The organism is Crocinitomix catalasitica ATCC 23190, from assembly GCF_000621625.1.
GTDB lineage: Bacteria > Bacteroidota > Bacteroidia > Flavobacteriales_D > Crocinitomicaceae > Crocinitomix > Crocinitomix catalasitica.
Window position 1 is genome coordinate 1 of sequence record NZ_JHXV01000031.1, and the last position, 56649, is coordinate 56649.

A 56649-nucleotide genomic window follows, 5' to 3' on the forward strand; every position below is an offset into this window, starting at 1 on the left:
ACATAAAAGAGGCTAAAAAATATGCTTGTTATAGCGGAGTAGTTCCGTTTGACTACTCTTCAGGAACCAGTGTAAACAAAAGATCAAGAGTATCCCCGATGGCTAATAAATCGATTAAAACAATACTACATATGGCAGCAATGTCAGCGATTCAATGTGAAGGGGATTTAAAGCATTATTACCTTCGTAAAGTTGCTGAAGGAAAGAATAAAATGAGTGTGCTAAATGCGGTAAGAAACAAATTAATCCTTAGAATTTTCTCTTGCGTTAACCAAAATAGAATTTATCAAAAAAAGTTTAAATTAAATTTGGTTTAACCATAGAAATCGGGACGTGCGGCAGCGAGAAGTTAAATAAATTTTGAAGGTTTTTAACTGATTTTTTTTAGAAATCCTTTTCAAGGTAGTTACGGATGAGATTTTTTTACAACGCTACCGCGCGAAATGAAATTCGACGAAGTCAATCTTTCGCGTAGGAACGGATATTTAGTGGTTTTAAAGGAGGTTTGAGAAAGAGGAATTTTAGAAATATATAAATCCCAAATAAAAGTTATAAAACAACACGATAGAATTAGTAGCCCTTTTTTATTCTTAAGGTTTCAACTTCTCGGTCACTTATACCTTCCGCGTTAATTAATACATTTTCAATATTATGGAGTAATACATTCCAAATCGAATGCTTGTTTTCTAAATAATTATCATTTGTTTCTCTTTTGTCATTTGGAGATTGGTCAAATCCTGTATATTCATCAAATGAATGATCTTTCATACTGTTTGTAATTAAACTATCTTGATTGAAATATATTTTTAATTGTGTGAAACAATAATGATCACTCACACTAATAGTTGAAGTTCCACCTGAGCGTTTATGTATGTTTTCCTTAATTGTTGTATTCTTTAACTCGCTATAATATTCAAAAACAGTATTAAATATTAAAGTATCATTCATCTTTTTTTCAACTGAATGTGATTTCATATCGTTAAAATCAAAATAGAATTTATTCCATTTAGTTGCTCCATTTTTAATCCAGAAAATATTGTAGAAATCACAACAATTGATACAAGTTCTTTTGCTATAGAGAATTGTATCAACATCATTTGCCTTTAATTCTAACAAAAAATCATTCGCCAATTCAGATTCACTTTTAGCTTCAGTTGCATCAATCGCATTTATTTGCGCGTCCTTATTATTTTGATCTCTTATTTGGTCAGTATTTTCACTGCAACTAATCAAATGAATTGATATCGTTATAATAACTAAATAAGCAATTTGAATTTTAGACAATTTCATAGTTTGAGTTAATCCTATTCAAAATAGTTAACATTTTTAAATAGTTAAAGGCAGCATTCAAGTTAGGTTAGTTTTGCTCAAATATAAGTTTTCAAATTGAATTGAACTTTATGACCTAAAACGTAGTTGACAAGCAATTAATAGTCATCAATCCCCAATGCATAAGCAATTGAAAACAATACACGGCCGTATTCGGCAAACATATTGTTTTCATTATTTAAATAATACAAGGAGTCTGATTGATCCACATAAAATGGATAGCTCCAATCGCTTGGCAATTCGCCATTCAGTAAAATTGATTTATTAATTAAAGTAGATTTATAGGGTAAGCGTTGAAAATAAAAATCATACTCATTTAAATATTTTTTCCATTCTATTGAGTCAGGTATATTTGCTCTAAAATCAGAGAAAAAACTAAGCCTTTCTGGTGTATATCCCTTCTTTTTTAAAGCGGCAATTAGTGTATCATTCATTTCTTTTATTTTCTGATATTTATGATCACTCCATTCGTCTTCAAAATCAATTGTGATCTTTAAGATTCCTTCAGGCTTATAAGAAGCTTTTTTATCGTCATCACTGAGAAAACTAGCAGGATTCACAGCACTAAGGAATGTGACTGAATCTGGTCCTTTCAATTTGAGCTGTTGCTGCGGAAAAATAAATGAATCATAAGAGTTAGTAGCTGTTGAATCAGGATCATTACAAGTGGGACAAAAATAGATTGATGTTGAAAAACCTTCAGTTATGAGAATCCAATCTTCGTTTAATACATTTCTTATTCTTTCATTTAGATTCGAAATCTCTATATACTTTTTTGGAGTAGAAAAATTTCTATCAGAACAACCTACTACGATTAAAAGAATATACAGCAATGACGTAAATATCTTCATAATTAGATCTTCTTAGCAAAAAAAATAAATCAAGTTAGGTTAGTTTTTTTCAAATATAGTCTTCCCAATTTAATTTAGCTAATCCTTTGATCATTAATAGGAAAAACACCTGAAAGCAAGTAGGAAAAACCCTTATTGGAAACAGGGAGAAGCCTGTTTCGGGTAAAGCTTGGCTTTAAGTATAAACTTAACAATACCACACGATGCTCCCGATAGGGATCGAGACGTGAGGCAGCGAGAAGTTAATTGAATATTAAGATTCATTCAAATTAAGGATTTTGAACTGATTTTTTTTAGAAATCCTTTTCAAGGTAGTTACGGATGAGATTTTTTTCTGCAACGCTACCGCGCGAAATGAAATTCGACGAAGTCAATTTTTCGAGTGGGAACGGATATTTAATGGATTTGAGGGAAGGTTGAGAAAGAGGAATTTTAGAAATATATAAATCCCAAATAAAAGTCATAAAACAACACGATACTCACCGCTGCCGCGCGAAATGAAATTCGACGAAGTCAATCTTTCGCGTGGTTACGGAGGGCGTAATTTTTTAACATTACTATTTAATCCACATGTTTACAAATACTTCATCTTTATATTTTATTAAAGAATCGATATTTACTTCAGCATCATCTGTTAATTTGGAATACCTGATACTTAACCAGCCATTATTCCTTACTGTTTCCTCAATTTTTATTTTGTAATTAGATTGACCATCGTAATTCTCGACTAGTTTTTTTACTAAGCTGATCTCAGCATTTATTTTATTAAAATCGTTTGTTGCACAATGCCCATGTGTCTTTTTATTGCAATAAGAATTATTAAATATTCGCCAGTTATAATCAACTTCGAATTTGTCAAATTTAAGTGTTCGTAAAAATGAAGGATCGTAAAAATATAAACCAATCAAAACCATACCAAGTACAGTGACTATTTTATATTTATTTTTCATCTTAAAAAAACTGTGTTAAAACTCCATGAAAGCACAAATTTGAAGCCTTACATTTTAATTTGATCAATTATTTCATATAATTCATTTTTCTCATCCTCATCAACATAAGAAATAATATATGCAAGACTAAAACCATTAGTTATGGTAGTAATATATTCTTGAACAATCGTTTTGTCCATAATGTTGGTTTTAGCCTCCAGTACATGAAATATTGACGTTCCAATTGTTTTTTCGTATACTTCTTTGTCAAAAATATATTCTATTTGGGTTTGCTCTAGTAGCTTCTTTACATGAAATAAATAATCTTTTCCGTTTTTGATACCTGGAGAACTTTTAGTATTCTCTGCAACGACCATGAATGATGGATTAAAACCAACAACTGAGCCAGCTTCATATTTAAAAATCGTTAATAAATACGCTGTATTCACCTTTGCTGCCTTTACAATGGCTTTTAAGTTTTGATCATCACCTGTCACCAAATCGCCCCCTTTTTCAATTAAGTTATTCATTTGCTGCTTATCTTGAACAACCCAATTAGGATTAAATTTGATTTCTAAATTGAAAAAATCATTCGTATATAATCCATTTTCTGTTTTTCCAAAATCAAATTCTTCTGGTAAGTTCGTTTGTTCACTCGTACAACTTAAAGTTGTTATTGCGATAATCAGGTAAATAATTTTTTTCATATTTTTTCAATTTTCGTATGTATGAGTATTGGTACTAACCAACAATTAAAAAACCAATCTGGGCAAAACCGAGACAAATTTGTTTTTATTTCTTCTTTTTTGCAAAGTTTTGGTTTTTACTATAAACTTAAGAATACCAAGACTCATTTTAATTTCTGCAACAACACATGCATTTTTTATTTCAACACCTTCACTACATTATCTAAATAGTCAACCACTAACTTAAATTCAACATTGTTATTCGTTAAATAGTCGTCCAATTGATTTCTTAATTCTACAAAGGCTTGAAGCATTTCAGGATCGTTTTCTATTCCTTCGATTACAGATATGGAAATCTCGTATGTATATCCATTTTTAACGGCATATACATACTTAGCAACTGACAAATCAAAAAAACCGATAACTCTAAAACCTTCAGCAATTTCGTCTATCTCCGTATCCGTGATATTCGAATTATCAAAATCGATTTCGTGTTTAGCTGTCGTACCATAAGTCTTAGTTGAAATGTTTGACGCTTCAATTGTATCTGAAGTATATGCAACTGCAAAAACTGGCGCAATTGTTATCAATAAACCTATGATTGCAACTAGAATTACTCTTCCCCAATTATAGATTAATCCTCCTTGTTTTATATGCTCATCAACTTTGTCTTTCAAATATTTATTAAACAAACCGTAAGCAATTGCAGTATAAACAATTGGAATAACTTGATTTGGAATATTGATATCATCAGGAATTAAGAAAATCCCACCAATAATTAGCACCGTAACAAGAATAGTAATGATCCAAGTTGGCTTCACTTTTTCTGACTGGCCAAGTGCTTTAAAGTTTTCAGCGAACAAATATCCTGCAACTAAGGGACCGCCGAGAAATGTTCCAAGCCAAAAAGCTCTGTCCTTATAAATTTTTTCTGTTGGAATTGTTGTGTCAATCGTTTCGTTCATTTTTTTAGTTCTTCAAGCTAAAACTTTTATCAAAATTGCGCTAATAGTATCAGTCTGTTGGCTAATAAAAATGCTGTTTTGTCAATCGATAAGTAGAATCAAGTTAGGTTAGTTTTGTTCAAATATAGTATTCCCCAGTTTAAACCTAGAGAATAAGTAAGTAGATTTATCTGTTAAGGTTAATCTGAAATTGGTTCCCACAATTCTATTTTGTTTCCTTCTTTGTCTAGAATATGTATGAATTTTCCGTAATCATAAGTCTCAAGGCTATCAAGCAGGGTAACACCATTTTTTTTCAATTTCTCAACAAGTCCTACAATATTTTGAACTTGGTAATTAATCATAAAATCTTTTTTAGATGGAGAAAAATACGTGTCCCCTTTTGCGAAAGGTTTCCATTGTAAAGAATTTATTTGTTCGGGATTATTGATGTCTCTACTGTCAAAACTTGAAGAGCCCCAATCATTCGTTTCAATGCCTAAATTTTCTGCGTACCATTTTTGTGTTTCTTCCAAACTGTCAGTATAGAAAAAGATTCCGCCAACACCTGTTACTTTTGGTGTATTATCTATTTCAGCAACAACCTGCTCTACTTGGTCTATTTTTTCTACTGCATCTATATTTTTTTCAGTTTCCACCTTACAGCTAACGAGTAAAATAACTACGGACAATTTTAGTATAGTATTCTTCATATCAATCAATTCACGATGTTTTCTCAAATATAGTATTCACTATTTAAATTAACTAATCGGAAGTTTATGGACATGAAAAAAAAATCGAAAGTAGAGTGCACATCATTTCGCACGACTTACCGGCGCTATTTTAAAATTTGGTACATTGAACTCTTGTATTTGGAAGGTGATTTTCCTGTCACTTTTTTAAATTGTTTATTAAAGTGAGAAAAATTATTGAAGCCAACATCAAATGATATTTCTGAGATGGATTTATTTCCTGACGCAATCAATCGAATGGCTTGACGGATGCGAAACTCATTGACAAATTGAGTAAAGGTCTGTTTTGTATATTTTTTAAAATAGCGACAGAATGAAGGAACCGTCATAATGGCAATCTTACTTATTTCAACAAGGGTAATCTCTGATTCATAATTATCTTTCACGTACTGATATACCTTATTAATTCTATCATCACTTTGATTTTGAATCACCAATGTGACACCGTCTGCATTTAATACTTGATACTCTTCAGATTGCGCTAATAAACTCAAAACATCAATTAGTTTTGATAATCTTTCCAATGGATTTTTATCTTCCATCAATAATAATTCTGCACCTATAGTTTTCTTTGTCTCACCAAAAAATGAAATACCCGACCTTGCCTTTGTTATTAAATCTATGATAGCTTCAAACTCAGGAACAGGATGGGCGGCATTTTTAAAAAGTTCTTCCTTAAATTGTACCACAATCTCTTCATTGATACCTTGCAAACCAAATTCATATCCAAAATGAGGAACATTGGGCCCCATTAGAATCAAATCACCATCATCAAAACTAGATATATGATTCCCTACATATCGATTTCCATATCCTTTTTCAATATAAACCAACTCTACTTCTGGATGATAATGCCAAAATGCTTTGGCATCAGGATTTCTTTCTGTAAATCTTGAATATCGTATTGAAGAGCCAAAATCGGGCTCTACTTTTTTAAGTCTCGGAATGAGTTGATTTTGCTGTTTATTTTCCATAAAAAAATCGTTTAATCTTCACGATATGTTCAATTTTAACTTAAATATATACAAAATTAACCCACCATGTTAATATAGCACAACTATTGAACAAAGTCGTGGTAAATATTTCTCTATTTCTGACGGATATTTGTACAAGTAAATTTTAAAAAAAACAACAAAATATTATATACAATGAAAAAGTTAATATACACCGCGGCAATTGTTCTTATGTCAACATTCCAATTGACTGCCATAACTGTAAATACAGACAGCTCTAAATCTTTTGATGTAATTGAAAATGAAAAGAAAATTATTTTGAATTTATCGAATTTAAATAACGAGATTCAAATCTTTACGATAACAAACATTGAAGGTGAAGCAGTTTTTAGTGAAAAAGTAAACAAATATGAAAAGGATGTAGAATATGATCTATCAACATTAGCGATTGGTTTATATACTATTAAAATTGAAGGAGAGAATTTCATCGAAATTCATACCACTGAAATAACAGCGGATCAAGTACATTTTAAAAATGTTGAATCGCATATCGCTCCTACTTTTCAAAAAATAAATGAAATTTTAATCGTTGAGGCAACATTCTCGAATGAGGAAAATGTACATGTAAACATCTATAATTCACTAGGTGACTTGGTTTTTAAATTTACAGAAAAAACAAATACTGTAAATAAAAAATTCAATTTAGAAAAACTTGAGAAGGGTAATTATAACATTATTGTTTCTACTGATTTCTTCAGTCAATCAAAGACTATATCCATTTAAGAAGCATATTTATAGTGATAGTGCGAATAATAAGAAGCTGGGATTTCCGAAAGGATTCTCAGCTTTTTTAGTTTAAAAGAAAAGCTGATCGTAGGTTGTCGCCATAACTTGGTGGGTTAATCTTATTTTTGCACACTATTGCGAGATTTTACCTTATCAATAAAGAGGTTATCATTTGCGATAAAACAAGTCCTAACTTAAAAATAAGAAGAGGCTTAACCCCGCTACCGCGCGAAATGAAATTCGAAGCAGTCAATCCTTTCATGTGGCTGCGAATGATTATTATTAAGTAAAAAAACAATTCTTTTGTACATTCAGGGACTAAGCACCAACTATTCTTCAATAGGTAACATATTATTCGCGTCGATAGGGAAACTATCGTATTTATTGTAAAGTTTCAAGTATTTCTTTGGATCTATTGGTACTTCATTTAACGTTTCATGTAACCCTTTAAAAAAGCCTTCGCGTTTTTCAGCAGGATTAAAAATCAATAATAACTGAACAGTTTCATCAGAATCATTTCTGAACCCATGTGGTGTAAACCTCGGCACATAAGCAATTGTACCTGGCCCAGCTATCTGTTGACGATCCCCAACTTCAATGAGTAAGTTACCTTTTTGAACAATAAATGTTTCGTCCATAAATCGATGATAATGCAATTTAGCACCAATGGTTTTGGGTGGAAGTCTGATCTCATAAACTCCCAATTGACTATTTGTTAATTCACTGGTCACTTTAAAGGTTACCGATATGCCATTTAAATTTAAATGTTCGCCTTCCCCCGGAAGAATGACACGTGCGTTGTCCTCCAAAATGTCTTCAAAATAATTTGGTTCTTTTTCCATTTTCCTTTTAGTTATAGAAAGTTTATGCTTACTCAATAATAATTGGGGGCTCATTAAAAAGATTGCGCCCAGTCCTGTATATTTTATAAATTCTTTTCGAATCATTTGTTCGTGTTTTCTGATACTGTTTCAAAAAAGGATTTAAATTCTGTTTCCTTTCACTACTGCGCATAGGCTTACATTTTATTTATTACTTTTTTGTATTCTTTAGCATGACAAATCAACAAGCCAAAACGTGACAATTATGCGTAAAATGATTTTAATTTTTGTGGGTCAACAATGGAATAGATGCGTTTTATTTTATCATTTTCAAATTCAAAAACTTGGCAATTACTCAACTTACCCTGTTTAAAAAATAGTATTGCAGGTTGATGATTGATTACACCAAATTTCATTTCAAGCCCTATTAAAAATGCGTTAAAAACGTATAATAATAATTGAGATGTCTCCTTAATACCCGTTGAAAACTCTTTTACAACTTTGATATTTTCACCGCCATCAGCTGTCAATAAAATATCTTTTGACAATAGTTTTTCTAAAGCGTCCATATCCCCTCTCTTCATTACTTCAATATATGGATTCAATAATATACGTGTAGCGCTTTGCTCAACCGACTCACTTGTAAGGTTATAATCGTTCAATTTAGTTTTTGCACGACTTAATAATTTTCTGGAATTTTCGATTGTCAATGTCAAGGTATCTGCAATTTCTTGGTGTGCATAATCAAATGCTTCCTTCAGGATAAAAACAGCACGTTCTTTAGCCGTTAATTTTTCAAGTAGGGTGAGTAATGAATAAGATAATATTTCATTTTTATTCAAATTATCGTCTGGATTTTCGGTTGAAATTGGTTCAGGTAGCCAGACATTATTCACGCTAATTTTATTCTTCCGCTTTTTTACATTAATAGATTGGTTGATGACGGATTTAATTAAATACCCTATTTCATTCTCAATATTTCTCTTATCTACTGAAAGGTATTTCATCAAAACATCCTGTATGGTATCCTTGGCATCTTCAACCGATCCGAGAATATTGTAAGCATAAGGAAATAAGATGTCTTGATAATTTTTCATTATTAAAAATTATATGTTTTTTGTATGACAATTTAATAACTAAAAACGTGACAAAATACAGATGGGTTAATTGAATAACAAATATGACGCACCTAATCCGGAACACTAATCCGCCAATTAATATTAGATGAAGGTCAATTTAATTCTATAGTAATGAAATATTAGCTTTAAGGCGCGCATATAATTTGTTTGATTTTTATTTCAATTTTTCCAAACAAAAATTAATCCGCATTTGATAGGTTTCAAAGTCGTTGATTCCACTGATAATATCAATATATTCTCCAGCTGCATTATCCTGCCCTTTTTGAATATTATCTAGTAATTCTTTCGTATAATGAACCAAATCATCATTATCAACTTGCGCAATCGCTTTTTGATCCATGACTTTGTATTTAAGGTTAATGGAGGTGATTAAATCTTTTAAGGCTTTATCGTATTGCTCCATTACCATAAACATGAGACTTCTTTCATAATAAATTTCAGCATCCAAAGCGTCCAATTCTATACACCTTGTATAATGAGCTATAGCTTTTGTAAAACAGCGCTTCACGGCAAGTTTATTTCCAATTTCAAAATGACTTCCCACTAAATCGGTACTGTCAATTAAATAAGGTAAACAATTCGTTTGCTCAATGAATTTAACATCGTTTGACATAGTCCGCATACCAAATAACCCTTTATTAATTCGAACTTGGACACTGTCCACATCAAAGCATTTATCCTGCGTAACAGGTGTTGAATTGGCCCACATATTAAATTCAATATTTAAATAGAATTCATTATCGATCCAATATGCTCTGCGCAATTTATAATTCTCAAAATCACCTTCAGTGGCTAAACTTCTATTTAGAAACATTATGAGGAAAAAAAGGCAGGAATAAGACAAAGCTGTAATGCCAATACCAAAACGTCTAAACTTTTTATTCATTAACAGCAATACAAGTCCGACTAGTAGAATTGGAATTAAAAATAATGTATCAATACCATTTGGGGTATCCGTAATCTTAATCAGGTGAAGTGTCGAGCCATAGTATATCCTAAACGCTAAAAAAACAAGGCCAATATTGATCAGGATAAATGCTATTGCACGAGCAGTTTTTTTCATTTATTTATAGGTCTCAACGCTTCTTTTAATGGTCGTAATTATCTTATTTGTTTTTCAATAATGACACGCATTTAAGATAATAATCTGCAAGTTCAGGATTGTTTTCATGCTCCCAGAAATTTGCAAGTTCTTCGAATCGTTTTGTATAGTCAAAACCAACAGCATATTTTAGTTTTTCTAAAATACCAGGTGAAAGTTTGAATTCGCCTTCTTCTAATTCTTTCTTATTAATATGGAAGTTTACTAAACATTCATAATCCTTCACATTTGGAATTGAAAAGAGATTCACTATTTGCTTAGAAATTACTTTTCTTATATTAAACTTAGTTCTTTCTCCATAAGTGATCAATCTGAAGGTCGACACAAGCCCCATATTCTTTGTGGAGTTTGAGGTACCAAAGAGAAAATTGTATTTAGGATTGTAAATATCATGTTCCGTAACCCCTAAAATAGCAACTGCATCCTCAGGAATATTATCGACACGCAAAACCTGTCTTTTTTAATGCTCTTTTTTAAATATTTGAAACTAGTGAATAAAGAAAGAAATAGTATAAACTCCACAACTTCCCTTAAATTATCTATTACAAAATTGACTTTGCAATCCAATAACCTCCTCACCATACATTTCTGTGAAACCATAATTGATTGCAGTTTGCAAATCCGCACAAGCTTTATCAGGTTTATCTACTTCCAGATAGATTAATGCTCTAATCCGATAAGCATAAGAATTCTCAGGGTAAAGTTTAATTGATTTGTCAATATCTTTTATTGCCCCTTTGGTATCTCCAAGTTTTAATTTGTTGTAGCTTCTATTACTATAGCCTAAAGGTTCGTCAGGATTAAAGGCTAAGACTTTGTCATAATACGCTATCGCTTTTTCATGTTCCCCCATTTCTTGATATTTAAATCCGATATTTCCATATGCTGGATAAAAATCAGGGTCAACTTCCACCGCTTTCAATAAATACTTTAAAGTCTCATCCCCTCTTCCAATTTCGTCCATAATCGCTCCTAGATTTGTAAGTGTTGCGATATTCGTTGAATCAAAAGCGTAAGCCAACATCAAATCTTGATATGCACCTATAAATTCACGCGTCGCCATTTTTGTAGTTGCCCTATTGGTTATAGCTGAATTTTTAATTGAATCATTTTCCGCATATTCCATTGCGGTTGTAAAATCCTCAGCTGCGAGCTCAAATTCTTGAAATGATAAAAGCAAACAACCTCTGTCATTATATAAACTAGCAGCTTCAGGAAAAATTAAAATCGCTTCATTATAAAAGTCATAAGCGTCTTGAAAACGTTCTAATTCAAACAAGACATAAGCTTTTGATCCATAATAATCAATGTTTTCTGCGTCCAATTGGATTACTTGATCAATCTTTTTTAACGCCAACTTAAAATCCTTTGCTTCAATCGCAGAATTCGCTTCCGCATAAATTTCATCCACAGTTTGCGTAAATCCTAGTTTAAAAATTCCGATAAAAATGATCAGCAGTAATTGTTTCATAATTTTTAATTTCATTGTTACATCAATTAATACCAAGCAAATCATGCTATTTGGAAAGAATTAATGTTTGTTTTACTAACTAGTTAGGTAGTTATTACTCAAATATAAGTTTTACAATTTAATTTTGTTACTAGGTTTGAGGTTAATAAAGGATATTTATTGTCTAATCGCAGCTGATTTGCAATACCTGATGAAAGTCTGGATATCAGATAGCACTTATTAACAGTTATTATTCCACACGATATTCCAGATAGAGATAGTGACGTGAGGCAGCGGAAAGGTTAACGTTACTTGTAGAATATAATGACCACTATAATTTTTTAAACTACCACCAAAAGAGGACGGCTAAAGAAGATTATTTGACACCATCAGCACCAATCAAACGTACATTTCCTTTTGTTCAAATCGTTGAATAGCACTGATATAAGTCCAAATAATAAACAGGAATTGTAATGGAATTCTAAACCATAAATAAGCTAGACCATGGCCGTCAAATGTGCCTTTTTGGTAATTCACATTGCTCAACGCAGCATAAATATTTGCTGGCAGCATCAGCATCAAGAACAATATAAGAGTCCAGCCAGTAATAACTTTAAATTGTGGCAGCAAAAGGCCAGTAGCGAGCAGTATTTCAAAACCTCCTGTGAGTAAAACTAAACCTTCTTTAAATGGTACAAATGCAGGAATCATCATTGTCATTCCTTTGGTGAAAGCAAAATGACCGATAGCTGTAAAGACAAGCATTATTGCCATTGCAATCCGCGCAGACATGGCAAAATCATAATTATGTTTGAATAACTTTACAAGCAATATAGCGCTAATAAAAGCGAATAATAATACAATTAGTGGTTTCATTTTTTTATGAATTTGTGAACGACAAAGTTCAGCAAAGCATCCATAATAAAAATGAACCCAAGTTAAGAAATACGCCTTCTTATTCGACTTAAAGCTTGTGGTGTTACTCCAATATAAGAGGCTATGTATTTTAGAGGAATTTGTTTTATCAATTTTGGTCGGTCACCAAACAAGTCTAAATATCGTTCTTCAGCAGTTTTACTCAGAAAGGAAAGCTCTCTTTTGGATTTGACCAAGAACATCTTTTCCGCCATTTTTCGACCGATAATATTTCCAACGCTGGTATTTTCATATACAGCTTGTAAATCATTATTCGATATTCTCCAAAGTACCGTTGGTGTTAATGTTTCTATTTCGTATGTTGACGGCGTTTGTGTGAGTAGCGAATCATAAGCTGTAACAAACTCATTATCGAATAAAAAACCAAAAGTTAAATCATTCTCTTCACCTGGAATATAAAATCGAACAATTCCTTCAGAAACAAAAGATAAATAATTTTCAGTTTTTCCCTTTTTTAAGAGCGTTACGTTTTTTGCTAGTTTGACTGCTTTCAGTTTTGAAGAGAAAAAATCCCAATCGGCATCATCCATTGGAGTAATCGTATTAATAAATTCTCTGACTTCGTTCATTTATCTCATTTTTCACCTTTTCTAATCGACAAATTCAAAACGCGATTTATTTCAAAACTTCGTTTATATGATTATTCTGAATTTGCAATAGATACTTCATTTAATAGCTGTAAACATTTAGGTAAAACTAGCCATTTTCTCCGTTTTTGGATGCAATACTTCAAGTTAATCCAAAACGATTCCTATGCCATCATCATTGATATCCATCCTACTAAAACAAAATCTAAAACGTTTAATACACTGCCTATTTAGCGTATGCACCTGACGAATAAGTTAACTCATAACTGTGCGTATATATTTCAAAAACAATTCCAAAAGGATCTTCAACATAACACATTTTAAATGGTTTATCATTCGGATAATATTCCCTGATTGGCATGCGCTGTTTGCCACCATAAGCCAATATTTTTTCAATGAGTTCCTCTATATTTGGATCTTGCACGCAGAAATGAAATAGGCCCGTATTAAAAGGGTTAAACGCTGGAGCAGCTTTAATACCATTCGGGAAAGAAAATAGTTCGATACCAATACCATCTGAAGTTGCTAAATGTGCAATCTCAAATTCGGTCCAATCATCACCAAATACATCAATACACATTTGACCAATCGCCGTTTCTTTTTCTTTCACTACCGTAGAAGGTTCCATAATGACATACCAACCCATAACTTCTGAATAGAATTGAACAGCTGTTTTAATATCTGGAACGGTAATACCAATATGTGAAAATGATTTCGGGTAATTTTGTTTCGTTGTCATAAATTATATTTTATATTTTCAAAATTAGTCTATATTTACCCTATTGGCAATAACTTACCCAAAAGGGTTATAGTTACCAAAACGAGTATTAAAATGATTATCAATATAATAAAATTTAAACTTTGCAAAAAGAAAATCACTGCCCGTTAAATTATACCATGAATTTAATTGGTACAAAATGGAAACCACTTGTGCTATTTCATTTATTGGATGGTAGTTTGCGTTCGGGCATTTTACAGAAGCACGTACCTGGTATTTCGAATAAGATGTTCACACAGACAGTTCGAGATTTAGAAAAAGACGGCCTTATCTCCCGAGAAGTTTATCCTGTCGTTCCACCAAAAGTGGAATATAGTTTAACCAAAAGAGGTCAATCACTTGAAGGTATTTTAAGAAGTTTAGATCAATGGGGGGTATCAGATTGTCAAGATAGTTGATGTTTTAATGAGTGCTAATTAATTAACAGATGTATTGAGCTTTAATCATAAAATTACATCCGATAAAAACACCTGATAAGAGTATATTTATTTGTGTCCCTACCTTTGGTACGTTCGTCACTATTCTTGCTTTATCTAATTGTTTTCTAATATGTTTGTAGCATGATAACAATATTAAAGAGTAACAACTGGTTGGTGGCAAAAGTTATAATACTAATTTCCATCCTCATTCCATTGAGCATATTATTTTATGAATTTTTTATTTTAGGTAAAGATTCTGTCGTCTTTCTAGCTGACTACCCTGCAGCTATTGGTTTTGTAATTATACTTTATTATTGTCTACTTATACTGCTTGGATTATTCTCGCTTATTCGACAAATCAAAGCTATATTTAGTTTAAAAATCGAAAATAAGAAAAGTGAATTACAACATTTACAAAACCAAGTTAGTCCACACTTTTTCTTTAATATGCTCAACAATATTTACGGATTAATTGACAAAGATTCAGAACAGGCTAAAAATATAATCTTAAAATTATCAGACTTAATGCGTTATAGTATCTATGACGGCGAAAAAAGCTCTGTATTACTAGAAGAAGAAGTTGATTTTCTGCAGAATTATATAGAACTACATAAAATGCGATACCGTAAAGAAGTTGATATTCAATTTAATATGAAAACTGAAAAAGAGGTAAAAATCCCCCCTTTATTACTGATTATTCTTGTTGAAAATGCATTTAAACATGGGGTAGAAAACTTAAGAGAAAACGCATATGTTCACATTCAATTGACAGCTACCAAGAAGAAAATCCTATTTACGATTGAAAACAATTACGATCAGAAAGAAAATCAAAAGGAAAAAGGAATTGGCATTAAAAACTTAAAACGAAGATTGGCCTTGATTTATCCTAAAAAGCATAATCTTAACTTTACAGCAGAAAGTCATACCTACAAAGCCAGTTTAGAAATAGAATTATGATTACGTATTTAATTATAGACGACGAGCCTATTGCGCATGAAGTCATTCAAAATTATTGTGACTTATTGTCTAATATGAAATTGATGAAACAATGTTACGACGCAATTGAAGCTTTCGACTATTTGAAAGACAATGAAGTTGACCTTATTTTTTTAGATTTAAATATGCCGAAAATAAAGGGTTTTGACTTTCTTAGAACTTTACCCAACCCTCCGAATATTATTGTAACAACCGCTTATAGCGATCAAGCCATAGAAGGTTATGAGTTAAATATCGTCGATTATTTATTGAAACCATTTAGTTTTGAGCGGTTCTTAAAAGCAATCAATAAAACTTTCACGTCGCAACATAATTCGTCCCAACCATCAGCTGTTCACCTTACTGCTGAACCATACATTTTCTTTTACAGCGAAAAAAAACATATCCAAGTTAAGCTCAATGACATCCTATTTATTGAAGCTGCAGGAAATTATTGTAAAGTTGTCCTTAAAACAAATCAAATTCTTATTCGAGAAAAGATATCTGATGTATTGGACATGCTTTCCTATGACAACTTTATCCAAGTTCATAAATCATTTATTGTCTCTAAAAAAAGTATCAATACAATTGAAGGGAATAGCATTCAAATAATGGAACATCTCATTCCAATAGGAAAAACTTATAAAATGAATGTGGTTGATTTATTGCAATAACTTGATTGAAGACTTCATATTTAGAGGCTTTTTTAATATTCTAATTGCTCTAAAGTCGAAAACGAAACCGTATCCAGGATCCGTCTGCGAAACTTTCCTTTGCTATCAAAATTGATAGTCACCCATGTTGTGTCGAAATGAACCGTACTATAACCATTTGCATCTGCCACTAACTCGTTATAATATTCAGGGCTCACAATATTCACCGTCGAACCGTTTACCCATTTGCCATAATCAGATTCAATCCATCCGCCATCTCCTCCATGTAAACCGAGCATTGTAATATCAAGAATACGCGCTTTGCTTTTATCTACCGTCACACCGTATAAAATTAAACAACAGGATTCCTCAATACGTGTAAAACTGAAATATAGAACTGAATCTAACTCATAATAGTCATTCCAAAAATAACAAGGCCAAGTTTCATCTGGCAGTCTGGTATCATAATGTGGACCTGGTATTAAACCAAATAAATAATCTTTTCGAAAGGCGATTGGAATAGTGTCCTTCAAATTATAGTAAATCGAATCTATTTGGTCTTGCCTCGGTTTAGCATTCGCTATTATTTGTTGAACCAAATTCGAATGCTGCGGTGTAAGTGCTTCGCTTACTTCATGGGGTCCTAATTCTTCTTCATTTAATTGTTCAACAGAAAAGTTGGGTATCGTTTGACGTTGCTCGTTACTTTGACTACAACCCAATATAGCCAATAAAGTAATACTGGAGAACAATAGACAATACGAGCGACTTTTTTTCATTCAATTTTGACTTCAACCAATTCACCTATTATTTAATATAGGCCACAACTTCAATTTTTGTTGGTATAACACGATTTGCTTTCCATTCAATTCTACCGTTTGCATCTGTATAGATGATTGCTTGTCCCGTTCCGTAAATACCAAGAGATACCATATTATCAGTATCACTGCCAATTGTATAATCAGATACATCACCTTCTTGTCTAAAAATTGCAACCAAAGGGTCAGTAGAAGAAAAGTTAGTAACTTTTAGGGTAACCATTGCAAAGTTTTTTCCCACCACTCCACTCAAATCTAAATCAGTCCATTCAGTTGGAGCATCTCCATTCAAAACTTCAATTGTTTCTACTGTTAATGCATCTTCAACTTCAACAATCTCCTCTTTTTTACACGAAGTAATCAGCATCAATGAAGCAATTAAAATGAGGAGTAAGTTCAAAGGATTGATTTGTGATTTCATATCAATAATTTATTCAAGGTAAGTATTTGCAATAGAAAAAATTGATTTTATACTATTGCTTGATTTTTCCCAAATATAGGTTTTCCTAATTAAATGTGGCATTTGCAGGTGAAAATGAAAAGGAGCATTTGGATATTGTATTCAATACCAAGTGTTAATAGTTTTTTGGATTTGGGCTTACGGTAGAAAGGTTTCCTTTAAAAAGTTACTTTTTCTTATTATAGGTTACGATTTGAAGTCCATCATTATACGTTTCTGTCTTAATAAGTTCCCAATTCTCAATAGCTGTTGATTTCCCAAATAGCTTGATTCCCTTCCCGAGTACAACAGGATTTAATTTAAGTTTCAACTGATCTATTTTACCATTTTCTAATAACCAACCAGCAAACTGTCCTCCACCGCACAGGTATATATCAGTCGTAGCATTTTTTTGAATTTCATCTATTCTATCCAACTTTACCTGCTCAATATGTACTGATTCTGATAAGTTATCAATTTTCAACGAATTTGAAAAAAAATAATGCTGCATATTGGGATAAGCAGGTTGTCCTGGTTCAAGACCATATTTAAAGCCAAATTCATAAGTTTTTCGCCCCATAATTACAGTATCAAAACTTAAAAGATCCGCTTGATACTTCTCTACACCATCTCCTTGCATAATGAACTGACTGATGTCTCCATTTTCGCCAGAAAAAATCCATCTAAAGAACTGGCTACGTAGTAAATAATCTTTTGCATAATTTATATATGATATTAATTGTCAATTAAATATATATCTATAGAATAGATCTTCCGTTATAATATTTCACGCATCTATTTCCATTCCCAATTCAATTCATCGACATATTCAGCGCCAAAATCTTCTATTATTTTTTTGAATCCATCTTGATTTTCAACTGTATGCTTAGGAATAATAAGAACGACTTCGGTCACTAATTTTAAGAAGAAATGTACTTTAGTTTCAATAATGTTTTTGATTTCTGTTCCAATTATTTTTGTTTCAGACATAAAATCTTTACCATAAAGCACTTCGTCATCAATTTTAATCTCAACCGCTTGATTGACACGATTCTTATAATTTGCTTCTACATGTTTTTCAAAATGTTTCTTGTACTTCCATTTTGAGTAAAGTGGATAAAGTAAATACCAGGCTACTGCAAGACCAATGAATAACATTCCAAACTCAGTTTGGCCATCTTTTAGCATTGCATAGAGTCCCAATACAATATAAAGAATGGGTACAATTATTCTAGAACGAAAACGCTTTTTATTTTGCAATGCTGATTGAGAAGAAGAATACAGTTGTAATGCTAAAAAATCAGCATTTGTAAGTTTATAATTTAAAGTCATTTATTTAAATGATTGGTAGACGATTTGATACGAAAACTAAGAAAGGGCAACGTACATTATTATGGAAAAAATTGTGATACACACGAATAACGTTTTATATGCATTGCTCAAAGAAAAATCAAAAAAAGGATTGTGATTGTCGTATAATTCATAATTCGTATTTTCTTGTCTAAGCACATCATTGTTATGATAATCTCCAATTACATGCTTCTTGCCTAGAATTTTAAATCGTACAAATACAATTATAACTAATCCAATTACAAAAAAAAGCGTGTAACTATCAAGAAAAGTAATCCCTTCATAAATTACATTTTCTAAACCACCAATTAATCTTAATAAAATCATTTGTCTTAAAATTTCGATTTACGTTATCTATTTCAAAAATTCAAATCATTCTTTCAAAACAAAAGAAAGCAAATATTCTTTAATAATAATAATAATAGTTGCCGAACTTTTCAGTTCAATTTATTTCTTTAAAGGAGTTGGTTTCGGTGCCCCTTCAGTCCTCATTTTTTTCACAGCATCGTTCCAATCCGAAACCATCCCATTATCGGCAGGAGCCACTCTTCTATTACCTTCGACCTTCCCATCAAAATGACCTTTTTCGTTAAATTCAAATGGTTGTGAAAAACTCAATACATCAGACAATTCTATTGTTCCGTTTGTCAATTTATACTGTCCTTCAATAAAATACCACATTACCCAAAACGCCTCTTCCTCAGTTAAGGTATCTTTAGAAAATTCATCGTAACTCATTTCTCATATATTAATTATCTATCCAGCAATCTCCAGTAGTCTGACCATACCCCATATATTTTTCCCTAGCATCACATTCTTTAACCGCTTGCGATCGCAATGTCGTTTGAATTGTAATGGTTTGTAAATTGTGACATTCACAATGATAGGCTTTTGAGCAACCGCCGACAATTAAGAGAATTAGCATGCATAAAAACACTTGTTTGATTCGTTTCATAATTATCTTAACAGCTTTTCAAACACATTTATAAATGAAAATTTAACGCGTTTTGAATTATAAAGTTAGGTACCGTTACCAAATATAAGTTATTTAGAATTAGCTAGCAACTTGTTTTTCAACTTTATATCAACTGCTAGCGCAAAATAAAATTCTACACAGTCAATCCTTTCGCTTGGTTACGCAGGTTGGATTTACTTGAAAGTTAAAGGGTTTGACTTTTTGTATCGATTTCTATTTAAAAGTATTACTTAATACTAAAATAACCACGAGGTTAAACTCTTACCGCTGCCGCGCGAATATTTCGCGTGGTTACGGAGGTTGGATTTAATTGGAGAGTTAAATAGTACCTTTTAATTAATTTGGGCTAACCCTAAAAAAACATGAGATAAAATCTCGCTGCAGCGGAGATAAATATTGTCAGGTTTAGTTATTATTTATCATATATTTAATATAATCCACAATAATAAACGGTTTTGGGGCCAAATCACTATTTAATGGCAGTTCTGTTGGCGCTTCATTTGAAATAATTCTTAAAATTTCTGTCCGCCTCTTCTTAGCCAGTCTCACCCTTTGTATTTCCTTAATTTTATGCCATTCGTATAATTTATCTTGAAAGAAAATCCCTTTTTTCCCAATGTCATATCTGTTGTTTATTAATTTTTCCTTTGCTCTAATTATAATGAACAAACCCATTATAAACATTATTCCTATTCCAAAAAAGGTTTTAATTTCAAAGTGTTTCAATAAAAACAACCAGGGCAGCAAAAGCATTGCTAATCCGATTGCCAATTCTCCTCGAAAAGAGAATTTAGAATTTAGAATATTCATTTCAGTAGGGAACGTTTTATGTGATTTTGGAACCAAATCACTCTTCGTGATACGCTCAAGTATTACGTTTTCGTTTCTTATAAATAGACCCTTGAAAATATTCATGTTTAGCTAAAAAAGAATTGTCGTATGGATCATGGATTCAGTTGTTCAATTATAAGATTTCTATAGTAATAATGGGAATTTAGATCTGCACCGCTACACCGCAAAACAAAATTCTACACAATAAATCCTTTCGCTAGGTTACGGAGATTGGATACACTTGAAAAAATTGATTAGCTGATATTATCGATTATCTTCTTTTATCAGCATAAAATTTGCTAGCAATTGAAAACCTACAAATCCTAAAACAAAAGGGAATGTCATTGAATTAAACATGTCTCCAGTGGTAAAGGTGAGCAGCACTGCAAGGCTTCCGATAACGGCTAAAGTGATCGTATAAATTAATAATACATATTTATTTTTTGATGGTGAAAACATCGTTCCTAGCGGCAACATCATTGCAAAACCATAGATAGCTATAGCTAACATTCTCTCGTCTGGCAATAAAAAATACAAAAGGATACCAATTAGAGAAACAACAAAACTTAAAGCAACAAAACTAGAACTCATTTTTTCTTTCTTGTCAAGGAGTAATTGTCCGTATTTATTGAACCTTAAAAATAGATTACTGATCGGACTGATTATCCAAGTAGAGAATATAATTAAAACCAACGTTATGATAACAGGGGTTAAGTATGGTTGAAGGGCTTCATTAGTACTTGCTAATTTTCCTAATCCTCTAATCGCTAAATAAACGCCAATTATAACACCCCATTGATATTTAGCCGTCAAATTGCCCATCCAAAATGCATACTTCAAAAACAAACGATAAATTGGATTGGTAGCTTGTATTGCTTGCAGTATTCCTGCCTGTGCATATTCAGAACTAGGATCGTTAGTTAGCGCCTCTTTAAAATGTGTCAACGCTTTTTTGTGGTCTCCATTTTCTAACAAACCCCATCCATAATTGGCATGTGTATAAGCGTCATTCGGATCTTCTCTTAATGCCCCTTCAATGGTTTCAAAAGACTCGTCACTTCTATTTAACTTGATTAATGCCGCACTTCTAGTGTTTAGAGCAAACAAATTTTCAGCGTCAATTTCCAAGGCTTTGTTCGCCATTTCGAGCGCTTCACCATACTTCTTTCTGGTCAACTTTATATTTGCTAATAAGGCAAAATAGTCGGCATCGTATGGATCTAATTCTATCGCTTTATAAATATATGATTCAGCTTCGTGAAATTCGTCTTCCTGCATAGCAATGCGAGATTTCATATAAAACAATTGCGGTTCATCAGGTGTGATTCCGATAGCATTTTCTATGATTCGATGCGCTTCATAAAATTTATCTTGTTGCAAGAGGACTTCTCCCATCAATAACAAAAGCTGAATATTGTTTGGTTCCCCTGACAATAAATCAGAAAGAATTTTTTTCGCTTCATCAAATTTCTCTTGTTGAATAAGAATTTGAACCTTTGAAAATCTATTATCTTCTGTCATTTTACTTCTTTATTTTCATATAAGTTAGGATATCGTCATAAAGCCCTGAATCATTCGCAAAGAGTGCAAAGTTTTTGGCTGTGGAAAACCATTCTTGCGTACTTGGTTTATGTTTTTTCAAAGCACTCAATAAGTCCTTCGTTTCAAGCGGTTTTGGAATACCATCAATGAAAGATGATTCAAGTTTTTCTTCAATAGCAATGTCAATTATGGCATCAATATCTGCTCCTGAATAATTTTCAGATTTCTTAGCAATTGAACCTAAATCAATCATGCCAGTTGGCTTATTATTTAATTTTAATTTTAAAATTGATTCTCTAGATGTGGCGTCAGGTGGAGACACAAAAACAATTCTATCAAACCTACCAGGTCGTCTAAAAGCGGCATCTAAATTCCAAGGTGTATTGGTAGCTCCAATAATTAAAACGCCATCATTAGTATTGTCAATTCCATCTAATTCTTGCAAAAATTGATTGATCAAATGCCTTCCACTTGATTGTTTCATATCGCTCCTACTCGCTCCCAAGGCATCTATTTCATCAATAAACAGTACACAGGGCGTATTTTTTCTCGCTAATTCGAATATTTCATGGAGATTTTTTTCACTGCTGCCAATCCACATGTCCAAAATATCGTTCAATCCAACACTGATGAATTTAGCATTTATTTGACCTGCAGTAGCTTTAGCGATATATGTTTTACCACAACCTGGAGGTCCGTAAAGTAAAATTCCACCTCCAACTTTTTTACCATAGGCTTTGTATAGATCGGCATGCAAAAGTGGTTTAATAATTTTTAAATCAATTTCTTTTTTAACATCATCCATTCCGCCAACATCACTGAAATTAATATCTGGCTTTTGTAAAAAGCGGCTATCAAGTTCTTCCTCCACTTCGGTAGTTTTGGTTTCGTTTCCTCCTCTTGCCCGCAATTGTCCGTCAAGTTCTTCGTCAAAATAATTGGGATCAATCGCCAATGCTTTTTTATATATTTCAATTGCTTTGGCTATCGCGTTTTCTTTTAATAATCCTTTAGCATATAATGTAAATACATTTATTTCATTCGAACCACTATCAATTACCTCTTCTAAAACTACGTTACAAGCAGAATAGCTACCTTTTTTAAAAAACACTTTTGCAAGACCAACTTTTACGTCGCTCTCTTGTGTATGTTTAAGGAGAGTTAAATATTCCACCTCAGCCTCTTCAAGTCTGTTTAGTGTTAACAAATTATCAGCCAATATCTTTCTTAATGGTGTATTGTCAGGAGAAAGATTTAATGCTTCCCGTAAACTGTTGATTGTATTACCATCCATATTTTTTAATTTTGCTTTGTCTCTATTTAATTATCCTCATCAATACAATAAAACCAAAGTTTTATTCTAAACATTCGTTAATATCTGCATTTTGCTAAAGAGGATTCAAGTTAGGTTTTGGATTCTTTTACTCAAATATAAGTTTTCAAATTAAATTAGGGAAAATATACTGCACATTAATAGGGATTTACTTTGCTTATCAGTTATAATAGACTTGAACAGGGCTGATAGAGATGGGGATGGGTTTGAATGGCTATTTTGATTTTAGCGAAGTAAAGTAATATGACCTCTATGTACTTCTTTTTGGGCAGAATTATCTAATTGGAATTCAATTTGCCAGACATATACGCCAGTAGATACATTTTCATAGCCATAAGTCCCGTCCCAACCTATTTTGGCGTCATACGACTCGAAAACAATTTCGCCAAGACGATTAAAAACAGTGAAATGATAATCGTATGGATTATATCCTGAAGTAAAAATTGGAGTAAATTCATTATTGAGCATTCCTGAATTTGGTGTAAAGGCATTGGGTATATAAAACAATAATTCCGTTGTTGGAATTACCATTTCTGGATCAATCACTATTGAATCAATAACTTCCAAAACCAATTCGATTGTATCAACCTCGATTCTTTCAATCACATCTGTAAGAATTTCGTCCTCTGTTTCTTCATTCAAAATCAAATCATCTGCGCTATCCTCATCCAGAATAAAAACTTTCATAATTATTGGTATGATAATAGAATCGGAACAATATTCGTTGGACACTTTTAGCATGACTTCAAAAGTTCCATTCTCACGATAAAAATGAAATGGATTCTCTAAGGATGAATCATCACCATCTCCAAAGCTCCACTCCCATGTTTCTGCAAAAACAGATTCGTCAATGAAAGATAATTCATCTTCTGTTGTAGGATCTTCTGGGGTATACGAAAATGCAGCAATTGGTCTAGGAACTATCGTAATATTGGATGCGTAAGTAATTGTCGAATGACAACCATAATCTGTTATAATTTCAAGTGTCGTTTCCCCCTCAAAAGATTCGTAATAGGTGCGAGTAGGATGTTGTAAAATGGAAGTTTCACCATCCGAGAATGTCCAATTCCACGAAACAATATCGCCAATACTGTTTGATGAAACATCATAATAATTAACAGTTAATGCTGAGCATCCTATCGTGTCCCTTACAATAAAGTTAGCGTTTGTTTCGATTACAATAACCGATACCAAAATGGTGTCTTCGTCATTCAATGCAAAATAGTCAGTTGACACGAATGGAGAAACATTAAAAATACTGTCTGTTCCTAAAATTGTACCTGGATCTTCAGTAGTCGTCCAATTATAATCACCAGGCCCCACAAGCGTTAAGGTAGCTATTTCTCCATTACAAATCGTATCATTTAATACATATGCAGGCTCTGGTGGCTCAATTTCTTCAGGTTCTGCTCCCCAATGGAGTGCGTACAAAACTCCCGTTTCATTGTCATAATGACATTCAATAACATTTTCTCCAGGTTCAACATTAGGAAAAACAGGATCCCATAATATATCGCCTGTCAGTACATCAATTGTGTATAAATAACTTAAAGAAGCATAAGTGAAGTATTGATTTATTTCATCAAAACTAGTGATACCAGAACGAAATCCAGATTCTGGCATTGTTGCGATAATTCTATGACTTTCGCCTGCCACATCGATCTGCACTAAATCAGTCGTAACTCCGTTTAGAAGGCTGTAGAGATTTCCATTAGTATCGTCATATTGAAATTCCGAGAATCTACCACTAGCAGGTGTTACAACAATTTCACCAGTTTCAACATTTGCAGCATAAAAAGTACCCGAATTTAGGATTACAAAATTTTGATTCGCCTCATCGAAAAAACTACTCCCAAGTGAATAGCCAACAATTGGTAGTTCAACAACTTCTGAAATTGTAGCCGTTGGAATATCTAAGGAAACAATATACATGACTCCTCCAGATATTTTTAACCCATAAAGCATATCAGTTGAATGGTCATATTGAAATTGACCGATAGCGATATCAATCACCGGTGAAGAAAGTATAACACCAGTATTTGCGTCAATACAATAGAGTCTAAAATCCCCGCTAAAATCAATGCCTCTAAAAATATACCGCTTACTGTTTTGATCATAGGCAGTTGCATCCAAATAAATATAATTAACCGTAGGCAAATTATTTATAATCGTATGCTCTCCAACAGTGCGATCTAACGTTACTAAAAATTCAATTTGAGAATAACTGTTTTGAATAAAAACGAATGGACCTAAAAGACAGAATAAGTATAATGTATTAAGTTTCATATAAATATAAGTTTTTAGGCCAATACAAACTTGGTGATTTTTTTCGACAATGTCAAATTGTAATGTATAAAAAGTCAATACTTAATCATCTCACTTTCAATAAGAAGCCATGAATTTTCTGAAGATTTTATATGCACAAGCCTAACTTGCTCAATGTAAATCGCAGCAGTCAATTTTTCGAATGGTTATTAAGATTTAGGGGGATTTGATGGAGATTTAATAAATAGGCAGAAGAATTAAAAGTCGTAAAACCACAGGATATTAAAGATAGAGATCGTGACCTTTGGTTGCTGGGGATTTTAAATAGATATTTGCATGCATTCTTAAAAAAAATAACGCAACAGTTTATTTTTCTCGTCTATCTTTCTCTTTAAGGTATAACAATTCTATTTTTAAAACCTCTTTATCAATATCGTTTTTCCAAAAAGTTATTTTTTTTCGTTTCCTTTTTTCTTCAAATAAGATCACATAAACAAAAGTTAAACCACTGCCTTCGTCATTTTTATAAAACTTTTTGAGTTGGCGGTATGCGATACTTTTTTTATTTCCGTACAAATAAGTAACTGTAATTTTATCAAGCTCGAATTCAACCGTTCGTATCATTTTTCTAAACCAGAAAATTATTAGAAATGTCAATATAACGCCCACTAAATGCCCAATAGCTTTTTCACTAAATATTGACAGCCAAATTGTAAAAAAGAGCACAGCGCCTATACTAATGAAACCGAAAATTTGATTCATTTGGGACTCACCTAGTGCTTTAAATGGGATATAGTTTAATTCCATTTTGAATGCTTAAATAATTTCGTTTTGTTTCTGTCATTTGGATTTTAATACGCTCTTTTTAAAATTTTGAAATAATGCGCATTATGATACAATCAATTTTTTTTAATAGTTCGAATAACTTTGTATTCACATAAATTTTTTATCTTCCAATTTTCTCAGAACTTAGAATTTTTAATTTTTCTAAATGGTTTAAATATCTTGCCGCGGCTTTTCTTTCAACTTTTAGTTTTTGTACAACAAAATCAATTTTTGAATAAGGTTGTTCAAAAAGCAACTCAATCAATTCCTTTCTATAAATATTTGGGGCCTTATTTTGTTCAGTTTCGATAGTTTGTGAGAGTAAATTGTTTATAGCGTTGATTTTAGCAATCGTTCTATTTGAAGTAACTTCCACAGCTTTTAAGATATATAGAATGTATTCTTCCCATTCGTCGGATTTATTAACTTGATTCAAAAGTCTGTAACAGTCTTTTTTATTTTCATTAATGTATGAACTCAAATATAAAATAGGAATATCTAAGAGATCATTGATAATCAAATATAATATATTTAGTATTCGTCCTGTCCTTCCATTACCGTCATAAAAAGGATGAATACTCTCGAATTGATAATGCAAGATTTATTAATGGCGGAAAATCATCCTGCTTTGTATTAAAATGATCTAAAAAATTTGCAAGTAAATCTAAGATCTGATCTTTTTGTTGTGGAGGTATATAAACAATTTCTCCAGTTTTGTCATTTCTTAAAACGGTGCCAGGTAAATTTCTAATACCTGCATTGTTTTGAATTATTGTTTTTTGTAACTACTCTATGTCACGTAATTTCAAAAACTCTTGCTTTTTTAACAAATCATGCCCTAAGAAAATGGCTTTTCTATAATTTATGACTTCTTTAACTTGAGTACCATTTTTTGTTTGTGTCGCTAGTGCTTTGTACAATTCATCTTGAGTAGTAATAATATTTTCAATTTCAGAACTATCTTTTGCTTCTTGCAATACTACAGCGTTAATGAGCATTTCCTGATTAGGCATTGTCTGAGTAATGCCCTTTTATTCCCCTAATGATTTTGAAGATTTACTTAATTGTCTAAGTATTTCTATGGTTTCTACCTTCTCTCTTTTTGGTGGTAATTTATCAAGGATATTTATATGGTGCATCTTGTCACATATATTTATACATATGTACCAAAAACACAAAAAAAAGTACACATATTGCGAAATGGTGATTTTTAATCCTACTTAAGTCTAAAATCCATCTGGTTGAGGGAATTTGAAGGAGGTCAGACAAAGAAAAATTTAGGATTTATTTTAAGTCCCTAACTATTTCACTTTCACATCCACAAATTTAGCATCTAACGCCTTACTCTTCGGTGTATCAAACACCGAAGTCAAATCAATTCCTTTCAAGGACTTAAATTGTCCAATCAATTCGGCATTATTACATTCATTCATGCACCACCCCATTGGTTCAAGCACACGCATATCGTTCCCTTCGTTATTACTCATGTTTATCCATTGCAATTGGGCACAGCCCAGCAAACTTTCAGGAATGTTTTTTAGGCAATTATTGGTCAAGTCTATTGTTAATAGTTCTTTTAACTGGTCAATATCCTTTGGAAGATCCGATAAATTATTAATTTCCAAATCGAGTGCTTGTAATGCTGATAATTCTAATACAACCGTTGGCAACTCTGACAGCCCACAGATTGAAATCGCCAAATATTTCAATTCTTTGAGATCTTTCAATCCGTTAAGATCATCGACATCTAATTCGTTAAAATTAGCAATCGCTAAAAACTCAATGCCCTTTAGTTTGAAGATATTTTTTGGAAAATAATTCTTTTTACCACTCTTCCCTAGTATGGTAAGTTTTTTAAGGTTAATGAATTGCTCTATGTTATCATCCAATTGTTTTAGAAGGGCGTCTGTATCATCTTTTATCGATACACGGACATCTAAAAACTGAACCTTTTCGGGATTTCGCAATGCGGCATCCAAAGTATATCGTTTCAAATTTACATCGTTCGAATAAGTGACATCCTTTGCTCCCATCATATACTCTTCATACGAATTACAGGAAATCAAAAAGATAAAGAGCAAGTAGATAATATTCGTTTTCATATTTAATTTTTCAGTTTGTCTCTCCTCGCTTAAAATAGTAGATTAAGAATTCGTCAACGCCATAAATATAATACTTCACCACCAATACATCCTCATCATCGAGCGTTAAGAAACAATAATATGGCGGCCAATTCATCGCTACACCAACCGATACAATACTGTCATTTTCGATACGAAACCCAAAAGGATTAATATAAACTTGTGGCATAAGTTGAACCATGAATGCTTCATCGATAAATTGAATTTCAAAATCTTCCTCGTCTTCAGCAATCCAGTTCCCCAGAATCCTCTCTACTGGAATTTTAACTTTTTCGTGCGCGCGATATAAATCATATAAATTCACTTCATCAATATCTTCTAGCACTTGTCCATTAATGGGTAAAATGAATTGACAAAATGTTATAATTAGTAGTAATGATCTCACATTGCATAGGATAATGATAAATTCCTTTTTAACCGCATGCAATCTACCGCTTTTTAATCATGAGCAGGCATTAAAAAAAGTTAAAGGTTTGTGATTATAGCATATAAATATGCGTTAATAATACTATAGCTTAGTTTCGAATGCAAACAATCAGCCTATTTATTTATTACTCAACTTGATCAACTTAATAAACACAACCAAAAAGAAGAAACAAAAAATCCAATCATTTACCCCATACATCGAGAAAAACATACCTGCCATTGTGTCTTTTTCATAGACGCTGGAAAGATCATTTTTCAGTAACCAGTTGACCCAAACGATACCATAAATTAATTTTTCGACTACAAATACGCCTACCAACCAAATCACTTTGTGATAATTCTTTGCGACAGAGATATATGTCAATCCCCAAATTACAATCATCAATAAACCGAAATTCGACATGACTGCAGGATCCGTTTTTGGTATTACGGTATTTGTGAATAATCTCGAAAAAATGAGGACGGAAAGATTCATCAATCCTGCCAGAATAAATCCTTTGGAAATGGTATTATTATACGCCGATAAGGAGTTTAATTTTCTAAAGTTGACCATTGTAATGTAAATTTTGGGTTCCGTTGAATATAGGTATTATTTAAGAACCTTAGCTCGATTGGGCTATAATTAATCCTCGCTATTCATCGGTCGAATACTTGGTATATTTATATTCCAAATAATGTCTTGGATGCACTCCAGAGAATCGCGCTTCCGTAAAAACAATAGACTCTTCTATCAATTCATTTTTACCCATAAAATTCCTCAAAACATCATCATAAGGCATTTTTTCATCGAATGGACGCTTCTTATTACCGCGCTTGTAATAATTTAGGTTGCGAAATTTCATCTCGTACGTAGAAATAACATTACCGTCTTCATCTAGTTTAAAGCTATAATCAAAACTACGACCAATAAATTTACGTTTGCTAGTATCATCGAATTGATCAAACTTGATGTAGACACTATCCGGTCTGCCATCTTTATCCGTTACCCATCGTTCCTGATATCGATGCATTACTTTTCCATCATCAAATCGTGCTCTTGCAATTATTCCTGATTGTCTGTCATCATAATAATAGCCAGTAGAATCGGATACATTTTTCGAACGAATAAATAAACTATCTGCTGCTAAAGTATAAGTGACTTCCCAATCATTTAAAGATGTATTCCAATTTAAATAAAGAATATGCCCATTCGCCAGCGTCTCAACTTTTGCTTTAGAAACGAATTTATCATTTCTATTTTCTTGTAATTCTACCAGGCGATTTAATGAATCGAATTGATAGATATATGTCTTTTTCAGTTTTTCTTCTCGCTCAAATACCCAACATGAATCAGGCATACCATTCTCTTTGAAAAACCATGTAGACAGGTGTTCTTTTGTCGGTGTTTCTCTTTTAATTTCAGCTGCTTCTGCCAGCTTCCGAACCGTTTTTTCACCTTCAATTAATGGATCAACACGATGTTTCCACAATTCAACAGATTTAATTCCGTTCGCTGCGATAATTTCAGGCTTTGCAAATTGCGACCAGCCCAATATTGGTAGCAGTAAGAAAAATATAATTAGTTGTTTCATGCTATTTTAAATTGCGAAATCAAGTATTATTCAAATATAAAATTTCTGAGAAATTATAAAGGTCTGGGCAACTCGAATAAATTATAACCAACAGAAAATTGAAAGGAGTAAAAATGTTTTTGATACCCCAAATCAGCACTCAACCCTTTCTTTTTTGGTTTCCATTTAGTTGAACTTATATCATACCCTATTTCAAATTTACTACCAAACACAAATTGCTTCATTACAATCCTGAATTCGGACTGTGCCATTATACATAAAAATGGATTCCTGTTTCGGTCTCCATTCCATTTAAAATGTGTCAGTCCACCGTCGATACCAATTCGTAAAGGAAGATCTATATTATTCCAAAAATAGAACAAGTCTTTGCCGACTGCCAAATTGAAGTGCAGAGCATTAAATTGGAATTCAAGAGAATCAGCAACTATTAATTTATCGGTAGTTCCATAATAAAACCCAATAGCCCCATCAAAATGTTTTGCTTTGCTCCTATCACCTGCACTTGCTGTCATTGGCCCTGTTAATGACATACCCAATATGGTATTATTATTTGCAAAAGAAGCGTCAAAAGAATCGTGAAAGAAGTCCTGAAAATTAGAAGTTAGCAACGTATATTGTTTGCCATAAAAGAGGTTAATAGAAGGATAATTTGAAGTCTTATATCTTTTACCTGTATTGGGATAGTTTCTTTTCTCCTTTTGAGCAAACAAATCCCCGTAACAAAAGAATAAAATTATTACCGAGATGATTAATCGGGCCATATAGTAATAAAACAATTTAGTCCCACAATAAGTTACAGGTCCGTATACTTTCGACTTTTAATTAACTACCTATCAAACAATTCATTTATAACCATTTTTTTTGTCTATTAATTTATTAAAAAATATTTTACTAATCATAAATAGCTATATATCAACACACAGCACCAACAAATCAATAATCCATAAAACCGATGTATTATATAGTACTAAAAGGGTTATATTTGAGGCTATTACAAACTCTGTTAAAATTTAAACAAAACTTAAAAATGAAAAAAACGTACAAGAAGTTACTTCTTGGGTTGGCAATTATTGTCGGATCCGGAGCAAACTCGCAAACAATTTATCCTTATACAGGAGCGACAGAAACTTACACTGTTCCTGCAGGAATTACAAAAATCAGTATTGAAGCAAATGGATCTCGTGGAGATGTTACCGAAAGTTATAGTGGTGGTGGCGCAACTATGTATGGTGAATTTGATGTTTCTCCAGGAGATGTGTTAACGCTCTATGCAGGAGGCAATTTTACAGGCCGAAAAAGTGGAGGTGACGGTTCGTGGGTTGAAAACACAACAACGAGCACCTTATTTATTGTTGCCGGTGGTGGCGGTTGCGGTTCACATGCTTCAGCTGGGGCTGGAGCACCAGTGACCAATGATGGAACAGCTTCATTGACGCATCCTGATTACCCAGATGGCGCACCAGGTATTGATGGCCATGGTGGTGGAGCTGGAGTTGGTCCACAAGGAACAGGAGGCGGAGGCGGATGGTTCTCAGCAGGTGCTGACGGACTTGGATCTCCCGGCGGATTAATTCGTTGTATGGGCAGTCATGGAACTGACTTCGCTGGTGGTGCTGGTGGTAGATACTCTGGCGGTGGCGGAGTTGACATGGATTTAGGTTGGGGAACTGGTGGCGGCGGCGCTGGAGGATCTTATAATATCGGAACCAATCAAGACAACCTCCCTGACAACAACGCTGCTTTAGGCGAGATTACAATTGATGAAATTTGTGATCCTATCTCTGGAACAGTTTCTACTACAACAGTTTGTATAGGCGATTCTTTTACCGCATCTGCTTCAGGTGATGGAACAATAACTTGGGATGGTGGTTTAATTAATGACGAACCTTTTACTCCTGAATCTGTTGGTATTACAACCTACACTGCTACAAGTGATGACGAGAATGAATGTTCTTTTTCTATTGAAATAGAAGTGGTTGAATTGCCAACAATAACCACATATATTCGTGAAGAAAGAGATTTTTGTGAAGGTGAACCCGTTGTTATAATTAGCAGTGGTGCTGACACTTATACATGGGATGGTGGAATATTTGATGGCGAACCTTTTTACCCACCAGCTGGAATGACAACCTATACTGTAATTGGACTAGATACAATAACAGGGTGTGAAAATTCTGCTAGTATTGACGTTTTTGTAATGGATCCTATCGTGATTACAGCGGTAACAACATTAGAAAACATAGGTTATGATGGTGAAATAGACATTACTGTTACAGGTGGAACACCAGGTTATACTTTCGATTGGGATATTGATGGCACTGGAGATTATGACGATACTGAAGATTTAACAGGATTAACTGTAGGTGTTTACATTGTAGAAGTTGAAGACGAAATAGGTTGTACAGGAAGTTTAACAGTTAAATTAGAGTCACAGTTGGGTCTTTTTGACGATGATGAAATCGTATTTTCTGTTTACCCTAATCCAACGTCGGATGTGATTACCATCTCAACAGAAGGTAACTTTGCTTACCAAGTACTTAGTGTTAATGGTGCAATTTTATCTAATGGTGTTGGTTTTAATACAACTGAAGTAAATTTAACTGACTTTGCTAAAGGCGTTTACTTTGTGAACTTGCAAGCAAACGATCAACAACAAGTATTAAAAGTTGTAAAGAAATAAATATAGTATACAGGCTTTTCTGCAAGAAGAGCATGTGTAAATATTGAAAATATAAAAGCCGTTCCTTTATTGAAGGAACGGCTTTTTTTATATTTATTAAAGACTATAGAAAACTCCTTTTACTTCAGCTCCCGAATGATTTTTTTCTTGCGACTCGATTTGATTTCGGAGTTCTTCAATGCTTTTATTGCCTGATCCGTTTGAATTGATTCGGGTAACCTTTTAAGCTTTAATTGAAGATGAAAAAAGTCATTGTATTTAATCAATTGATTTGTGATTTTTTTTTTCAGCTGTTCAGATTTACTTTAGCTTTTCCGTTAATAAAAGATACTGCTGCGGTAAGTGATGTTGCCATATATTAAGATTATCCTCGTCATTGTTATAAATCTTAAGGTAATCTTCATCAGGCTGTAATACAATTATATTCCCTGTCCTCACGTAATAATTCGATTTATAATAAGAAGGAGTATTGAAGTTTGGAATTTGTTTTTTAACAGCTTCAGAAACCATTTCTCCTAAATATTTTTCATACTTTTTCTGAGCTTTTAAGCCGGGTTTACTTAATTGATTATAAACATATTTTAACCCAATATTCTTTGGGAATTTCATTTTTTTTATTTCAGTTTTAGCATTTTTAAAGGGGTTTATTGTAGTAAAATCATCAACAGTTTGAATAGAAAAAGGAACATCTGGTACCCAATCAATAGTATTTACAACATTGTATGCCCAACCACCTACTTTTATTTTTTCATAATCATAAGCAAAATATAAATTACCTGGCTTTGGAGCAGCACTACAATATGTTTTGAACTGAATATCTTGAGGTAATTTACCGGCTAACTTCAAATGTTCTAAATAAGCTGTTAACAAAAATGTAATTCCTCCACCTTGACTGTGTCCTGTGAGTATAAAATCTTTAATCCCTGCTTTATAACAAGAGTCTATCTTTTTCTCAATAGTTTCAGATAAATATGCCATTGCGACTAACCATCCAACATGTACAGCAGCATTTTCATTTTCCGCCAATTTATATTTGAATACAAAATCTTCATCAAGTTGAAGTTCCCCTGTAGCTGGTATCATAGCAGGATAAAGATTTGCTAAAAAGCTAGCTCCAGTCGGAACACTTCCTTGAACAGCTATTAAGGCAACTTGCTTTTCTTTATGAATCCATAAATCCCAAATATTATCAAAAGCTACTCTTGGTGAACGATATGTAAACGCAAAGTCTTCTGGATCCGGAACGGTTATATTGTCCCCCCACTCTTCTACTGCTATATGCGCTTTGTGGTTAATTTTAAGCGTCTCCATATATTCTGACTTATCAAATCCTGAATTTAATATTTGCCCATACAATGAAGTTGAAAATAGGATAAAACTAACTAGAGCAATTGTTTTCATTTCTTTTAAGTTTGAGCGCATAGATCCTCGAATTTAATTTTTTCAATTCCTTTACAATAATCTAATTAAAAAGTAATTGAATAATAAAGTTAGGTATTTGGGTATATTTCTCAAATATAAGTTTTCTTATATAATATTAGCAATGTCTAGCAAAAAAAGAAGAGCCTTTATGGCTCGTAGTTAATTGATCTACAAGCAAAATAAAAAACATCACCTTTCGAATCATTTCAAGAATTTGTTTTTAATAAGAATAGCGTATTAGACCAATAGAAAAATAGTAGTTCTTTTATCCTAGATCAAAACACATCGAAAAGCTCTGAGTTAACAAAAACAATTTAACTCAAAGCTCTAAAAAATTGCCTTTTAAACCTGAACTTTATTTTACTTCAGCTCCCTAATGATTTTTTTCTTGCGATTCGATTTAATTTCAGCACTTTTCAATGCAGCTATTGCCTTATCCGTTTGAATCGATTCGGGTAACCTTTTAAGCTTTAATTGAAGATCAAAAAAGTCATCTTCGCTCATTCGGTGGATTGCCGTTAAAAAGGTCTCCGTATGATTTGACGCCAATAAAGCAAAAGCGTTATAATCAATTTCACAACGATCAAATTCTGATAAAAAATTGGCCATGAATTCATTAGCAATGTTTGTCGTTGCATTTATTGTTGCGTACCGATTTTCTTTTTCAATTTTAATCGATTCTATTAATGCAATTTGCTCTTCGTACCATTTATTATTCAATAACTGAAAATCTTCGTGACAGTTTTGATATTCATCAACAACTGTTGGTCTATTATCTTGCTGATGTTGCTGGTATTTAGAATTTTTATCACCAATCAAAAGACGCGCTTTTTTATCTAATGCGGATGCCGTTTGATGGCTCAAGGCTGAATTGAGAAGATCGTTGACAAGCGAATCGCAAGGGTCCATTGATTGAAAGCTTTCATTTGTATTGATAGATAAGTCAGGGCTCTTAAAATAACCTTCAGACTGCTCTGTCAAAGTATCCTGATCGATCAACCAATAAACTTGTTTGAAATATGAATACTCCTCATAAACCCATTGATCATTTTCAATTGGTTTTAAAATTTGCGTTTTAGATTGTAGTTTACCTGGTATAACGCGCACTTTAACTGTTGATTGTCCGAATGATTGTAGACTTAAAATTAAGCCTAGAATTACTGCCAATTTTTTACTCATAAAAGTTACTTCAAATGTTTAATATTTTATTCCTTTTTCTTTCCTAACACAAGCAAAGAATCACCTGCTTCGAATTCTTCATAAGCACTTATGGAAACGATATCAAAATACTTGCCAAATAAACTTTTCAACTCCTCTTCAAGATGATAGTTGACATACATTTCTTTAAAATATTCATCCCCACTCCCTTTCCAAAAGGAATGACAAATAATTCCGTTTTCATTTAAAATTTCACTTTGCCTTTTAATTGAACTCACTAAATCGGCATCTTTTAAATGATGTAAGACTTTGTTCGAATAAATACCATCAAACGTATCGGTTGTGTTTAAAGTGGCTGCATTTAATTGTAAAAAGTCACCTGCAGGATAATTTTCCTGTAAATAATCTAAAAACTCAACCGAATAATCAGAACCGGTTACTTGATAAGTTTCATTGAGGATCGCCCAATCTGAACCTGGACCAGAACCAATTTCTAACAAGTTCGATCCTGCTGATAGTATTGGCTTTAATTGCTCAATTAATTCGGCCCCATTTACATCTTTTGCTGATTCGACATATTGTAAAACGGATGCTTTGGTGCTGTAGAAATCTCCCTCCATTTTCTGATTTTAATCTTTAAAATTATATTGATCGGCATGTTACTAATCTGCCACAATTTAAATAAAACAAATGAATGTGTGTCTTATCGATCAATGCAATTCATCAGCTCCAGCATCTAAACCTACTTCAGTTCGAGACTCGCCGTCAAAATCATTCAAAGGAAAATCAATTAATCCTTCTCCAGCATTTACCGCGCTAGACGATTCGATAATATGTAAATTTCTTTGCGAAAAATCCGCAAACCCAATATCCCCGGTATCGAAAATATTATGCGTTTCATTGTATGGTAGTGTACTATAAATATAGGTTTCACCTCCATCCGTTCGAATGGCAATATTGGCGATAATATCAAATGTAACACCAGTTAACTCATCATTTATACCGATAGGCGATTCAGTGTTCGTCAAAAGCGTATTGAAACGAATTAATACATTACCAATATGATTCCCTGTTTCGCCATTACTTGCTAAATTGATTCCTCTTTTACCATTGTCATAAATGATATTGTTCTCAATTAATAATTGCTCACCATTTCCTGGATGGTCTGAAAAATAACTAATCCCATGATCCTTAGCTAAGAAAATTTTATTCTTAGAAATCTCACCATAGGTTCGAATGCTAATTCCATTACCTTCGGAATTGATGATATTGTAAATAAGATTCTCTGTGATTAGCACATTAAAACCTTGAAAATAGATGCCATGATGTGGAGCACCAAATTGACTAGATGTATTATTCGTTGCAATATTGTGAATGGTATTCCCATGAATGATGGTGTTGATATGATTTTCTGGTGCCAGAATGCCATTCTCCTCAATATTAAAAATTAAATTATTAATAATTTGCACCCCATTCGATGTGCCACTATTCCTGAAACGAATGGCATCTTCTGAGATATTCCTGAAAGTACAATTTTCGATAATTAAATTATCTACATCTCGAATTTGCAATCCGTCACCTTCTATGAGTTCGAATACACAATTCCGAAAGATTGTACCATCATATTCGTGTCCATCAATCAATACAGTTGAGTTAAACGTCTTATTCTCGATTAATCCTGGACTTAAGTCGTCCACAATTTTATTCTTCTTACAACCGAATACAATGATTGAGAATATGAAAATAATTAAGATAGCTTTCATGATCTCACTAATTTATGAAAAAATTAAAAGCTAGACACTACTCCTTATTCCTCATTCAACCAAAGCTTATCAATTTTAGCAAACATCTTTAAATCTCCAATTGTTTGTGTTTTGTTCATCATCATCACCCTTACTTGACCTTTTTTGGGATAAATTCGAACCTCACATGAATAACCACCGCCACCACCTGGATGATAAAAACTTTGTCGACTATCAACCTCGGCATGCCACCAACCTAAGGTTTGCTTACTCGTTTTATTCGAATTATATATTTGCCTTTTGAAAGTCTCTTCCAAAGTACTCGCCTCTAATATTCCGTGATTCATAAGATTTTGCATTAGCGCTGCAACCGCTCGAGCATTTGCAATCCCCCCTCCGAATCCAAGTCCTCGCATATATAGATCTTTATATCCTTGCCAATCTTTTGATTTATGAGCATAATACTTATCCTTGTCCACCATTACTGAATATGCCCAATGTGTTAAGGTGCGTCTTTTTTGATAGCCTTTTGCCGTTTGATCGGTATATTTAAATCCTATATTATCTTCTTCTATCAACCCCAATTCAGCTGTTATATATTGATCAATATAAGCTTCATATTCCATTCCTGAAACATTTGCTACAATTTCACTCAGCACCAAATAACCATAATTAGAATAGCTATTTTTTTTACCCGTTTTATAAATGATTTTATTGTAATGCGGTAAGGCATAATCCATAAATTCGGCATAATTAAAATTCGTATCCTCTTCTACCAAATGAATTTCTTTAATGAAAGGGTTGCGACTGAATCCTGCAGTATGATTCAATATTTTTCGAACGGTAATATCATCAGCATATTTAATCTTGGTATATTTTGCCGCTGGATCGTCTAAATTAATCTTCCCCTGCTCTACCAATTGCATGATACCAATCATCGTCATTAACTTTGTTGCAGAATACATTTTAAACTCGGTATTCGCATCAACTGGAATTTGTTTTTCAATATCAGCGAAACCGCTATTATAGTCGAAAAGTATACCTGTTGAATCAGCTATAAGAAACTGAACACCTGGAGATTTTTTACCCGTAATTTTATCGTCTAAATATGTTTTAAGCTGATTAAAATTCTGGCTCATAGCAAGTGATAAATTTAAAATACTCATGGAAAATAGCAATATTTTTTTCATTCTTCAATTTGAAGGAACAAATTAAAGGCTTCCGAAAAACCTGTGTATTAACATTTGTTAATAAAAGAGAAAAGTTAGGAATCTTTCCGCAATCGACTTAACGAAACAGGAGATATACCGAGATAGGACGCAATATGATAATGAGGGATTTCATTTTCGAGTCCTTTATACCGACTTCTAAAATCTGCCAAACGCGTCTGAGCATTCTGTGATAAATACAATTTCTCACGTTCGACTTTGTATCTCAATTCTTTTTCAACTGCCTGGGTGGCGAAGTGCTGCACTTCTGCGTTGGATCGAATTAGTTTGCTGAACGATTCTGCTTCAAATTCAACGAGAACGACATCACTTAACGCTTCGATATGACAACTGTGTTTACCATTTAGATTTCGCGTGAAATAAGGTGGTAATATTTCAATCCCCCTATAAAAAGCAATGTTTATTTCATTACCATCACTATCTAAATAAAAAAGTCGAACAATACCTGAGACTAAAAACAACTCTTTTGAATAGGTTTGATTCTCTTCAACAATAAAGGTGTTTTTGTTGATACGTTTCTCCTTTAGTAAAGGATGAATTAAAGCCCATGTAGTTTCACTGATGGAAAAATTTTCCGTCAAATATTTTTTAAAACTATCAATAGGGTCCATCAAAAGCATTGCTTTATTTTTTTGTTTAAAGAAAAGATTTTTTATCAAGCTATCCTATTTTCTCCAATATGTTTTGCCTTCAACTTTGTCAGTCGATATAATCTCTGTGCATTTTACGATGTCATCATGGACATATTCGCCTTTTAAACGAATGGTCACTTTCTGATTTTCGTTGATTAATTCTTGGTGATTATACTGCTGAATTTTCTTGTATTCTTTTTCACTTAAATAAACCTTTACCTTATGAATTGAATCAACTTTTAGATTAAAATAAGGCAAATAAATTAAATCATTTTGTTTTAGTATTTCAGTAAAATCACGCACATATCGATCATTATCTGAGATTACGTCAACTTTCGTCAAACTATCCACATAATTTTCAAATTCTTCAATTATATCATCCGAAAAACCGTAATAGCTTCCAAAATCAATTAATTTAAAGTAAAGTTCACCTTGAATAAGTTCACCAGCTACTTCTTCCTTTTTATTCGACCAGCTACTGCAAGAGAAAAGGCTTAAACAAGTGAATGCGATAAACAATATTAATCTTATGGTTTTCATAATTGGTGATTCGACACACAATAAACTTCAAATTAGACAGTTATATCTAATGTTCAAATTAAAAAAAATACAATATATGAAATTAGGTATTAAATTTTTCACTGTTGTTTCTTTATTCGTTTTAATTAGTAGCTGCGATAAAGGCGAAACAACATGTATAGCTAAGACTGCAAACGGTGATTCAAAATATGAAATTATGGGGGAGACAGCTTGCACAGATCAAATATCTACTGCAGATGGAGAGTATTGTGATTGTGAGGACTAGTATTTTGACTACTTTATCTTACTCGTTACCGCAATAGAGCCGATAATACTCGGGTGGTTATTATTTGCGATATAATCGAAATCACTATCCCTTGCTACTTTCCTTATTTTCGAATAGTCCACACTTTCTAAATCATCTAAATTACCCAACGTTTGAAGTCCTTCTTTCGACTCAAAGTCCTGCATCATTAACTTGCTTACATAATTATCCTTATCAATAAAATTATAGATCTTATTTATATCGTCATTTGTGATGTAATTATTAAAAGTAGAGAGGATGTTCACGGTATCACCTGTTTTTTGAGACACGACTATGAAATGGATAAAATAATCTAAATCCTTATTATCATCAGGCGCGCGACTGGTGTATAATAATTTAATTTCCTCACCATCTTCCATAGCATTTTCAACCATATTAAATCGAGAGATATCCGAAAAAGAATACTTGCTATCGCAACTTAAAAGAAAAAATAATAACGTCCCGATAAATAACAAAGAAAATAATTTTATTGACCTTATTGGTGCTTTTTGCTCGAAATGATTTATTCCTTTTTCCATCTGTCTAATATAGCTAGAACATAGAATTAATTTATTTAATAATGTATTTCCTTTAGTTTGACGGCTCAATTTAATCCTCCAATTCGAATCGCAATACTGTTTTTAATTTGTCTTGCGCTACTTTTCTAAAATCCGACAAATAAATCTCACGATGAATTTTTGATTTTCTTTTGACTCCTTGCCTAGCCGCATAATCCTCCATTAATGCAAATGTTTCAGATTCGTTATCGTAACTACCAATATGCAGCATTTGAATGCATTGACCTTCTGTTATGGTTTCAAACTTCACTTGTTTCACCAATAGATTGTCACTTTTATTAATGGCTAAATCGTGCATTTCTTGGAAGAATGATTCCGTGATGAAATTTGGTTGACGAATCATCAGCTTAAAAACCAAATCATCTTTATTGAGCGTGCCACTAAAATTCTTTTTGGCTTCATCGTTAATATCCCAAACACCTTCAAGCGGATAAACCGTATAATCATTATAACCTTCAGGTTTAAATTCTAACTTTTTAAGTGTCATTTTAATGGCATATGCAACGGGATACAAAGCTCCAATATAATCTCCAAAGGCAGGATCGTTAGGATTGCCCTCCCCTTCTATTGTAATGAATTTGAAAGCTGGTATATCAATAATCTCTGGTTGCGCTTTTGGTAGATATATTGCTTTTTCTTTTTTGCGCCATTCGTGCTTCATGAGGATGAAAGTTATTGGTTAATGAATTGATATTTAACTAATATATATTGTCTAAAACAGATTTTTATTCCTTTAATACTTCAAATATATTGGGTACGAATGACAGCTATATGTCAGGAGCGTCTAGATTTACTTTTTATTATTTGTGTATTCGCTTTTAAGTAAAGAATAAACAGCTGAGTCTTCTGGATCAACTTCGTTTCTATAATGTTCGCGCAATAAACCTTCTTTTATAAAGCCAAACTTTTTTAACAATCGAATTGAACCCGCATTTTCAGGAGCTGCAAAGGCTTCAATTCTATTCAAATTCATTTGATTAAATCCGTAATTAATAATTGGAATTAGCGCTTCGGTCATTAAACCCAAACGTTTATATTCATCACGGAATAATCCATAACCAATTTCAGCTCTACTATGATCTGTATACCAAGTATGATAACCACACCACCCTATTATTTCATTATTTTTAAGATCGAGTAATTGAAAATATAAGATCTTCTTATTGTGTGTCCAAAGGCCGCCATCATATTTCTTTCGATCCTTTGCTAATTCCTCTTTTGTTGTAAATCCGAGGTATTTCATTTGATCCTCCTTTGATAATTCTTCATAGATATAAGTAAAAACCTCCGGGTCGAATTTTCTCAATTTCAATCGATCTGTTATAATGATCTCAAATTCCATAATTTAATTGTTAACCACACCAATAAGCGATGTGTCTTTATTTCGCAAATCTATGCCACCTTCTAAAATTGATTTTAAATTCAATAAATAGAAAGACCATCCAAAAGCACAGCCTAATCTAATATTTTCTTTTGAACTATCATCCGAAGGAATTTGGCTTTGTACAAGTTCGACCAATATTTGATTTTCGACTTGAGTCAATTGCACTTCTACACTGCAGGTACCAGCAAAAGTAAAAGTCAAACTATCAGTTCCATTCGCCTTGATTATTTTACCTTCCTCAAAAGCATTCTGAGCAAACCAATTCCATCTATAAATACATCCTGCATCTACGTTTTCTGTAGGTAGAATTTCTTTCCTATCATTCGTTAAAAAAACAGCCTTAGATAAAAACCATTTTTCTAGTTCTGCACTTTTAGTCCAGACGTTGTAAACTGTTTTTAAATCGCTTTTAAGATATATACGTTTAGAAAATTTTGTCCAATCGAAATTCTTCATTTATGATTTTTTAGTTCTATTATCAAACCCTACAAATAAAATATACAAGGTTATCAATTAATATAATGACGGTTCCTTTCATATCTGCAACCAGTTTATTTGATTAAATATATATAATTATCACTTTAATCGACCTATCTATCAATTATTCAACACTTTGATCGAAATGATGAAGCGATAAATCAAATAGATCTTTAATCATTCAATTCTTTAATGATTGCGTTTAAAGCTATTTTAGCTTCTTTCATTACTGGCAAAAATGGCCAAACATGTGGCATTCCTTCGCCTAAGACTGTTATTAAAACGACTTTTGCCTCTTTCATTTTAATAACCGCTCTTTTTTGATCAGGATAGGTGATATCGTTTTCAGCCATATATAAAACCGTTCGAGGAATACCAATAAAACTGCCAAAGAGCGGCGAAATAATAGGATGCTTTAAATCAAGTTCTCCAGCACACATTTTCTTAGCACTTAAAACACCTTTTTTTGATAACATTGGGTCGACAGCATCGACTTTTAGAATCTCAAGATTTTTAAGGGAGGCGTCCATTACGGGAGAAACTAATATAATTTTTGATGGTAATTCAACTTGATTCAAAACCAACCTTTGGGTCAAAGTCGCAATTAATGTTCCACCTACAGAATCGCCCATAAGTTTTATGTTTTGCGCTGAATATTTCTCCAATGCTTGCTTATAAACCGCGTCAATATTTAAAGATATTTCTTCAATCTGATGTTCGGGAGCTTTTGGATAATCACACAACCAGATATTTTGATTCGTTTGTTGGTGCAGTGTTTTAATGCTATCCCAATGGTGCTGTGAAGGACCCGAAATGAATGCACCACCGTGAATAAAGATCAATAATCGATTAGATTCAGGTTTATTAACTGCTGTAATTTTAGACTTTAAAATATTAAAACTTTCAATATTAGACTGACTAAAAAATTTACCTTTCGGATCGTGAACATCTTGTTTCCTTATCTTTTTATAATCTATGGGATCTTGACTGAAATCTTTCTTCAATCCCTTTAATTTAAGTACGAATAGAATGATATAATAGGAAATACTTTTTTTCATATTTGAGATTGTTAGAAGTAAATATAAATTAATCATGCTCAACATCTTCCGCTTCAACATCTAGACTGAAAATTTTAAGATTGTTAATTTTCAGTTTTTCCCAGATAAATGCATTCCATTCCTCCATTGCCACTTCATCTTCACCACGATTAACTTCTTTTAGATACTTATCCGATTCATAGGCCATTATCTCCATTCTACTGTTGTAGAGAGCCTGAATTGCAGCAATATCTTGCCCCACTTCCGCTATTTCTTCCATTAGTATCCTTCTATGAATTTCAATTAAGTCAAAATAAGTATTGATAAAAACATGTGTTTTTTCGGTGACGATACCATTATAGTAAGTCTCAAAGGGATTAAAAACAGTCTCAGATCGAACATAAAATGTATCTGTCAACTCAACAATATCAACATATATTTGAACATCTAAATTATAATTTAGCGTAGTTGGCATACCTGCTTTAACATATTGAACATTCGAATTATTATCTCCCAAGTTTTTCGCAAAAAAGATTCGCTTCTCATCCCAAAAAACATATTCACTTTCAAAAATATGCGAACTTTTCTTAGCAATCCTTCGCGTATTAAAAAGAGATTCACTCGTAAAATCAGCCGTATGAAAAAACTCCTCATTCCGTTTGTCTTCATTGTTCAAACGGAACTCACTATAATTCTTCCAAAAATAAGAATCATAAGTCGCGGCACTTATTTTTCTATAGTCAGATACTGAAGTTGGATAATAAAAGAATGGCAATACAAAAACATCGTCATAATCAAAAACTTGCAATACAGACCGCGTGGAACGTGAGACAGTTTCGGTTAATTTCTGGTTGATTTTATAATTCAAATCATAATCAAAGTAAACAGCGTTTAACACAATTCCATTTACAGTCTGTTCGAATGTTTTAGTAATCCGCATATTAATATTTTCATAAGCATATTGACTCCAATTATCAGAAAAAGGATAGGTTTTTGCATTGTCAATCTCAAGTTCAACTTTTAGAATTTGATTCGATAAAGAATCAATCCAAACCTTTCCGTCGAAGTATATCTCAGGATTCGATTTGGTATCAAATTGAATCACGTAAATTGTTCTTAATTGCTCATCTCTATATTTTGATGCAAGGGTTAAATCATAAACTTTTTTTAGTTTTCGTTTTCTAAATTCGAACGGACTATGTGGAAAAAGGTCCCCATTCCATTCAAATAATTTATGTTTATAAAATGCTTTTGAAATATCGAGAGAGAGAAAAAGTATATCATTGGCAACATTTAAGGCCGAGCGTCCCTTTTTTAATTCAAGTCCTGTAACCTCATATCCCGTATAAAAACCATTATAATAACACTCTAATAATTCAACCTGTTTATCATCTACAAAGGTTTCTAAGCCAAAATATGTTTTCGCTATTTTTGTTTCGGCTCTTCTAAGACTAGAACAACCTTCAATTAAATCATATAAAAAGGAATTATCAGCCAGTATATTTACGGTACCTAAATATTTAGATTGCTCAGACATGAATACAACAGTGTTATTTATCAGTTCGCCCGCTATGACCGTATGATTTTCATAGCCCATAAAAGTAAAGAGCAAGGTATCTTTATCTGAAGTAATATCTACTTTAAAAAATCCATCATAATTTGAAATCGTACCGGTATGATTGGTTTTATTATAGATGCGAACAAAAGGCATTGGTTGATTATCTTTTAAATGCATTACTGTTCCTTGCACAAAGGTTTCATTCGATTGAATAAAATCAGTTTGCGAATGTCCAACAACTGGCAACAACATAAGTAAAAACCAAAGGATTGATTGAATAATTGAATCGCACGTTCCTTTATTTTTTAAAGGATCCGACAATACTATATTTTCCTGTATTTTTATAAGATAAGTGTTTGAACCAAATATAAATATTCTTCGGCACAGTTCACTCAATTAAACCACATAATAGATTGAGTACTTATACAAGTCAGATGCCATGCTTCTTAAATAAAAGATTGGACAAATGCACCCAACAAAGACACAAAAAGATCATCAAATAAGCATAAAACAGCACCCACATAATTGGTAAGGACGTGAGTTTTGTAAATACCCCAGGAAAGATTAGCGCACTCTCAGAAATGATAAATGCTATACCATAAATCCACCATATCATTTTACGCTGCGATGGTAATGAAAGCCAAATAAATGGTGTATACAAACCTAAAAACAATAAGTGTAGCCAAGCGATCAAAATGAATCGATTTTCGACAGCCAAATTCGCAATGGCAGGAATGCTCCCTAAAATATTCATCATACCAATAGCTATGATTCCGAAATACACAAATTTATAACCGTGATTCAGTTGATAGAATTGATTAAAGAATTTTAAAATCAAGAGGAACAATCCCTATGAACCTAATGTTCCACAGAATTGAATTAACCAATGGTCAAAATTAAAATCTAATGAATGTGCATACAACAAAATCAAACTTATGACAAGGAGATAGAATTGTTTTTTTGCTAAAAAAATTCCAGCCTTTGCCAACAAAACGGTAAACATCCAAACAAAAAAGGCTCCAAAGTATTGAAAATGTAAACAGAAAAAAATGGCTAGCTGATACCATGGAGAATCCTGCGAGAGCCCCTGTAAAAGCATAACGTAAAATCAAACCGAATAAACCACCAACTATTCCAAAAAGCAAAGGAAATATCCAGATTTTATCTGCAGTTATTTTATCTATATTAGGTTTCATTAGAACAACACACACCTCATTTATTAGCGTATACCAAATTTAAGAAATATGCCAAAATGAAATTTTATAGATACTTTTTATCGACTTAACTAGCGACCTCTCTAATTACCTTCACCAAATTATCAACTTCTTTATAAGTATTAAAAACACAGAATGAAATTCGAATTCCATTGATATCATTTTCATAAATTCCTCTTAATCGAATTCCATGATCGACACTTATTTTCATATTGAGTTCTAAATTATCAACTCCTGCAATTCGAATAGTGATAATCGACGCCGCGAATGCTGGATTTTCAGGCGTAAGAATTTCTACTTTTTCTAGATCTTTAATTTTTTGTCGGAAGTAGGTTGCAAATTCGAGACCTCGTCTACCTACATTTTCAATTCCAATGGTTGAGATAAATTCAATTGCAGTTTCAATCCCCAAAATAATGGATGTATTTCTAGTCCCATATTCTTCTCTTTGCGCGGAAAAAACATTGGTAAAAGTCATTTCTTGTAAATCGAAATCACTCACCGTATACGCACCTGTAAAGACAGGTTTTAATTTCTTAATCAATTCCGTTCTGATGTACAATACACCTGTTCCTTTTGGTCCTAAAAGCCATTTATGACCACTAGCCGTATAAAAATCTGGATCTAAATCGGTCAAATCAATAGGAAACATACCTAAAGCTTGCGCACCATCTACACATGAATAGATATTATTTTTCCGACAAAACGCAGCGATTTCTTTTACAGGTAAACGCATACCTGTTGTACAAGTGATATGTGAAAACATTATAGCTTTTGTTTTGCTGGTTACTTTATCCGTTATTCGCTTAAGATTCGTCTCTCCGCTATAATCCATATCAACCAAAACAACTTTAATTCCAATATTTTCTTGTAATGCTAACCATGGTGCAGCACCGCCAACATGCTCTTCTTTTGTCAAAATAACCTCATCACCAGCTTTTAACCTTAACATTTTAGCCATAATATTCATGCCTTCAGTAGCATTCCGTGTAATCGCTATTTCATTCGCCTCCACATTTAAAAACTTAGCAATTTCTAAGTGCGTATTTTCAGTCATGTGATGACCGTGTGAACAAATTGTTTCAAGGTCACGCATGGTGTTACAAATGGTGTCAATCACACTTCTAGGTGAAGGCCCAAGACTGGCTACATTAAAATAATTTTTATCTTCATCAAAAAGGAAAGCAGATCGAACGGCATCCCAATCAATCTCATTATAATTTTCTGCAGTTTTAAAAGGAGTTGGAAGTTTCACTTTTGCACTAGAATTGGCATACAATAATGGTCCTCCTGCCGCAATAAAAGCACCTGCTAAAACATTTTTTTTCAGAAATTTTCTTCTTGAAGAATTGTTTTGAACCATCAAATAAAAGTTAAGTTAAACAAAAGTATAGCGAGAGATTAATATTTAATCCTACCCAACTATCTGCATTTTTCATAGCTATTTCACCAATCAAAATCAAGCTTAAGCAATTGTATTTCTTACACTTCCATTTTTAAAAGGAATATAAATATATTTATTTTTGTTGTATAATTTGTCATTCCAATGAATATTATGTTGCTTTTAATCGCATCATTCACCAAAATAAATTTCTAATATTGAAAGAGAAGAATAGACGTAAATCCTATTTTATCCAAAACCAGCCATGACTTCCAGCAACGACTCCGGCAGTGGTAATGAGACTTAGCAACAATAAAACCCAATGCGCCTTTTGAATAAAAAAAAATGTTTTTTCAGGGTTCTTTTGGACATATTTTTTAAACATTTTATGCAATACAAGTGGTTCTAAAACATACAATACCAGGGTAAATAAAATGCAAACCAAGGTCATGGCATGAATCCACCAAAATTTAATTTCCAAGTACCTACTCCAACCATCGATGGCATAAAGCATGTAAAAGCCAGACAATCCAGTTAGCAAAGTCGTGACTTTAGCTTGAATGGCAAATCGTCCTTCTAACGTTTCAAATGTTTTGATTTGCTCTTCAGGAGACTTAAGTTTTTTAACTGCAGGAATTATCACTGTGGTTACCATTGCGACGCCACCTATCCAAAGGATAACGGCTAGAACATGAATAACACGGGCCAAAGTAAAACTTATCATTCCTAATTATTTTTATCTTTTAAAAACACGCGACCCTTTAAGTTGGTGAGCAGCGTTACTAAAATCACAACACTTATCGAGCTCAAAGGCATTAAAATAGCAGCGACTAAAGGTGTTAAATTCCCAGATATAGCAAAACTTAATCCAACTATATTGTAAGCAAACGAAAAGATATAACTGTATCTTACTACGCGAATACTGTATTTTGCGAAGTCGAAATAATTATTCAATTTAATCAAATTATCACCTTTCAGAATTGCATCAGAAGCAGGACTAAAAGCATAAATATCATCAACAATTGAGATACCAACATCAGCCTGTCTTAATGCACCAGCATCATTCAAACCATCGCCAATCATCATTGTTTTTTTACCTTTCTTCTGTAAATTCTCAATGAAAACTAATTTATCATTCGGTTGGCAATTAAAATTCAAGGAGGCATTATTGGGAATTAATTCCGTTAAACGTTCGGTTTCAGCATCATTGTCACCTGAAAGGACATGAATCTCATATTTCTCACCTAAAGTCATAAACATTTCACGCATTCCTTTTCTATAGCTCGAATGGAAAACAAAACGTCCAAGTACTGTGCCGTTGCATTGAATATAAACGGAGGATTGTTTAGGACTATCAGAAAGATCAACCAATTTATAACTACCAACTTTCCATACCTCCCCTTGCAATTCGGCTGTGATACCACTGCCTGCAACCTCGTTATGTTTTATTAATTCAACAAGTGCATTATCTTTTAAAATTGCAGCTATCTTTCTACTCATTGGGTGAGCAGATTGTCGAACAATTGATGCGATTACACTTTTTTGTATTTCACTCAATTCTTCGCCTTCCCAAACCAATTCACTTTTTTCATTTTCAGTAATCGTTCCAGTTTTATCTAAAACAACCGTATCAATTTCGTTCATAGTCTCAATCACCTCAACATTTCTCATGTAAAAATGTTTCCTTCCAAGAATTCGAATTGCATTCCCAAAAGTAAATGGTGCAGATAATGCCAAAGCGCAAGGACATGCAACGATAAGTATCGATATCATAACAAACAAAGCTTGAGACGAATCTCTAATCATCCAAAAACCACCCGATAAAATTGCTAATCCAAGGATGGCCCATGTAAAGTATTTACTGATCGTATCCGTTAAATTTGCACCTGTTTCCTTTTTATTAAAAATTGGATTATTCCACAGTTCTGTCAAATAGCTGTTTTCAACCTGTTTCGAAATCTCCATTCGAATGGCCAAACCGGAAAGTCTTCCACCTGCAAAGAGTTGATCGCCCGAAAACTTATCAATTAAATCAGCTTCTCCGGAGACAAAACTATAGTCAATTTTCGCAGATTTTGATTTAAGAATGCCATCCGCAGGAATAATTTCTCCGTTTCGAATCATTAATTCATCACCAATTTGAACGGATTTAAGTGGAATAATTTCCTCTTTATTATTGACTACTTTGGTCACTGAAATGGGGAAGTATGATTCATAATCTCGCTCAAAATTAATCGCCCTATAAGTTTGTTGTTGAAACCACTTACCGATGAGTAAGAAAAAGATTAAACCAGCAAACGAATCAAAATAACCAGCTCCTGTTCCAGAAACAACTTCGTATAAAGACTGTGAATAAAGTGATAAAATCCCCAAGGAAATCGGCACATCAATATTGATCCGTTTCGAACGAATTGCGCTATACGCTGAAATTAAATAATCCTTTGCTCCATATATTAATACAGGCAATGACAATACTAAATTAAGACCATTGAATAGGCTAATAAAATTCTGATCTCCCCTATTGATTCCTAAATACTCAGGAAAACTCAAGAGCATGATATTTCCAAAACAAAAACCAGCCACACCAATTTGTTGGACCAATTTTTTATTCATTTGATTCTTCTCTTTCTTATCAAACTCTTTTAGTGTGATACTTGGCGAATAGCCAATTGTAGCCAATAATTCAGCCAATTGGCGCATTGATATTTTATCGGCATCATAAGTTATACTTACTTCTTTCTCTACAAACTTGACTTGACTTTGAATGACACCTGGGTTTATCTTATGCAATCGTTCCAATAGCCACAAACAAGAACTACAATGAATTTGAGGTAAGAAAAGTTTAATTTTTGTGATGCTTCCGTCTTGGAAAACAATCAATTTAGATTGAAACTCTGCCAGGTCGAGATAATCAAAACGACCTTTTATTTCTGCATTAGGTCTCACTCCCGCTTCATCGTCTATCTTATAAAAATTAGACAACGTATTTCCTTGCAATATTTCATATACAGTTTTGCACCCGACACAACAAAATACATGTTCATCAAATTGAATTTCTTCAACACAATTGTCGTGACAATGGAAACATATATTCATAACCTTAATTTACAGTACAAATTTCTAATTTTCTTGTTATTTTTACCATGATATTAATCAGCTTAAATAATTATTTTGGACACATTTGATTCGCAACTTGCCGCTCCCATTTATCAAATTTTATTTGAATCAATAGAAGAAGGATTTCTAGTTGTAAATAAGAAAGGTATTATAGTATTGGCCAATCCTCGTTTACATGAATTATTTAGGTACGAAGATAAAGAAATCATTGGTCTAACCATTGAAGATCTTATTCCAAAAGATATTAAAGCGAAGCATGTAAAATTGCGAGAAAACTTTCATAGTAGCCCTAAAAAAAGGTCTATGGGGGAGGGAATGAATTTGAAAGCACTTAGAAAAGACAATACAAAGTTTTACGTTGAAATCAGTTTAAATCATGTAGATATTAATGATGAAACTTTTGTATCAGCACTTGTTACAGACATATCAACACGTGTTCAACACGAAAAAGAAATAATTGGGCTAAATAAAAACCTTGAATTAAAAGTTGAAGAGCGGACCAAACAAGTTGAGAAAAGTCAAGAATTATATAGTGCGATTGCGAGAAACTTTCCCAACGGAACAATTAATGTTTTTGATAAAGATTTGAACTACATTTTTGTAGATGGCAAGGAATTATTCCAGCTAGGGATTAAGAGTGAGAAATTAATTGGTACGAATTATTTAGATAAAATATCTAGTGAAATTCGTCCAAAAATTAAAGAATCACTCCTTTCCGTATTCGAAGGTCATCCCAAAGAGTTTGAAATCGTTTACAAGAATGAGTTTTATAAAATTAGCGCTGTTCCATTAAAAGACAGTGATGCCAATGTAGATAGAATTCTTGTTGTTGAGCAAAATATTTCAGCACAGAAAAGAATTTCTATTCAGCAATCGGAAGCTTTGGAGAAGGAAAAAGAATTAAATGAGATGAAGTCACGATTTGTATCGATGGCATCTCACGAATTCAGAACACCTTTAAGTACGATACTTTCATCCAATTCATTAGTTGAAAAATATCAGGAGATTGGTGAAATGGAGAAGGCTAAGAAACATACAGAGCGGATTAAAAAATCTGTACGCGGTTTAACTGAAATTTTAAATGATTTCTTATCCGTTGATAAATTAGAGACACAAGAAACACCGATAAAAATTATTGCTTTTGATTTTAATGAATTTCTTTTCGAGATTGTTGAAGAAATGAGCAGCATTAAAAATGAGGAACAGACAATTCTCATTCAAATTGAAGATGACTTTAAAGAAGTTAAGTCTGATCCTAATATTCTAAAAAACATTTGTTATAATTTACTTTCAAATGCGATTAAGTATTCGTTAGAGGACGGGGAAATTATTATTTCTGCAGCTTTGCGAGACGGTTTCCTCAAAATTGAAGTTAGAGACCAAGGTATAGGTATTCCTGAAGAAGAGCAAGTGCAACTCTTCAGTCGATTTTTCAGAGCTAGTAACGCCGTCAATATAAAAGGAACAGGATTAGGATTACAAATTGTGAGTAAATACGCGCATATGTTAAATGGCCAAATCACTTTTGAGAGTGCAGAAAATAAAGGCTCAACTTTCACTATTAAAATTCCAATACAAGCATAGATATGACAAAGAAAATAGCCCTAATAGAAGATAATGATGAAGTTCGAGAGAATATCGCAGAGATTCTTGAACTAGCGAATTATGAAGTTGTCACTGCTGAAAACGGCAAAAAGGGAGTAAACCTCATCAAAAAAGAGATGCCTGATTTAATTCTATGCGACATTATGATGCCTGAATTGGATGGATACGGTGTTTTATACATGATTGGAAAAGATGAAAAAACGGCAAGTATTCCATTTATTTTTCTCACTGCCAAATCTGAAAAAGATGATTTTAGAAAAGGTATGAATATGGGTGCTGACGATTATCTCACAAAACCTTTTGACGATACAGAATTATTAGATGCTATTGAGCGTCGATTAAAAAGAATAGAACAATTTTCTGCAGATTTTGAACCTGGTCAAGCAGGTCTTGATTCGTTTTTAGAGCAAGTTGGTGGTATTGCATCTTTAACCGACAATAAACGCAGTAAAAAATATAAAAAAAAGGAACACATTTTTAACGAAGGAGATTATCCGAATTATATGTACCTCGTTGTTTCTGGTCGCGTAAAAACTTCTAAAATGAATTTAGATGGGAAAGACTTCGTACTCAATCTATTCAAGCCCGGAGATTTTTTCGGTTTCAAAGAAATGATTCAACATACAGACTATTCAGTGAGTGCTGTTGCACTTGAAGACACAGAGGTAACAATGATTCAGAAAGAAGATTTTATCAACCTACTCTATCATTCGAAAGAAGTTTCTAAAAAATTTATTGAATTATTGGTTGGTTCAATCACAACCAAACAAGTTGATTTGATGAATTTGGCTTACGACTCTGTTCGAAAACGGGTAGCGGATGCGTTGTTGAAATTATACGATAAATACAAATCGGAGGAAGAGAGTTTTAGTATTGCAATAACCAGAGACGATTTAGCATCAATAGTTGGAACGGCTACAGAATCAGTGATAAGAACACTTTCTGAATTTAAAACGGATGGAATAATTGCTATAAAAGGATCAACAATAACAATTTTGGATCCTCCAGCATTGAAAAATTTTAATTGGTAATTAATTGTCTTCTAGAATTAATATTGGCATCAATGAGATCCCTAACATTTCATTCGTGACACTTCTATGAAAGATACGGTTGAAAAAACCTGTATGTTTTGCTATTAAAATCAATAAATCGGTGTCGTGTGCAGCAATAAACTTGCATAATCCAAGTGGTACGCTTTCATTTTCTTCGACTTCAAAATCTTTAATTTCTAACTGTTTAACGATTTTATCGATTGTTGCAATTTCTTGATTCGAAAGCGGCGAATTGCCACCTCTTACGGTTACGGCTTTAAGATTCAAATTAAAAAAATCTTTCCACTTGTTAATTCTATTCACGGTAGATTTACCAAGCACCGCTTTTATTTCACTGGCAACAACCCCTTGTTTAACTCCATTAAATACTGCTGTGATTGGAATGGATAAAACGGGAAGTTTTACGTGACGCATAATATTTTTCGTATTGCTCCCAATTAGTAAACTTTCTAAATTCGACCGACCTTTTGTTCCAACAACCGCTACTGCAACATCATATTTTGGAATTAAGCTATTAATCACATCCGTAATTCGACCGTTTTTAGAACAAATTTCAATAGAAAGGTCAGTTTGTTTTGATTTTCTCAAAAGCCAGTCTTTTTCCTGTTCAAGGCTCGACATTGATTCATCAAAAGCCATCTCTTCCAGATTGATTAATGTCACTTGTGCTTCTCTAGTTTGAAAAGTATTGATCAAAACATAATTAACCTGATTTTTAAAAAGATCAATGGCATATATGCATGCATTTCTAGCATGATCGGAAAAATCTGTCAACAAAAAAACAGTAGAGTTACCGATTTCCATAAAATTATATCAAATTGATTAGGATAATAATCATATCAACAAAAATTGCAAGTCCACTTGTAATAAAGATATATTTAAGCGGTGCAAGTGCTATCATCATAGATAAAGCAGCCATTGTTGTCATTGATAGAATAATTAATGAAAAAACTTGTGTAAGCGCCCCTAAACCAACTGCTATTCCTGCACTACAGCCAACAATCAATAATAAAATTGACATGATGCCATATCGTTGCGATTCATATTTATTAAAAAAACTGTCGTTATTTGAGATTGTATTTGACATAATGATTTGTTTTAATTGTTTCTACAAATGTATGCCCAATCCATAAAGCTAAGTATGACTTGTAATAGTTGCAAAAGTGACTTTTATCACTTTTGCAAAAAACGTCATCAATTTTCCAGCAAAACACTGATTTGCACATCATAACGAGTAACTTCTCCCAAATTATCGTTATAATTATATAAACTTAATATTCAACTTATGAAATTCCCAAGCCAAAGTTCTATTATTAATCAATCAATACTTCCTAAAAAACTTCTCCCATTTATAATCTTGTTTCTCTTGACCAACTCTGTTTTTGCGCAAGACCATATCAAGTACAACAACCTTATTGCTACTGCCAATAAATTTATTGTTGCCGAAAGGTATGAGGAAGCAAATATCATTTTTGATGCGGTGGACAAAACATATGGCGAACTATATAAATCAATAGATCTATATTATTGGGCATTTGCTTTAGCTTCTATTGGAGAACAAGAACAGGCCTATGCAACCCTTATCAGATCATGTAAACTAAGTAATGATGCTCAGTATATTTATTATTATGTAATTGCCGAAAAAGCCTTTGATTTTCTTTCAGAAGAAGAGAAGAAAAAAATAGATGATGATCAACGGAAAGTTGATATATCTTCTTTAGATCAGGATTGGATAACACGCTTACAACAAATTGATGCAACAGATCAAAAATGGCTCCGATTTGCTGAAGATTCAATAGCTATATGGGGCAATGACACGATTAATAGAAAAAAATATTATCAGAAATTCCTTCAAAATTCTACTGCTAATTTAGATGAATTTGTTGCCTTAATATTGCAAAAGGGATATCCTGATTATATGAAAACAGGGTATCTCATGACACAGTTACTTTATCACATGAATAACGAACAGTGGAATAAATTAGAATCCATTCTACAAGACGCTTTAAAAAATGGTCTACTCGCCCCTTTTGATTACGCTTATGCATACTACAGAACACATGAAACAGACAGGTATCAATTCCTTAAATTTACAGAAATGAAAACGCGTGAAGTACCTGAAGTCCGTCTATTGATGAAAGAAATGGGTGGATTAGGTTTAGGGTTTTAAAATTTTATTATTCAACGCTTTAAACTAACATGCATTTAAAGCTTTTCATTACGAGCCGAGTACTCATCATTTCAATTGGAATTAAAGCACAGAAAAATTATTACGGTCAACGGTATTTTGACTGGAAGGTCACGTGGCTCCCCCCTTCTCGCGCTCTCCCGATCACTTTCGGGATAGCGCTAGCGTAATGAGCATTGCACTGAGCTTTTGCCGAACGAGTATGTGTTCTTCCGCAGCATTTCCAATGCGAATAAACTACGAATTCCTCAAGGATAAGGTACTGTTTTTTGCATAACAATCAAAGTTAAAAATAGCTGGGAGATTTGCTCTCGCGAATCTTGGGGGGTGGGCTGCAATCAAAAACCAGCAGGTGCTGCGCACATGCATTTTTTTTGGATCAGTCACAAAAGTTGGGGAGGAATTTAGGCCAAAATAATTTTCTTTGTAAAAAAGAATAAGTTTTGGATTGATTTTTTTAGAGTAAAATAATTTTACTAATTACAACTTAACCCAATAATCATATCCGAAACTCGATTTTTCGATGCCATTCTTTTAAGAACCATAAGAAACGAATTGAAACTGGTAAAAAAGTGAGGAAGCTCCAATCTCTGATTGGAGATCACCGATCTTTTCCATTTTCAAGAGTGGCGTTGGTGAGTAAAAGCGGGCTATTGGTTGTAGGCCCTGCCAGGCAGCCTTTTTTGCTTCCTTTTTTTGCTGTAAAAAAAGGAAGAAGAGGTTAAATAAAATTTAAAAGCAAATCGGGTAACCAAAAAAGTTAAA

62 protein-coding genes are annotated in these 56649 nt (G+C 32.9%); 10 read left to right on the forward strand and 52 right to left on the reverse strand.

Annotated elements, in window-relative coordinates; genetic code table 11:
- The coding region (locus T367_RS0115780; protein WP_027420416.1) for a transposase at positions 1–317 on the forward strand (317 nt) is incomplete at its 5' end.
- Between the two features lie 253 nt (positions 318–570).
- Here T367_RS0115780 and T367_RS0115785 read toward each other — a convergent pair.
- The 7 genes from T367_RS0115785 to T367_RS0115815 form a co-directional block, all read right to left on the reverse strand.
- On the reverse strand, positions 571–1290 hold the full coding sequence (locus T367_RS0115785) for a hypothetical protein (RefSeq protein ID WP_027420715.1): 720 nt from the start codon (positions 1288–1290) through the stop codon (positions 571–573).
- A gap of 137 nt (positions 1291–1427) precedes the next feature.
- Entirely contained in the window at positions 1428–2180 is a 753-nt protein-coding gene (locus tag T367_RS0115790; RefSeq protein ID WP_027420716.1) for a hypothetical protein, read from the reverse strand.
- A 557-nt stretch (positions 2181–2737) separates the two neighbouring features.
- Positions 2738–3130 (reverse strand): hypothetical protein, encoded by a 393-nt coding sequence (locus T367_RS0115795; RefSeq protein WP_027420717.1) that lies wholly within the window; start codon positions 3128–3130, stop codon positions 2738–2740.
- 47 nt (positions 3131–3177) lie between these two features.
- Positions 3178–3816, reverse strand: a complete 639-nt coding sequence (locus T367_RS0115800) for a hypothetical protein (RefSeq protein WP_027420718.1) — start codon at positions 3814–3816, stop codon at positions 3178–3180.
- 176 nt (positions 3817–3992) lie between these two features.
- On the reverse strand, positions 3993–4760 hold the full coding sequence (locus T367_RS0115805; RefSeq protein WP_027420719.1) for a hypothetical protein: 768 nt from the start codon (positions 4758–4760) through the stop codon (positions 3993–3995).
- 179 nt (positions 4761–4939) lie between these two features.
- Positions 4940–5452 (reverse strand): VOC family protein, encoded by a 513-nt coding sequence (locus T367_RS0115810; RefSeq protein WP_316930873.1) that lies wholly within the window; start codon positions 5450–5452, stop codon positions 4940–4942.
- A 125-nt stretch (positions 5453–5577) separates the two neighbouring features.
- Entirely contained in the window at positions 5578–6465 is an 888-nt protein-coding gene (locus T367_RS0115815; RefSeq protein WP_035845290.1) for a helix-turn-helix domain-containing protein, read from the reverse strand.
- A gap of 174 nt (positions 6466–6639) precedes the next feature.
- Between T367_RS0115815 and T367_RS0115820 the strand changes: the two genes are divergently transcribed.
- Positions 6640–7227 carry a T9SS type A sorting domain-containing protein gene (locus T367_RS0115820; protein WP_027420722.1) on the forward strand — a complete coding sequence of 196 codons (588 nt, stop codon included), beginning with the start codon at positions 6640–6642 and terminating at the stop codon, positions 7225–7227.
- A 332-nt stretch (positions 7228–7559) separates the two neighbouring features.
- Here the strand turns inward: T367_RS0115820 and T367_RS0115825 are convergent, their stop codons facing one another.
- The 8 genes from T367_RS0115825 to T367_RS0115860 all read right to left on the reverse strand — a co-directional run bounded on the left by T367_RS0115825 (position 7560) and on the right by T367_RS0115860 (position 14004).
- A complete protein-coding gene (locus T367_RS0115825; protein WP_027420723.1) occupies positions 7560–8072 on the reverse strand; it encodes a cupin domain-containing protein in 513 nt (170 codons plus the stop codon).
- A gap of 242 nt (positions 8073–8314) precedes the next feature.
- Entirely contained in the window at positions 8315–9148 is an 834-nt protein-coding gene (locus T367_RS0115830) for a sigma-70 family RNA polymerase sigma factor (protein ID WP_035845297.1), read from the reverse strand.
- Between the two features lie 196 nt (positions 9149–9344).
- Positions 9345–10253: a tetratricopeptide repeat protein gene (locus T367_RS0115835; RefSeq protein WP_157454271.1), complete on the reverse strand. Its 909-nt coding sequence runs from the start codon at positions 10251–10253 to the stop codon at positions 9345–9347.
- Between the two features lie 43 nt (positions 10254–10296).
- Positions 10297–10740 (reverse strand): zinc metalloprotease, encoded by a 444-nt coding sequence (locus tag T367_RS0115840; protein WP_027420726.1) that lies wholly within the window; start codon positions 10738–10740, stop codon positions 10297–10299.
- A gap of 87 nt (positions 10741–10827) precedes the next feature.
- Entirely contained in the window at positions 10828–11763 is a 936-nt protein-coding gene (locus T367_RS0115845) for a tetratricopeptide repeat protein (protein ID WP_169736078.1), read from the reverse strand.
- Between the two features lie 378 nt (positions 11764–12141).
- Positions 12142–12618, reverse strand: coding sequence for a DoxX family protein (locus T367_RS0115850; RefSeq protein ID WP_027420728.1), 477 nt, complete (start codon positions 12616–12618; stop codon positions 12142–12144).
- Positions 12619–12680: 62 nt separating this feature from the next.
- A complete protein-coding gene (locus tag T367_RS0115855; protein WP_027420729.1) occupies positions 12681–13247 on the reverse strand; it encodes a Crp/Fnr family transcriptional regulator in 567 nt (188 codons plus the stop codon).
- A gap of 244 nt (positions 13248–13491) precedes the next feature.
- A complete protein-coding gene (locus T367_RS0115860) occupies positions 13492–14004 on the reverse strand; it encodes a VOC family protein (RefSeq protein WP_027420730.1) in 513 nt (170 codons plus the stop codon).
- 158 nt (positions 14005–14162) lie between these two features.
- Here T367_RS0115860 and T367_RS0115865 point away from each other — a divergent pair, with 158 nt between their 5' ends.
- The 3 genes from T367_RS0115865 to T367_RS0115875 all read left to right on the forward strand — a co-directional run bounded on the left by T367_RS0115865 (position 14163) and on the right by T367_RS0115875 (position 16111).
- Positions 14163–14441: a winged helix-turn-helix transcriptional regulator gene (locus T367_RS0115865; protein WP_051568607.1), complete on the forward strand. Its 279-nt coding sequence runs from the start codon at positions 14163–14165 to the stop codon at positions 14439–14441.
- A gap of 162 nt (positions 14442–14603) precedes the next feature.
- The gene (locus tag T367_RS0115870; protein ID WP_027420732.1) at positions 14604–15419 is read left to right on the forward strand and encodes a sensor histidine kinase; all 816 of its coding nucleotides are present in this window, start codon (positions 14604–14606) and stop codon (positions 15417–15419) included.
- Positions 15416–16111 carry a LytR/AlgR family response regulator transcription factor gene (locus tag T367_RS0115875; protein ID WP_027420733.1) on the forward strand — a complete coding sequence of 232 codons (696 nt, stop codon included), beginning with the start codon at positions 15416–15418 and terminating at the stop codon, positions 16109–16111. Before T367_RS0115870 ends, T367_RS0115875 begins: the two co-directional genes overlap by 4 nt.
- Positions 16112–16143: 32 nt before the next feature.
- Here T367_RS0115875 and T367_RS0115880 read toward each other — a convergent pair whose 3' ends face one another.
- The 19 genes from T367_RS0115880 to T367_RS0115965 all read right to left on the reverse strand — a co-directional run bounded on the left by T367_RS0115880 (position 16144) and on the right by T367_RS0115965 (position 31368).
- Complete coding sequence (locus tag T367_RS0115880) at positions 16144–16869, reverse strand: hypothetical protein (protein WP_157454272.1); 726 nt, start codon at positions 16867–16869, stop codon at positions 16144–16146.
- Between the two features lie 28 nt (positions 16870–16897).
- Positions 16898–17329 (reverse strand): hypothetical protein, encoded by a 432-nt coding sequence (locus T367_RS0115885; RefSeq protein WP_027420735.1) that lies wholly within the window; start codon positions 17327–17329, stop codon positions 16898–16900.
- A gap of 205 nt (positions 17330–17534) precedes the next feature.
- The gene (locus T367_RS22740; RefSeq protein ID WP_211252719.1) at positions 17535–17987 is read right to left on the reverse strand and encodes a dihydrofolate reductase family protein; all 453 of its coding nucleotides are present in this window, start codon (positions 17985–17987) and stop codon (positions 17535–17537) included.
- A 155-nt stretch (positions 17988–18142) separates the two neighbouring features.
- Positions 18143–18679 (reverse strand): hypothetical protein, encoded by a 537-nt coding sequence (locus T367_RS0115895; protein ID WP_027420736.1) that lies wholly within the window; start codon positions 18677–18679, stop codon positions 18143–18145.
- Positions 18680–18715: 36 nt separating this feature from the next.
- The gene (locus T367_RS0115900; RefSeq protein ID WP_027420737.1) at positions 18716–19024 is read right to left on the reverse strand and encodes a hypothetical protein; all 309 of its coding nucleotides are present in this window, start codon (positions 19022–19024) and stop codon (positions 18716–18718) included.
- Positions 19025–19144: 120 nt separating this feature from the next.
- Positions 19145–19435 carry a hypothetical protein gene (locus tag T367_RS0115905; protein WP_027420738.1) on the reverse strand — a complete coding sequence of 97 codons (291 nt, stop codon included), beginning with the start codon at positions 19433–19435 and terminating at the stop codon, positions 19145–19147.
- Between the two features lie 10 nt (positions 19436–19445).
- The gene (locus T367_RS0115910; RefSeq protein ID WP_027420739.1) at positions 19446–19652 is read right to left on the reverse strand and encodes a hypothetical protein; all 207 of its coding nucleotides are present in this window, start codon (positions 19650–19652) and stop codon (positions 19446–19448) included.
- 426 nt (positions 19653–20078) lie between these two features.
- Complete coding sequence (locus tag T367_RS0115915) at positions 20079–20588, reverse strand: hypothetical protein (RefSeq protein ID WP_027420740.1); 510 nt, start codon at positions 20586–20588, stop codon at positions 20079–20081.
- Positions 20589–20768: 180 nt separating this feature from the next.
- A complete protein-coding gene (locus T367_RS0115920) occupies positions 20769–22025 on the reverse strand; it encodes a tetratricopeptide repeat protein (protein WP_027420741.1) in 1257 nt (418 codons plus the stop codon).
- A gap of 1 nt (position 22026) precedes the next feature.
- Positions 22027–23340, reverse strand: a complete 1314-nt coding sequence (locus tag T367_RS0115925; RefSeq protein WP_027420742.1) for an ATP-binding protein — start codon at positions 23338–23340, stop codon at positions 22027–22029.
- A 264-nt stretch (positions 23341–23604) separates the two neighbouring features.
- A complete protein-coding gene (locus T367_RS0115930) occupies positions 23605–25665 on the reverse strand; it encodes a PKD domain-containing protein (protein ID WP_157454273.1) in 2061 nt (686 codons plus the stop codon).
- Between the two features lie 345 nt (positions 25666–26010).
- Entirely contained in the window at positions 26011–26451 is a 441-nt protein-coding gene (locus T367_RS0115935) for a hypothetical protein (protein ID WP_027420744.1), read from the reverse strand.
- 139 nt (positions 26452–26590) lie between these two features.
- A complete protein-coding gene (locus T367_RS25195) occupies positions 26591–27067 on the reverse strand; it encodes a Fic family protein (protein WP_211252720.1) in 477 nt (158 codons plus the stop codon).
- Positions 27068–27254: 187 nt separating this feature from the next.
- The gene (locus T367_RS25200; RefSeq protein WP_394331578.1) at positions 27255–27494 is read right to left on the reverse strand and encodes a Fic/DOC family N-terminal domain-containing protein; all 240 of its coding nucleotides are present in this window, start codon (positions 27492–27494) and stop codon (positions 27255–27257) included.
- Positions 27495–27770: 276 nt separating this feature from the next.
- Positions 27771–28571 carry a leucine-rich repeat domain-containing protein gene (locus T367_RS0115945; RefSeq protein WP_084274454.1) on the reverse strand — a complete coding sequence of 267 codons (801 nt, stop codon included), beginning with the start codon at positions 28569–28571 and terminating at the stop codon, positions 27771–27773.
- Between the two features lie 10 nt (positions 28572–28581).
- Entirely contained in the window at positions 28582–28995 is a 414-nt protein-coding gene (locus T367_RS0115950; RefSeq protein WP_157454274.1) for a hypothetical protein, read from the reverse strand.
- Positions 28996–29154: 159 nt separating this feature from the next.
- Positions 29155–29589 carry a hypothetical protein gene (locus tag T367_RS0115955; RefSeq protein WP_051568608.1) on the reverse strand — a complete coding sequence of 145 codons (435 nt, stop codon included), beginning with the start codon at positions 29587–29589 and terminating at the stop codon, positions 29155–29157.
- Between the two features lie 79 nt (positions 29590–29668).
- Positions 29669–30607 carry a hypothetical protein gene (locus T367_RS25065; protein WP_027420748.1) on the reverse strand — a complete coding sequence of 313 codons (939 nt, stop codon included), beginning with the start codon at positions 30605–30607 and terminating at the stop codon, positions 29669–29671.
- A 53-nt stretch (positions 30608–30660) separates the two neighbouring features.
- Positions 30661–31368: a hypothetical protein gene (locus T367_RS0115965; RefSeq protein WP_027420749.1), complete on the reverse strand. Its 708-nt coding sequence runs from the start codon at positions 31366–31368 to the stop codon at positions 30661–30663.
- 266 nt (positions 31369–31634) lie between these two features.
- On the opposite strand from T367_RS0115965, the gene T367_RS25520 reads away from it, so the two are divergent.
- A complete protein-coding gene (locus tag T367_RS25520; RefSeq protein WP_027420750.1) occupies positions 31635–33287 on the forward strand; it encodes a T9SS type A sorting domain-containing protein in 1653 nt (550 codons plus the stop codon).
- Positions 33288–33587: 300 nt separating this feature from the next.
- On the opposite strand, the gene T367_RS0115975 is transcribed toward T367_RS25520, so the two are convergent.
- The 7 genes from T367_RS0115975 to T367_RS0116005 all read right to left on the reverse strand — a co-directional run bounded on the left by T367_RS0115975 (position 33588) and on the right by T367_RS0116005 (position 40010).
- Positions 33588–34688, reverse strand: a complete 1101-nt coding sequence (locus T367_RS0115975) for a lipase family protein (protein ID WP_027420751.1) — start codon at positions 34686–34688, stop codon at positions 33588–33590.
- 381 nt (positions 34689–35069) lie between these two features.
- On the reverse strand, positions 35070–35888 hold the full coding sequence (locus T367_RS0115980) for a hypothetical protein (protein WP_027420752.1): 819 nt from the start codon (positions 35886–35888) through the stop codon (positions 35070–35072).
- Between the two features lie 26 nt (positions 35889–35914).
- A complete protein-coding gene (locus T367_RS0115985) occupies positions 35915–36487 on the reverse strand; it encodes a class I SAM-dependent methyltransferase (protein WP_027420753.1) in 573 nt (190 codons plus the stop codon).
- Positions 36488–36577: 90 nt separating this feature from the next.
- Entirely contained in the window at positions 36578–37630 is a 1053-nt protein-coding gene (locus T367_RS0115990; protein WP_027420754.1) for a right-handed parallel beta-helix repeat-containing protein, read from the reverse strand.
- A 44-nt stretch (positions 37631–37674) separates the two neighbouring features.
- Positions 37675–38748, reverse strand: a complete 1074-nt coding sequence (locus T367_RS0115995; protein ID WP_169736079.1) for a serine hydrolase domain-containing protein — start codon at positions 38746–38748, stop codon at positions 37675–37677.
- A 125-nt stretch (positions 38749–38873) separates the two neighbouring features.
- Positions 38874–39497: a Crp/Fnr family transcriptional regulator gene (locus T367_RS0116000; protein WP_157454276.1), complete on the reverse strand. Its 624-nt coding sequence runs from the start codon at positions 39495–39497 to the stop codon at positions 38874–38876.
- 6 nt (positions 39498–39503) lie between these two features.
- A complete protein-coding gene (locus T367_RS0116005; protein ID WP_027420757.1) occupies positions 39504–40010 on the reverse strand; it encodes a hypothetical protein in 507 nt (168 codons plus the stop codon).
- A 76-nt stretch (positions 40011–40086) separates the two neighbouring features.
- On the opposite strand from T367_RS0116005, the gene T367_RS0116010 reads away from it, so the two are divergent.
- A complete protein-coding gene (locus T367_RS0116010; RefSeq protein WP_157454277.1) occupies positions 40087–40275 on the forward strand; it encodes a hypothetical protein in 189 nt (62 codons plus the stop codon).
- Between the two features lie 8 nt (positions 40276–40283).
- Here the strand turns inward: T367_RS0116010 and T367_RS0116015 are convergent, their stop codons facing one another.
- The 9 genes from T367_RS0116015 to T367_RS0116065 form a co-directional block, all read right to left on the reverse strand.
- Entirely contained in the window at positions 40284–40832 is a 549-nt protein-coding gene (locus T367_RS0116015) for a hypothetical protein (RefSeq protein WP_027420759.1), read from the reverse strand.
- 70 nt (positions 40833–40902) lie between these two features.
- Complete coding sequence (locus T367_RS0116020; RefSeq protein ID WP_027420760.1) at positions 40903–41532, reverse strand: GyrI-like domain-containing protein; 630 nt, start codon at positions 41530–41532, stop codon at positions 40903–40905.
- 129 nt (positions 41533–41661) lie between these two features.
- Positions 41662–42213: a GNAT family N-acetyltransferase gene (locus tag T367_RS0116025; protein ID WP_051568610.1), complete on the reverse strand. Its 552-nt coding sequence runs from the start codon at positions 42211–42213 to the stop codon at positions 41662–41664.
- 3 nt (positions 42214–42216) lie between these two features.
- Positions 42217–42711, reverse strand: a complete 495-nt coding sequence (locus tag T367_RS0116030; protein WP_027420762.1) for an SRPBCC family protein — start codon at positions 42709–42711, stop codon at positions 42217–42219.
- A 194-nt stretch (positions 42712–42905) separates the two neighbouring features.
- Positions 42906–43790 carry a YqiA/YcfP family alpha/beta fold hydrolase gene (locus tag T367_RS0116035; RefSeq protein WP_027420763.1) on the reverse strand — a complete coding sequence of 295 codons (885 nt, stop codon included), beginning with the start codon at positions 43788–43790 and terminating at the stop codon, positions 42906–42908.
- Between the two features lie 28 nt (positions 43791–43818).
- Positions 43819–45579 carry a carboxypeptidase-like regulatory domain-containing protein gene (locus tag T367_RS0116040; protein ID WP_027420764.1) on the reverse strand — a complete coding sequence of 587 codons (1761 nt, stop codon included), beginning with the start codon at positions 45577–45579 and terminating at the stop codon, positions 43819–43821.
- 1029 nt (positions 45580–46608) lie between these two features.
- Positions 46609–47904, reverse strand: a complete 1296-nt coding sequence (locus T367_RS0116055; protein WP_027420767.1) for an aminotransferase class V-fold PLP-dependent enzyme — start codon at positions 47902–47904, stop codon at positions 46609–46611.
- Between the two features lie 262 nt (positions 47905–48166).
- On the reverse strand, positions 48167–48646 hold the full coding sequence (locus T367_RS0116060) for a membrane protein (protein ID WP_027420768.1): 480 nt from the start codon (positions 48644–48646) through the stop codon (positions 48167–48169).
- 2 nt (positions 48647–48648) lie between these two features.
- Positions 48649–51018 (reverse strand): heavy metal translocating P-type ATPase, encoded by a 2370-nt coding sequence (locus T367_RS0116065; RefSeq protein ID WP_035845323.1) that lies wholly within the window; start codon positions 51016–51018, stop codon positions 48649–48651.
- Between the two features lie 75 nt (positions 51019–51093).
- On the opposite strand from T367_RS0116065, the gene T367_RS24160 reads away from it, so the two are divergent.
- Positions 51094–52623, forward strand: coding sequence for a sensor histidine kinase (locus tag T367_RS24160; RefSeq protein ID WP_051568611.1), 1530 nt, complete (start codon positions 51094–51096; stop codon positions 52621–52623).
- A 2-nt stretch (positions 52624–52625) separates the two neighbouring features.
- Positions 52626–53675, forward strand: a complete 1050-nt coding sequence (locus T367_RS0116075) for a response regulator (RefSeq protein ID WP_035845328.1) — start codon at positions 52626–52628, stop codon at positions 53673–53675.
- Here T367_RS0116075 and T367_RS0116080 read toward each other — a convergent pair whose 3' ends face one another.
- Entirely contained in the window at positions 53676–54500 is an 825-nt protein-coding gene (locus T367_RS0116080) for a universal stress protein (RefSeq protein ID WP_027420771.1), read from the reverse strand.
- A 4-nt stretch (positions 54501–54504) separates the two neighbouring features.
- Entirely contained in the window at positions 54505–54783 is a 279-nt protein-coding gene (locus tag T367_RS0116085) for a hypothetical protein (RefSeq protein WP_027420772.1), read from the reverse strand.
- A gap of 198 nt (positions 54784–54981) precedes the next feature.
- Between T367_RS0116085 and T367_RS0116090 the strand changes: the two genes are divergently transcribed.
- Positions 54982–55866 carry a hypothetical protein gene (locus T367_RS0116090; RefSeq protein WP_027420773.1) on the forward strand — a complete coding sequence of 295 codons (885 nt, stop codon included), beginning with the start codon at positions 54982–54984 and terminating at the stop codon, positions 55864–55866.
- Positions 55867–56649: the final 783 nt, after the last annotated feature.

Bases quoted from the DNA above. Each gene is read 5' to 3' on its own strand.
- T367_RS0115785 (WP_027420715.1), bottom strand. From the start codon at position 1,290: ATGAAATTGTCTAAAATTCAAATTGCTTATTTAGTTATTATAACGATA.
- T367_RS0115790 (WP_027420716.1), bottom strand. From the start codon at position 2,180: ATGAAGATATTTACGTCATTGCTGTATATTCTTTTAATCGTAGTAGGT.
- T367_RS0115795 (WP_027420717.1), bottom strand. From the start codon at position 3,130: ATGAAAAATAAATATAAAATAGTCACTGTACTTGGTATGGTTTTGATT.
- T367_RS0115800 (WP_027420718.1), bottom strand. From the start codon at position 3,816: ATGAAAAAAATTATTTACCTGATTATCGCAATAACAACTTTAAGTTGT.
- T367_RS0115805 (WP_027420719.1), bottom strand. From the start codon at position 4,760: ATGAACGAAACGATTGACACAACAATTCCAACAGAAAAAATTTATAAG.
- T367_RS0115810 (WP_316930873.1), bottom strand. From the start codon at position 5,452: ATGAAGAATACTATACTAAAATTGTCCGTAGTTATTTTACTCGTTAGC.
- T367_RS0115815 (WP_035845290.1), bottom strand. From the start codon at position 6,465: ATGGAAAATAAACAGCAAAATCAACTCATTCCGAGACTTAAAAAAGTA.
- T367_RS0115820 (WP_027420722.1), top strand. From the start codon at position 6,640: ATGAAAAAGTTAATATACACCGCGGCAATTGTTCTTATGTCAACATTC.
- T367_RS0115825 (WP_027420723.1), bottom strand. From the start codon at position 8,072: ATGGAAAAAGAACCAAATTATTTTGAAGACATTTTGGAGGACAACGCA.
- T367_RS0115830 (WP_035845297.1), bottom strand. From the start codon at position 9,148: ATGAAAAATTATCAAGACATCTTATTTCCTTATGCTTACAATATTCTC.
- T367_RS0115835 (WP_157454271.1), bottom strand. From the start codon at position 10,253: ATGAAAAAAACTGCTCGTGCAATAGCATTTATCCTGATCAATATTGGC.
- T367_RS0115845 (WP_169736078.1), bottom strand. From the start codon at position 11,763: ATGAAACAATTACTGCTGATCATTTTTATCGGAATTTTTAAACTAGGA.
- T367_RS0115850 (WP_027420728.1), bottom strand. From the start codon at position 12,618: ATGAAACCACTAATTGTATTATTATTCGCTTTTATTAGCGCTATATTG.
- T367_RS0115855 (WP_027420729.1), bottom strand. From the start codon at position 13,247: ATGAACGAAGTCAGAGAATTTATTAATACGATTACTCCAATGGATGAT.
- T367_RS0115860 (WP_027420730.1), bottom strand. From the start codon at position 14,004: ATGACAACGAAACAAAATTACCCGAAATCATTTTCACATATTGGTATT.
- T367_RS0115865 (WP_051568607.1), top strand. From the start codon at position 14,163: ATGAATTTAATTGGTACAAAATGGAAACCACTTGTGCTATTTCATTTA.
- T367_RS0115870 (WP_027420732.1), top strand. From the start codon at position 14,604: ATGATAACAATATTAAAGAGTAACAACTGGTTGGTGGCAAAAGTTATA.
- T367_RS0115875 (WP_027420733.1), top strand. From the start codon at position 15,416: ATGATTACGTATTTAATTATAGACGACGAGCCTATTGCGCATGAAGTC.
- T367_RS0115880 (WP_157454272.1), bottom strand. From the start codon at position 16,869: ATGAAAAAAAGTCGCTCGTATTGTCTATTGTTCTCCAGTATTACTTTA.
- T367_RS0115885 (WP_027420735.1), bottom strand. From the start codon at position 17,329: ATGAAATCACAAATCAATCCTTTGAACTTACTCCTCATTTTAATTGCT.
- T367_RS22740 (WP_211252719.1), bottom strand. From the start codon at position 17,987: ATGCAAGGAGATGGTGTAGAGAAGTATCAAGCGGATCTTTTAAGTTTT.
- T367_RS0115895 (WP_027420736.1), bottom strand. From the start codon at position 18,679: ATGACTTTAAATTATAAACTTACAAATGCTGATTTTTTAGCATTACAA.
- T367_RS0115900 (WP_027420737.1), bottom strand. From the start codon at position 19,024: ATGATTTTATTAAGATTAATTGGTGGTTTAGAAAATGTAATTTATGAA.
- T367_RS0115905 (WP_027420738.1), bottom strand. From the start codon at position 19,435: ATGAGTTACGATGAATTTTCTAAAGATACCTTAACTGAGGAAGAGGCG.
- T367_RS0115910 (WP_027420739.1), bottom strand. From the start codon at position 19,652: ATGAAACGAATCAAACAAGTGTTTTTATGCATGCTAATTCTCTTAATT.
- T367_RS0115915 (WP_027420740.1), bottom strand. From the start codon at position 20,588: ATGAATATTTTCAAGGGTCTATTTATAAGAAACGAAAACGTAATACTT.
- T367_RS0115920 (WP_027420741.1), bottom strand. From the start codon at position 22,025: ATGACAGAAGATAATAGATTTTCAAAGGTTCAAATTCTTATTCAACAA.
- T367_RS0115925 (WP_027420742.1), bottom strand. From the start codon at position 23,340: ATGGATGGTAATACAATCAACAGTTTACGGGAAGCATTAAATCTTTCT.
- T367_RS0115930 (WP_157454273.1), bottom strand. From the start codon at position 25,665: ATGAAACTTAATACATTATACTTATTCTGTCTTTTAGGTCCATTCGTT.
- T367_RS0115935 (WP_027420744.1), bottom strand. From the start codon at position 26,451: ATGGAATTAAACTATATCCCATTTAAAGCACTAGGTGAGTCCCAAATG.
- T367_RS0115945 (WP_084274454.1), bottom strand. From the start codon at position 28,571: ATGAAAACGAATATTATCTACTTGCTCTTTATCTTTTTGATTTCCTGT.
- T367_RS0115955 (WP_051568608.1), bottom strand. From the start codon at position 29,589: ATGGTCAACTTTAGAAAATTAAACTCCTTATCGGCGTATAATAATACC.
- T367_RS25065 (WP_027420748.1), bottom strand. From the start codon at position 30,607: ATGAAACAACTAATTATATTTTTCTTACTGCTACCAATATTGGGCTGG.
- T367_RS0115965 (WP_027420749.1), bottom strand. From the start codon at position 31,368: ATGGCCCGATTAATCATCTCGGTAATAATTTTATTCTTTTGTTACGGG.
- T367_RS25520 (WP_027420750.1), top strand. From the start codon at position 31,635: ATGAAAAAAACGTACAAGAAGTTACTTCTTGGGTTGGCAATTATTGTC.
- T367_RS0115975 (WP_027420751.1), bottom strand. From the start codon at position 34,688: ATGAAAACAATTGCTCTAGTTAGTTTTATCCTATTTTCAACTTCATTG.
- T367_RS0115980 (WP_027420752.1), bottom strand. From the start codon at position 35,888: ATGAGTAAAAAATTGGCAGTAATTCTAGGCTTAATTTTAAGTCTACAA.
- T367_RS0115985 (WP_027420753.1), bottom strand. From the start codon at position 36,487: ATGGAGGGAGATTTCTACAGCACCAAAGCATCCGTTTTACAATATGTC.
- T367_RS0115990 (WP_027420754.1), bottom strand. From the start codon at position 37,630: ATGAAAGCTATCTTAATTATTTTCATATTCTCAATCATTGTATTCGGT.
- T367_RS0115995 (WP_169736079.1), bottom strand. From the start codon at position 38,748: ATGAGCCAGAATTTTAATCAGCTTAAAACATATTTAGACGATAAAATT.
- T367_RS0116005 (WP_027420757.1), bottom strand. From the start codon at position 40,010: ATGAAAACCATAAGATTAATATTGTTTATCGCATTCACTTGTTTAAGC.
- T367_RS0116010 (WP_157454277.1), top strand. From the start codon at position 40,087: ATGAAATTAGGTATTAAATTTTTCACTGTTGTTTCTTTATTCGTTTTA.
- T367_RS0116015 (WP_027420759.1), bottom strand. From the start codon at position 40,832: ATGGAAAAAGGAATAAATCATTTCGAGCAAAAAGCACCAATAAGGTCA.
- T367_RS0116020 (WP_027420760.1), bottom strand. From the start codon at position 41,532: ATGAAGCACGAATGGCGCAAAAAAGAAAAAGCAATATATCTACCAAAA.
- T367_RS0116025 (WP_051568610.1), bottom strand. From the start codon at position 42,213: ATGGAATTTGAGATCATTATAACAGATCGATTGAAATTGAGAAAATTC.
- T367_RS0116030 (WP_027420762.1), bottom strand. From the start codon at position 42,711: ATGAAGAATTTCGATTGGACAAAATTTTCTAAACGTATATATCTTAAA.
- T367_RS0116035 (WP_027420763.1), bottom strand. From the start codon at position 43,790: ATGAAAAAAAGTATTTCCTATTATATCATTCTATTCGTACTTAAATTA.
- T367_RS0116040 (WP_027420764.1), bottom strand. From the start codon at position 45,579: ATGTTGTTGCCAGTTGTTGGACATTCGCAAACTGATTTTATTCAATCG.
- T367_RS0116055 (WP_027420767.1), bottom strand. From the start codon at position 47,904: ATGGTTCAAAACAATTCTTCAAGAAGAAAATTTCTGAAAAAAAATGTT.
- T367_RS0116060 (WP_027420768.1), bottom strand. From the start codon at position 48,646: ATGATAAGTTTTACTTTGGCCCGTGTTATTCATGTTCTAGCCGTTATC.
- T367_RS0116065 (WP_035845323.1), bottom strand. From the start codon at position 51,018: ATGAATATATGTTTCCATTGTCACGACAATTGTGTTGAAGAAATTCAA.
- T367_RS0116075 (WP_035845328.1), top strand. From the start codon at position 52,626: ATGACAAAGAAAATAGCCCTAATAGAAGATAATGATGAAGTTCGAGAG.
- T367_RS0116080 (WP_027420771.1), bottom strand. From the start codon at position 54,500: ATGGAAATCGGTAACTCTACTGTTTTTTTGTTGACAGATTTTTCCGAT.
- T367_RS0116085 (WP_027420772.1), bottom strand. From the start codon at position 54,783: ATGTCAAATACAATCTCAAATAACGACAGTTTTTTTAATAAATATGAA.
- T367_RS0116090 (WP_027420773.1), top strand. From the start codon at position 54,982: ATGAAATTCCCAAGCCAAAGTTCTATTATTAATCAATCAATACTTCCT.